The organism is Arthrospira sp. PCC 9901 (genome assembly GCF_059013425.1).
The window spans coordinates 1,441,785-1,499,455 of sequence record NZ_CP102296.1 but is presented as its reverse complement, the minus strand read 5'-3'; the positions used below and the strand labels follow the sequence as shown (position 1 = coordinate 1,499,455).

50 protein-coding genes, 1 tRNA gene, 1 other RNA gene and 3 pseudogenes (2 of these 55 cut by a window edge) are annotated in these 57,671 nt (G+C 43.8%); 24 read left to right on the top strand and 31 right to left on the bottom strand.

What is annotated here, in order from left to right; translation table 11 throughout:
• The 10 genes and pseudogenes from NLZ44_RS06590 to NLZ44_RS06545 form a co-directional block, all read right to left on the bottom strand.
• Positions 1 to 947, bottom strand: the 5' portion of a protein-coding gene (locus NLZ44_RS06590; protein WP_046320787.1) for a cation:proton antiporter. 628 nt of this gene lie to the left of the window's left edge; only the first 947 of its 1,575 coding nucleotides appear in the window; its start codon is at positions 945 to 947; its stop codon lies beyond the left edge, outside the window.
• Between the two features lie 137 nt (positions 948 to 1,084).
• The gene (locus NLZ44_RS06585) at positions 1,085 to 3,151 is read right to left on the bottom strand and encodes an AAA family ATPase (protein ID WP_493752238.1); all 2,067 of its coding nucleotides are present in this window, start codon (positions 3,149 to 3,151) and stop codon (positions 1,085 to 1,087) included.
• Positions 3,148 to 3,390 (bottom strand): hypothetical protein, encoded by a 243-nt coding sequence (locus NLZ44_RS06580; RefSeq protein ID WP_006624028.1) that lies wholly within the window; start codon positions 3,388 to 3,390, stop codon positions 3,148 to 3,150. The genes NLZ44_RS06585 and NLZ44_RS06580 overlap by 4 nt, the downstream gene beginning before the upstream one ends.
• A 279-nt stretch (positions 3,391 to 3,669) precedes the next feature.
• Entirely contained in the window at positions 3,670 to 5,037 is a 1,368-nt protein-coding gene (locus NLZ44_RS06575; protein ID WP_008053176.1) for a DNA phosphorothioation system restriction enzyme, read from the bottom strand.
• Between the two features lie 48 nt (positions 5,038 to 5,085).
• On the bottom strand, positions 5,086 to 5,508 hold the full coding sequence (locus NLZ44_RS06570) for a hypothetical protein (RefSeq protein ID WP_008053173.1): 423 nt from the start codon (positions 5,506 to 5,508) through the stop codon (positions 5,086 to 5,088).
• A 44-nt stretch (positions 5,509 to 5,552) separates the two neighbouring features.
• Positions 5,553 to 5,948: pseudogene (locus NLZ44_RS06565) on the bottom strand (zinc ribbon domain-containing protein); the annotation flags it as partial.
• A 621-nt stretch (positions 5,949 to 6,569) separates the two neighbouring features.
• A complete protein-coding gene (locus tag NLZ44_RS06560) occupies positions 6,570 to 6,938 on the bottom strand; it encodes a phasin family protein (RefSeq protein ID WP_006624043.1) in 369 nt (122 codons plus the stop codon).
• A gap of 45 nt (positions 6,939 to 6,983) precedes the next feature.
• Positions 6,984 to 7,080: signal recognition particle sRNA small type (gene ffs / locus NLZ44_RS06555), an RNA gene on the bottom strand.
• Between the two features lie 25 nt (positions 7,081 to 7,105).
• On the bottom strand, positions 7,106 to 7,372 hold the full coding sequence (locus NLZ44_RS06550) for a YciI family protein (protein WP_046320791.1): 267 nt from the start codon (positions 7,370 to 7,372) through the stop codon (positions 7,106 to 7,108).
• An 8-nt stretch (positions 7,373 to 7,380) separates the two neighbouring features.
• A complete protein-coding gene (locus tag NLZ44_RS06545) occupies positions 7,381 to 8,712 on the bottom strand; it encodes a DUF3370 domain-containing protein (protein WP_108614745.1) in 1,332 nt (443 codons plus the stop codon).
• A 127-nt stretch (positions 8,713 to 8,839) separates the two neighbouring features.
• Here NLZ44_RS06545 and NLZ44_RS06540 point away from each other — a divergent pair, with 127 nt between their 5' ends.
• The 3 genes from NLZ44_RS06540 (at position 8,840) to NLZ44_RS06530 (ending at position 12,875) form a co-directional block, all read left to right on the top strand.
• On the top strand, positions 8,840 to 9,661 hold the full coding sequence (locus NLZ44_RS06540) for a 2OG-Fe(II) oxygenase (protein WP_108614746.1): 822 nt from the start codon (positions 8,840 to 8,842) through the stop codon (positions 9,659 to 9,661).
• Between the two features lie 107 nt (positions 9,662 to 9,768).
• Positions 9,769 to 10,608, top strand: a complete 840-nt coding sequence (locus NLZ44_RS06535) for a 2OG-Fe(II) oxygenase (RefSeq protein WP_008053167.1) — start codon at positions 9,769 to 9,771, stop codon at positions 10,606 to 10,608.
• 563 nt (positions 10,609 to 11,171) lie between these two features.
• Complete coding sequence (locus NLZ44_RS06530) at positions 11,172 to 12,875, top strand: MBL fold metallo-hydrolase (RefSeq protein WP_493752237.1); 1,704 nt, start codon at positions 11,172 to 11,174, stop codon at positions 12,873 to 12,875.
• A 9-nt stretch (positions 12,876 to 12,884) separates the two neighbouring features.
• On the opposite strand, the gene NLZ44_RS06525 is transcribed toward NLZ44_RS06530, so the two are convergent.
• The gene (locus tag NLZ44_RS06525) at positions 12,885 to 13,196 is read right to left on the bottom strand and encodes a DUF6679 family protein (protein ID WP_035760090.1); all 312 of its coding nucleotides are present in this window, start codon (positions 13,194 to 13,196) and stop codon (positions 12,885 to 12,887) included.
• 249 nt (positions 13,197 to 13,445) lie between these two features.
• Between NLZ44_RS06525 and NLZ44_RS06520 the strand changes: the two are divergent.
• From NLZ44_RS06520 to fba, 4 genes and pseudogenes are all read left to right on the top strand, one after another.
• Positions 13,446 to 15,412, top strand: a pseudogene (locus NLZ44_RS06520) (CapA family protein).
• A gap of 140 nt (positions 15,413 to 15,552) precedes the next feature.
• Positions 15,553 to 16,443, top strand: coding sequence for an aldose epimerase family protein (locus NLZ44_RS06515; RefSeq protein ID WP_493752236.1), 891 nt, complete (start codon positions 15,553 to 15,555; stop codon positions 16,441 to 16,443).
• A gap of 67 nt (positions 16,444 to 16,510) precedes the next feature.
• A tRNA-Lys gene (locus tag NLZ44_RS06510) sits at positions 16,511 to 16,582 on the top strand.
• A gap of 355 nt (positions 16,583 to 16,937) precedes the next feature.
• Positions 16,938 to 18,017 carry a class II fructose-bisphosphate aldolase gene (gene fba / locus NLZ44_RS06505; RefSeq protein WP_006624033.1) on the top strand — a complete coding sequence of 360 codons (1,080 nt, stop codon included), beginning with the start codon at positions 16,938 to 16,940 and terminating at the stop codon, positions 18,015 to 18,017.
• Positions 18,018 to 18,155: 138 nt separating this feature from the next.
• On the opposite strand, the gene NLZ44_RS06500 is transcribed toward fba, so the two are convergent.
• The gene (locus tag NLZ44_RS06500; protein ID WP_493752235.1) at positions 18,156 to 18,725 is read right to left on the bottom strand and encodes a DUF1176 domain-containing protein; all 570 of its coding nucleotides are present in this window, start codon (positions 18,723 to 18,725) and stop codon (positions 18,156 to 18,158) included.
• Positions 18,726 to 18,785: 60 nt separating this feature from the next.
• Between NLZ44_RS06500 and NLZ44_RS06495 the strand changes: the two are divergent.
• From NLZ44_RS06495 to NLZ44_RS06475, 5 genes and pseudogenes are all read left to right on the top strand, one after another.
• Positions 18,786 to 19,394: pseudogene (locus NLZ44_RS06495) on the top strand (IS607 family transposase).
• Complete coding sequence (locus tag NLZ44_RS06490; protein ID WP_493752960.1) at positions 19,351 to 20,466, top strand: RNA-guided endonuclease InsQ/TnpB family protein; 1,116 nt, start codon at positions 19,351 to 19,353, stop codon at positions 20,464 to 20,466. The pseudogene NLZ44_RS06495 and the gene NLZ44_RS06490 overlap by 44 nt, the downstream one beginning before the upstream one ends.
• A 230-nt stretch (positions 20,467 to 20,696) precedes the next feature.
• Positions 20,697 to 21,779, top strand: a complete 1,083-nt coding sequence (locus NLZ44_RS06485) for a class I SAM-dependent methyltransferase (RefSeq protein ID WP_493752234.1) — start codon at positions 20,697 to 20,699, stop codon at positions 21,777 to 21,779.
• 34 nt (positions 21,780 to 21,813) lie between these two features.
• Positions 21,814 to 24,006 (top strand): lytic transglycosylase domain-containing protein, encoded by a 2,193-nt coding sequence (locus NLZ44_RS06480; RefSeq protein WP_493752233.1) that lies wholly within the window; start codon positions 21,814 to 21,816, stop codon positions 24,004 to 24,006.
• Positions 24,007 to 24,142: 136 nt separating this feature from the next.
• Positions 24,143 to 25,111: a hypothetical protein gene (locus tag NLZ44_RS06475; RefSeq protein WP_493752232.1), complete on the top strand. Its 969-nt coding sequence runs from the start codon at positions 24,143 to 24,145 to the stop codon at positions 25,109 to 25,111.
• 2 nt (positions 25,112 to 25,113) lie between these two features.
• Here NLZ44_RS06475 and pcrA read toward each other — a convergent pair whose 3' ends face one another.
• From pcrA to NLZ44_RS06455, 4 genes are all read right to left on the bottom strand, one after another.
• Positions 25,114 to 27,453: a DNA helicase PcrA gene (gene pcrA / locus NLZ44_RS06470; protein WP_008053116.1), complete on the bottom strand. Its 2,340-nt coding sequence runs from the start codon at positions 27,451 to 27,453 to the stop codon at positions 25,114 to 25,116.
• A 75-nt stretch (positions 27,454 to 27,528) separates the two neighbouring features.
• Positions 27,529 to 28,047, bottom strand: a complete 519-nt coding sequence (locus NLZ44_RS06465) for a hypothetical protein (RefSeq protein ID WP_493752231.1) — start codon at positions 28,045 to 28,047, stop codon at positions 27,529 to 27,531.
• An 844-nt stretch (positions 28,048 to 28,891) separates the two neighbouring features.
• Positions 28,892 to 29,125: a hypothetical protein gene (locus tag NLZ44_RS06460; RefSeq protein ID WP_493752230.1), complete on the bottom strand. Its 234-nt coding sequence runs from the start codon at positions 29,123 to 29,125 to the stop codon at positions 28,892 to 28,894.
• A gap of 93 nt (positions 29,126 to 29,218) precedes the next feature.
• The gene (locus NLZ44_RS06455; RefSeq protein ID WP_493752229.1) at positions 29,219 to 30,550 is read right to left on the bottom strand and encodes a peptidylprolyl isomerase; all 1,332 of its coding nucleotides are present in this window, start codon (positions 30,548 to 30,550) and stop codon (positions 29,219 to 29,221) included.
• A 199-nt stretch (positions 30,551 to 30,749) separates the two neighbouring features.
• Between NLZ44_RS06455 and NLZ44_RS06450 the strand changes: the two genes are divergently transcribed.
• Positions 30,750 to 31,295 (top strand): peroxiredoxin, encoded by a 546-nt coding sequence (locus NLZ44_RS06450; RefSeq protein WP_493752228.1) that lies wholly within the window; start codon positions 30,750 to 30,752, stop codon positions 31,293 to 31,295.
• A 75-nt stretch (positions 31,296 to 31,370) separates the two neighbouring features.
• Here NLZ44_RS06450 and NLZ44_RS06445 read toward each other — a convergent pair whose 3' ends face one another.
• The gene (locus NLZ44_RS06445) at positions 31,371 to 32,240 is read right to left on the bottom strand and encodes a Uma2 family endonuclease (protein WP_493752227.1); all 870 of its coding nucleotides are present in this window, start codon (positions 32,238 to 32,240) and stop codon (positions 31,371 to 31,373) included.
• A gap of 139 nt (positions 32,241 to 32,379) precedes the next feature.
• On the opposite strand from NLZ44_RS06445, the gene NLZ44_RS06440 reads away from it, so the two are divergent.
• Together NLZ44_RS06440 and NLZ44_RS06435 are read left to right on the top strand one after the other, a co-directional pair.
• Positions 32,380 to 32,613 (top strand): antitoxin family protein, encoded by a 234-nt coding sequence (locus NLZ44_RS06440; RefSeq protein ID WP_008053759.1) that lies wholly within the window; start codon positions 32,380 to 32,382, stop codon positions 32,611 to 32,613.
• A gap of 3 nt (positions 32,614 to 32,616) precedes the next feature.
• Positions 32,617 to 33,012: a type II toxin-antitoxin system VapC family toxin gene (locus tag NLZ44_RS06435; RefSeq protein WP_493752226.1), complete on the top strand. Its 396-nt coding sequence runs from the start codon at positions 32,617 to 32,619 to the stop codon at positions 33,010 to 33,012.
• Between the two features lie 83 nt (positions 33,013 to 33,095).
• Here the strand turns inward: NLZ44_RS06435 and NLZ44_RS06430 are convergent, their stop codons facing one another.
• Positions 33,096 to 33,953 carry a Uma2 family endonuclease gene (locus NLZ44_RS06430; protein WP_493752225.1) on the bottom strand — a complete coding sequence of 286 codons (858 nt, stop codon included), beginning with the start codon at positions 33,951 to 33,953 and terminating at the stop codon, positions 33,096 to 33,098.
• A 480-nt stretch (positions 33,954 to 34,433) separates the two neighbouring features.
• On the opposite strand from NLZ44_RS06430, the gene NLZ44_RS06425 reads away from it, so the two are divergent.
• The 6 genes from NLZ44_RS06425 to NLZ44_RS06400 are packed head-to-tail and all read left to right on the top strand — an operon-like array spanning position 34,434 to position 40,204.
• A complete protein-coding gene (locus NLZ44_RS06425; protein WP_006670953.1) occupies positions 34,434 to 34,991 on the top strand; it encodes a hypothetical protein in 558 nt (185 codons plus the stop codon).
• 60 nt (positions 34,992 to 35,051) lie between these two features.
• Complete coding sequence (locus tag NLZ44_RS06420) at positions 35,052 to 38,450, top strand: FtsK/SpoIIIE domain-containing protein (RefSeq protein WP_493752224.1); 3,399 nt, start codon at positions 35,052 to 35,054, stop codon at positions 38,448 to 38,450.
• 15 nt (positions 38,451 to 38,465) lie between these two features.
• The gene (locus tag NLZ44_RS06415; RefSeq protein WP_046320829.1) at positions 38,466 to 38,741 is read left to right on the top strand and encodes a WXG100 family type VII secretion target; all 276 of its coding nucleotides are present in this window, start codon (positions 38,466 to 38,468) and stop codon (positions 38,739 to 38,741) included.
• Between the two features lie 17 nt (positions 38,742 to 38,758).
• Positions 38,759 to 39,052 carry a hypothetical protein gene (locus tag NLZ44_RS06410; protein ID WP_006616747.1) on the top strand — a complete coding sequence of 98 codons (294 nt, stop codon included), beginning with the start codon at positions 38,759 to 38,761 and terminating at the stop codon, positions 39,050 to 39,052.
• A gap of 17 nt (positions 39,053 to 39,069) precedes the next feature.
• Positions 39,070 to 39,639 carry a hypothetical protein gene (locus NLZ44_RS06405; RefSeq protein WP_006669390.1) on the top strand — a complete coding sequence of 190 codons (570 nt, stop codon included), beginning with the start codon at positions 39,070 to 39,072 and terminating at the stop codon, positions 39,637 to 39,639.
• Positions 39,640 to 39,688: 49 nt separating this feature from the next.
• The gene (locus tag NLZ44_RS06400) at positions 39,689 to 40,204 is read left to right on the top strand and encodes a hypothetical protein (RefSeq protein WP_006669389.1); all 516 of its coding nucleotides are present in this window, start codon (positions 39,689 to 39,691) and stop codon (positions 40,202 to 40,204) included.
• A gap of 32 nt (positions 40,205 to 40,236) precedes the next feature.
• Here the strand turns inward: NLZ44_RS06400 and NLZ44_RS06395 are convergent, their stop codons facing one another.
• The 8 genes from NLZ44_RS06395 to NLZ44_RS06360 form a co-directional block, all read right to left on the bottom strand.
• Positions 40,237 to 40,770 carry a helix-turn-helix domain-containing protein gene (locus NLZ44_RS06395; protein ID WP_493752223.1) on the bottom strand — a complete coding sequence of 178 codons (534 nt, stop codon included), beginning with the start codon at positions 40,768 to 40,770 and terminating at the stop codon, positions 40,237 to 40,239.
• A 350-nt stretch (positions 40,771 to 41,120) separates the two neighbouring features.
• Positions 41,121 to 42,230 (bottom strand): RNA-guided endonuclease InsQ/TnpB family protein, encoded by a 1,110-nt coding sequence (locus NLZ44_RS06390; RefSeq protein WP_493752959.1) that lies wholly within the window; start codon positions 42,228 to 42,230, stop codon positions 41,121 to 41,123.
• A complete protein-coding gene (locus NLZ44_RS06385) occupies positions 42,193 to 42,798 on the bottom strand; it encodes an IS607 family transposase (RefSeq protein ID WP_493752958.1) in 606 nt (201 codons plus the stop codon). Before NLZ44_RS06385 ends, NLZ44_RS06390 begins: the two co-directional genes overlap by 38 nt.
• Before the next feature lie 71 nt (positions 42,799 to 42,869).
• Complete coding sequence (locus NLZ44_RS06380; RefSeq protein ID WP_260378794.1) at positions 42,870 to 43,481, bottom strand: HAD family hydrolase; 612 nt, start codon at positions 43,479 to 43,481, stop codon at positions 42,870 to 42,872.
• 208 nt (positions 43,482 to 43,689) lie between these two features.
• A complete protein-coding gene (locus NLZ44_RS06375; protein WP_006617969.1) occupies positions 43,690 to 44,043 on the bottom strand; it encodes a DUF1257 domain-containing protein in 354 nt (117 codons plus the stop codon).
• 150 nt (positions 44,044 to 44,193) lie between these two features.
• Positions 44,194 to 45,723: a stress-responsive protein Ycf46 gene (ycf46, locus tag NLZ44_RS06370; RefSeq protein ID WP_111893918.1), complete on the bottom strand. Its 1,530-nt coding sequence runs from the start codon at positions 45,721 to 45,723 to the stop codon at positions 44,194 to 44,196.
• Positions 45,724 to 45,832: 109 nt separating this feature from the next.
• Positions 45,833 to 46,183 carry a slr0373 family blue light stress response protein gene (locus NLZ44_RS06365; RefSeq protein ID WP_493752222.1) on the bottom strand — a complete coding sequence of 117 codons (351 nt, stop codon included), beginning with the start codon at positions 46,181 to 46,183 and terminating at the stop codon, positions 45,833 to 45,835.
• Between the two features lie 174 nt (positions 46,184 to 46,357).
• Positions 46,358 to 47,827, bottom strand: coding sequence for a hypothetical protein (locus NLZ44_RS06360; RefSeq protein ID WP_006669382.1), 1,470 nt, complete (start codon positions 47,825 to 47,827; stop codon positions 46,358 to 46,360).
• A 286-nt stretch (positions 47,828 to 48,113) separates the two neighbouring features.
• Here NLZ44_RS06360 and NLZ44_RS06355 point away from each other — a divergent pair, with 286 nt between their 5' ends.
• Both NLZ44_RS06355 and NLZ44_RS06350 read left to right on the top strand, forming a co-directional pair.
• Positions 48,114 to 49,583, top strand: coding sequence for a phytoene desaturase (locus tag NLZ44_RS06355; RefSeq protein WP_493752221.1), 1,470 nt, complete (start codon positions 48,114 to 48,116; stop codon positions 49,581 to 49,583).
• 60 nt (positions 49,584 to 49,643) lie between these two features.
• Entirely contained in the window at positions 49,644 to 50,594 is a 951-nt protein-coding gene (locus tag NLZ44_RS06350) for a ribonuclease Z (RefSeq protein ID WP_493752220.1), read from the top strand.
• Here NLZ44_RS06350 and NLZ44_RS06345 read toward each other — a convergent pair.
• Both NLZ44_RS06345 and NLZ44_RS06340 read right to left on the bottom strand, forming a co-directional pair.
• Positions 50,570 to 51,241 carry an N-acetylmannosamine-6-phosphate 2-epimerase gene (locus NLZ44_RS06345; protein WP_006669379.1) on the bottom strand — a complete coding sequence of 224 codons (672 nt, stop codon included), beginning with the start codon at positions 51,239 to 51,241 and terminating at the stop codon, positions 50,570 to 50,572. The genes NLZ44_RS06350 and NLZ44_RS06345 overlap by 25 nt on opposite strands.
• Before the next feature lie 56 nt (positions 51,242 to 51,297).
• Positions 51,298 to 53,169: a hybrid sensor histidine kinase/response regulator gene (locus NLZ44_RS06340; RefSeq protein ID WP_493752219.1), complete on the bottom strand. Its 1,872-nt coding sequence runs from the start codon at positions 53,167 to 53,169 to the stop codon at positions 51,298 to 51,300.
• A gap of 336 nt (positions 53,170 to 53,505) precedes the next feature.
• Here NLZ44_RS06340 and NLZ44_RS06335 point away from each other — a divergent pair, with 336 nt between their 5' ends.
• Positions 53,506 to 54,657: a CBS domain-containing protein gene (locus tag NLZ44_RS06335; RefSeq protein WP_493752218.1), complete on the top strand. Its 1,152-nt coding sequence runs from the start codon at positions 53,506 to 53,508 to the stop codon at positions 54,655 to 54,657.
• A 32-nt stretch (positions 54,658 to 54,689) separates the two neighbouring features.
• Here NLZ44_RS06335 and NLZ44_RS06330 read toward each other — a convergent pair whose 3' ends face one another.
• The 3 genes in view from NLZ44_RS06330 to NLZ44_RS06320 are tightly spaced (at most 26 nt apart) and all read right to left on the bottom strand, a layout consistent with a single transcriptional unit that may run on beyond the window.
• Positions 54,690 to 55,388 carry a DUF4340 domain-containing protein gene (locus NLZ44_RS06330; protein WP_493752217.1) on the bottom strand — a complete coding sequence of 233 codons (699 nt, stop codon included), beginning with the start codon at positions 55,386 to 55,388 and terminating at the stop codon, positions 54,690 to 54,692.
• 26 nt (positions 55,389 to 55,414) lie between these two features.
• Complete coding sequence (locus NLZ44_RS06325) at positions 55,415 to 57,211, bottom strand: GldG family protein (RefSeq protein WP_493752216.1); 1,797 nt, start codon at positions 57,209 to 57,211, stop codon at positions 55,415 to 55,417.
• A gap of 8 nt (positions 57,212 to 57,219) precedes the next feature.
• Positions 57,220 to 57,671, bottom strand: partial view of an ABC transporter permease gene (locus tag NLZ44_RS06320; RefSeq protein ID WP_493752215.1) — the 3' portion only. It continues 349 nt past the right edge of the window; only the last 452 of its 801 coding nucleotides appear in the window; the start codon falls outside the window, past its right edge — the gene reads right to left on this strand; the stop codon is at positions 57,220 to 57,222.

The following is a 57,671-nucleotide window of genomic DNA, read 5'->3' as shown; positions in this document are numbered from 1 at the left end:
GAAACCGCAATGGGTTTTATGTTGGTTGCTAAACTCGCAAATTCAATTTGAGCGCCAATTAATAAGAAGACGATTGAGTTCACCAAAAATGCCATAAATTCCCAAAACTCGCTGACGATTAATCGGCTACGGGGATTCATACCAATTCGGGAACCAAAATTTCCTAAAATTAACCCTACTACTACTACGCCAATAACTCCAGATCCGCCTAAGTCTTCGGTGACTACATAGGTTCCATAGGCGGCTAGGAGGGTGAGGGATTGTTCTACTAGGGGAGAGTCAAAACGCTGAGTTAGATAGGATATCCCAAACCCAATTATCCCCGCAATAACTACGGCAATTCCTGTAAATGATAAGAGTTTTAAAACGATCGCCGCCGGGGATATTTCGATGTTTCCCATAGGAAAACCGACTAAGATGATGAAGGCTACAACGGCTATGCCATCATTAAAGAGGCTTTCCCCTTCCATTAAGACTCGCAGACGTTTAGGCGCTCCTAATTCCTTCATTAGGGCGACTACTGAGATGGGGTCGGTGGCTGATAAACTTGCACCTACCAACAAAGCGATCGCTATCGGCATTCCTACCGCTAAATCTAAGCCAATAGCTATCCCTACTACACAAATGACTACCCCAATAGTTGCATATAAAAATACTGGGAATAAATCTCGTTTTAGGTCTCGCCAATTCAGATTCCAGGCGGCTTCAAATAGTAAGGGAGGTAGGAAAATTTCCAGGATTAGTTCCGGTGATAATTGGATTAGGTGGATGTCTTCAAAGGCTAAAAACAATCCGACAATTACCAATAATAGGGTAAAGGGGATTTTGCGCAGCCAAGGGAATAGACGAGACATGGTGGCTACACTGAGGGAAATCAGCAAGACCAGCAAAAATTTTTCAAGATTCTCTTTGATACTGATCTCAGCGATCGCAACTTCTGGAGTCATAGTTTAAGATAGTAGCGACAACCACATCATACTATCACATTTACTCAGGATTGGAAATTATTAGCCATTACTTATTTCTAATGATTTTAGGTTATAATTATGGTAGGATGATTATAGAATTATATGATTGTGGCGTTTTAAAATTCTGGTTCTACTTCGATAATTTCGGTGTACTCAAACTGATTGGGACTGAGTTTAACTAGGGGATAGTTAACGCCTTGTAAATTAATGATATCTTCCTCACAATCTGGTTTGGATGAGTTGTAAACTAGGATATATTCTCGCCCAATTCTGGGTTGAATTTCTCTAGCGACTTCTCCTCGCCATTGGGTTTTGGTGACTAATACAACTAGCTGGTTAGCTAACTCTGGAATAATGCGGGCTATTTGGCGGCGGTAAATTTCATCTAAACTACCAAAAGGGGAATCCATCACAATGGGAAATGTACTGCTATCTGGTCCCATAAGGGTATTTTTTTGACTCCATTCTCTAACACCTTCGATAATTCCGCCAATAAAGGATAGACTGAGAATTTGATTTTCTCCGGTGGAAGAGGCTACCGGCGCATCTTCTCCAGAGGTTCTTTCCACTAATTTAAGTTCGTATTTGGGGCTGAGTTGCGGTTGATAGGGGGTAAAAGAAATTTTGGCAAAAATATTTTGCACTCGGCTTTCTAACTGTTGACGGAATTGCTGATCTAAACGTTCCAGGACTTGAGATAATCTGGCGATCGCATCTTCCGTCGCCGCAATGCGTCGCTGCGCTGTTATCTGCTTCATCTCATTCATTTGTTGGCGATCTATTTGTTTCGATAGTTTCTCGCATTCTTGAGTGAGAGTGTCAATTTGTTGAGAATTTGAACCCATTTCTCGGTTCAGTTCACCAATGCTGCTTTCGATTTCATCTAGGCGTTTTTGCAGTTGTTGAATATCCTCATCTGGGAAATTGCGTAGTTTTTTCTTAATATCATCTAATCGGGTTTCTATTTGGGATAATTCCGCCCTATTTTTGCTGATAGATATTTGATGATGGTCAATTTCTTGCCAAAATTCTGCTAGTTGGCGATCCACATCATCAACTTGGGTAGACATACGGATAGCGGTTTCTTCAATATCTGCCATTCCGGCTTTATTTAACCAACTTTTGAGGCGATCGCATTCCGAACTTCCTTCTATTATAGGAGTTCCACAAATGCACTGCTGGCGGTTAATTAACTCATTCACAAATTGCTTAGTAATTCCTGTCATCAACTCTCCCTTTTCTCGCATTCCTGAAAACAGGTTACGAAAATCAGCGATCGTATCTGACAACAAAACCGGATAAGCCCTAGTTGATAACAGTTTATTAATCGATTGTTTCGACTTTTTTAAATTATCTCTGATTGAAATAATTTGACTCTCTAACTCACTTCGCAATTGTTGCAACTCCGCCGCCCCACTTAAATCTAATAAATGGGCATTTAGGGTACGTTTCAACTGTTCATGATGTGCTAATTCTATTTCGATTTCCTTTTGTCTTTTCGACAAATTATTGATTTCATCTTCCCGCTTTTTTTTGTCGTTTAAAAACTTTTTTGTCTCAGGATTACCAATTATCGATAAATCCGTTTCTAAAGACTTTCTCGCTTCCTTTAAATGTTTAATACCCCTATTTAATACCTCCACCCCCAATAACTCTTTAGTAGCTTCCGCAATTTCCGCTTTTCTCTCATCCCTAACAATTTGCTCTATACGTTCTCCATCAAAAAAGAAATACTGATGTAAACTCATCGGTAAAATGCGATTAATAATCTCTTCTGGTGGCTGCGGCGGCAAAGTCCAGCGCCCATCATCTCCCGCCACCTGCATATATAACTCACTGTCAGAATGTTCGATTTCCCCATGTTGTTTATAGGCGCGACAGACCCGTTTAACCTGATAGCGTTTATGGTCATGTTCAAAGATAACTTCCACCCAGCAACCTACCGCCTTCCCCGGTTCTGCTTCCGTTAGCGATCGCTTATTAACCAATTGTTCCGAAACCGCAAATGCTGCACTAAATTTCTCATATAAAACCCAGCTAAACGCATTAAGTATCGTCGTCTTACCCGCACCATTATTCCCATAAATTACCGTAGTATTTCGTTCCCCTTTAGCTAAATATATAATCGGGCTTTTTCCGTAAAATTGCCGAAAGTTACACAACTGAATTGATAGTAAATTCATTGTATGACCTCTTTAATAATCTTGAGAACATCATCATTAATGTTCCAGGGACTTTTCATATATAGTTTATCTCTTTCCGCCTGCAAAACCCTTTCGATAATTTCCCGAACCTCTGGTGGTGCATCTGTAATCGGGTCATGAACTAATGTCTGATTAGCGTTTTCTCCATAGGTAGATTTTGCCTCCGAGAATACATTAGAAATCGCGTGAATTAAACCCTCTGAGTATTGGTAAGACATAGACTATTCCAAACGTGAGTTATCGATGGTTTTTTACTAGCGAAAAATAGGCGATTTAACATAAATATATTTCATTATACCACAACCCCCATAATCACGTCAACTCTGAGACAACCAGAGATCATGTCTGGGCGGGTTATGCTGTTAATTAGACTTGGCACCAGTCAAAAAACCCGGTTTTTTAGAAAAATCTTGGTTAACAACCAGAAAGCCCGATAAAAACCGGGTTTTTCCGTCCCCGAAAACCACCCTCGGGGGTGATGGTTAATGATGGATGATTTATAAATCCAATAAACCATAGCGTTTTTGTAGTTGTAATAACTTCACCCTAGCCTCTCCTGCATTGTCCGCAATATCAGCAAACTCCATAAACCGGATTAGCTCTTTTTTTAACAAATTCCGTTCAACATCTAACGTATTTCTGCCCAAGTCTGGCGGTAAAACAATCATATCAAAAACCGTCGCCCTATCCTTTCCGGGATGAGGTCTAAGAACCCGTCCTCGACGTTGAATAAATTGGCGGGGGTTGCTGCTACTTGCCAGAATTACCGCATGACGAATAGCTGGAATATCTACCCCTTCATCAAGACAGCGAATAGCTACCAAACCCTGTAGTTGTCCTGATTCAAATTGTTGCCGCAATTCTTCCCTTTTTGCCATAGGAGTAGCGGCGGTATAGGTATTAACACGATAGCCTAATTCTGACCCTAATAAAAAGACGATCGCTTCTAGTTGTCGGTCAAAGCGAGTGCCTTTTTCCGTGATACCATCCCCACAATAAAATAGCGTGTGGCTGGTCTGTAAACGATTACTCATTAACTGTCTCAGGGCTTTAACTTTATTATTAGCAGCCCCAATTATTCTCGCCCTTTGCATCAATAGCGCCGTGATATTTTCGTTAGTTTCCCAGTCCTGATCATTGTCCATTAAAGCCCAACCAATGCGAGTAGTTAGGCGGGAATAAATCAGAGTTTCAGCCGGGGTTAATTCTACCAAAATCGGATAGTATAAATAATGAACTAACGCCCCTTGGCGGATAGCTTCAGCCAGGGTAAGTTCCGGTTGTAAAACCCGACCAAAATACTCCATTAAAGCATTTGTACCCTGGTCATCAAAATGACGTTCTGGGGTAGCAGAAAGTGCTAGACGTAAACCGATATGTCGTGGTAAACTAGCTTCTAGGCGAGGCGCACCTAAGTTGTGGGCTTCGTCGCCAATAATCAAAGTTTTGGGGGGGAAATACCGCAGTTGAGACTGAAAGCTATCGGAAATTAGGGTGGCGTTAGTGGTGATGACTGCGAGAAAGGGGAGATGACCCGAACTTATGTTATAAAGGGAGGTAGATAGGTGTTTCTGCCAATTGTGGACGCTTTCAAAGGCGAGTAGGGGAGTCATCCCAAATTTCTGGGCTTCCCGTCCCCACTGAGTCACTAGGTGGCGATAGGGACAGATAACTAAAACAACTTGTAAGCCAATTTTATGATATAATTCAGAGGCGATCGCTAAGGCTGTGATAGTCTTACCCGTACCCGTTGCCATTTTCAGGGTTCCCCGTCCCTGGTTAGCAAACCATTCGGACACCGCCTGACGTTGGTAGTGTCTCAGGTGTATTTGTGGGGGAATGACAGGGATACCAGGTAGACTCACCGCTGAAACACAAGCCCTATATAAATATCAAAAATCACCCATCAAAAATCAATCATGATCTGATTCCCAGTCAGGACAGGAGTCACCCTCCACACCTAATGGGTGCATTCCACAAACTAACAAATTCCCGCCGTAGATTTTACCATGATAGTGATTACATCCGCGACAGGCTGGGTTTTGGGTGGCGCTGGGGTGAACATAGGTGACAAAGGGATCAAAAGTTTCCTCTTCCTCAAGATCATCTAGTTCCAAATCTAAGTATATATCCAGAATCGGCTCAAGGATATCATTTAAACACTGGTCTAAGTCGGGAATCAACTTATTCTGGACTTCCTCAGCAATTTCTTCGGAAAATTGGGTCAGGTCATCCATGATATGATTAAATTCTTCCGTCGCATATACAAATAACTTTTCCACCTCAAGAACTGTGGCTTCTATACTCTTAACCAACTCATTAGACCAATCTTCCATTAGGCTTTAGCGGCTAACTGCTTCAATATTTGACACTGATACATTTACGCGACATTTATCCGGCTATTGCCTGACAATGCGACGATAGCACTATTACCCGTTAAGGTAACAGAGGCGGTATCCCGCAAAGCTTTTAGAAAGATTCCAAAAGCACCGTTCCAGTCCCTGGGTAGAGTGAACCCGCACTCCGGACATCGGAACACTTTTGAGCCACCTAGCTGGGAATGGACATGACCACAGTGAGTACAGGTTTTGCTGGTGTATTCTTCCGTCACATCTACAACTGTGGTTCCAGTTATCTCGGCTTGATGTCTCAGGGTTAGTTTGAATCGATAATGCGCCCATGTCAGCATGGCTCGGGCAGTCTTAGACCTGATTAGACGCTTCACCTTGGCAACCATATTGGAAGTCTCGAAGGTGGGCAAAAAAATCAGGCTGTGTTATGGGATGGCCAGGGATGCGACCCAATCAAGCAAGGGGTTGAAGTCCTCACCGGGTAGTCCCCACGCCCATTTCAGCTCTATTTCATACCCGAAGGTCTCGCACCATACTTGGTATTATACCGTATGGCCGTAAAATGTTAACCTAATTTGAGATGAAATCATGCTCTTGAGCTAATCATAGCCCTTTTTGGTTTCCCATACTCAGGTCTTACAGGATTATTTGACTACTCCCCGCGCTAAAGCGACGGGGATTCCCCGGAGGGATTTCAGAACTTCCGACAAGTCGGACTCCTAGGCGAAGTCAAATACGCCTCTATAGGTTGCCCGAAGGCTTCCTTTTACTTATTTTCATTCAATCACCTTTTGTCTCTCGCCAATGAAACGTCTTTGCTGCCGACATTTCTGCATGATGCAAGTCTGCCCTCACGGGATGTTAAGCCCCTTTCATTTGGGTCATAGAGAAGGCGATACCATTCTATCATAGTCATTGCGGCTAAAGCCGCCGAGTCGTTTTTCCGCCCCGCTTTAAAAAGACGGAGCTACCAAACTCCCGAATTTTTGCCGTGTCAAGGATAAACCCATCTTACACAGAGCGATCGCACTTCTGGATAAATTAAATCAATCATTTTCCAAATTACGCAACTCATCCTTGAGTTTATCAACCTGATCGCGCAAGTCTTCAATATTATCATCACTCGCCGGCGCTTCTTCCTCATCATCAATAATTTCGATGCGACGAGGTTGCGCCGACTGAGGTGGTGTAGGATTATAATCAGCGCCTGGTTCTTGTGCTTGTCGGAGAGCATCGTCAACAAAACGGCGGGCTTCTTCCGTCGTCATTTCGCCACGTTTCACCAGTTCATCTGCTAATTTTTGGGCTTCTACCTGTAACTCAGCCAGTTTATTCCCCGCCTTTTCCCCGGCGTAGGAAGCCAAACCAACCCCAAGGTAAACTGCTTTTTGGACTAAATCTCCAAAACCGGGCATAGGGAAAAACTCTCCAGGCAATAATTAGGGGAAGTTAAAAATGGGAGTGACCCGGATTCCACGCCTATCAGAAGCATCCCGTGTTGCTGCTACCTTCCGGTCCTGACAAGATTTAGGCGTTCTGACCGCATAGGTCCAGGCCACAAAATTTATTATAACACAGAAATTCACTGTGCAACCACACACCACTCAAAAATTTCGTAAGTCACGCAATTATTAACCACCAGAGGGTCATCAGCCACAATAGCTTGGGCGGCGGCCATAGACTCAGCCTCAAAAAGCAACATTCCGCCACCTCGCCGGACCCAATAGCCGCTGCGCGCTTGATGTCCTTTAGCAGCCAACTGCTTGACATACTCGATATGGGCGGGGACATATTGATCAAAAACCGCCTTTTCGACAATTCCAGTTTCAATTTTGGCAAACCAAGGCATAATCGTGATTAATCTAATGTTTTAATCGTTAACACTTGGGGCGGACTCGCGTCTGGGGGATACAGAAAGTCAAATTCCACCTGTCGCCGTGTTCGGGGTTGAATGTCTAATTCAATCAAAGGTTCCCCCTTTTGTCCTCGGTTTTGGACTAGGTGAAAGTATCGGCTAACTGTAGTTCCCGAATCATCAGTATAGCGGAAACGCACTGTTCCTCTGAAAAATACCCGGCTGGGAGGTTCCTCGAAAAATTGCACTCCCCCGTCGGTGAGTTCATTACTTTTGAGGGGGGTTTCCATGGTGAGGACTACGGTTTTAGGGGTATTGGTGGGATTGGATAAGTCGAGGGTTAGGCTATATTGAATGCCATAGTTCCCATGGGCTTGATAGGCGGTATCCTCATAACGAACTACCATGGGGGCGCTTTGGTTTTGGTTGGTTCCTAATTTACCTCCAGGTAGGGAACTGAAAATATAGGAAATGGCTTGACCGGGTTTGGGAATGGTTAGGTTAGTTATCTCGGCTTTCCAGACTGAACCTAGGGCGACTCCAGCAACTCGACCATAAATGATGTTCTCTGGACTATTCGGGGGGGTGGGTGCTAGGTCGCGGGGAGTTACTAGAGAACCATTCTGTAATAATTCTACCCATGATTCTAGGGCGGGGCTAGATTCGCTACCGTCGGGGTTTTGGATGGCAAATTGAGCTAGACTAGCTATATGCACTGCACCGCTACTCTGGAGCCGCATAAGAAGCGATCGCCCATTGAGAGGTGGTTCTAATGTTTTTACCGGAATAGGGGCTTTAAAGACCATCTGAAACTGCTGTGGTGGAATGATTACTTGGTCGGGAGGTGATGACTGTCCCCCTACTCGCAAAATCTCCCCCATGACTCGACTTCCTGGACCTGCAAATACTGTCCCATCATTGTTGTCTAATACGGGGGGTAAGGGGATAAATGGTGCGTCTGGTTGGCTGAGATAGCTGGCTGCTTGTAATATCTCTAAGGTGACCGGTTCGCTGGTGGGGTTGTAAGCTAATAAGCCCAGATATAGGGTGCGTAAGTCTTCGGGGTCTGTAGGTCGAGCGATATGATGGGCAAAAATGTCGAACCTACCGTCAAAGGGAAAGTTAAGATGGGCATTGGTTTGGGTTTTACCTTCGGGGGGAAAGGTTGATAGTAAGATACCCTCGACTGGTACAACTTCCGGGCTATTGCTATTGAACACTGGAATATTATCTAGTTGACCAGGAAGGGGACGCACTTCTTGGGGTCGGGTGATGACTACTGGCGGCGGGGGGGTGACTGACAGGATTAGGGGGGCGATCGCTAATGGTAGCATAGAGTGGTGATGATCAGAATAATTTGGACTATTAACTTATGGATTATACTGATTGTAAAATGCTTTGTGCATGGTAGGATACTTTTTTCGGCAAGTCGAGGGCTAACATTCGTGCTATGGTAGGACTATGAATGGCGATCGCTTAAATCGGATCAATCGGAAATCTTTAAATGTCACATCACCACGACTACAAGGATTAGTGGATCGGTCTATTGATGTGTTAGAGTCTCTGTTACAAGACCGGGAAGTGCCACCTTTAGACCGGGCGGCGATCGCTCTGAAAATCCTGGAAGCGACGGGGGGTGATCTTCGTCAAACTTTACCATCTGTTAATGTTAATATACCCGACTCTCCCCTAGTTTTGGGTAGTTATGTTCAGATGGAAAATTTCTTGTCTCCCTCAGAAAATAAACAGGCTTTACAAATAGCGATCGCTTCCGCTGACCAATTTGTGGCATCCACAACTACAACCGGGGCTGTCAACTACCGAGAATCGTCGATTCTATATGCGACTAAGTTCCCCGAATACTATAAATTTATGAAAGGTCGCATTTTAGAAACTTTACCGCAGGTATTATCTCAGTTGAAACATCCCCCTTTTACCGTCGCAGAAGTGGAAATGCAGCTAACCGCCCACCACAATGGTGGATATTATAAGATTCATAATGACTCTAGTAGTGCCAAAACCAAAACTCGCACCATCACTTATGTCTATTATTTTTATGACGAACCCAAAGCCTTTACCGGCGGACAACTGCGACTTTATGAAACCGAGTTACGCAATGGTGTCGCCTACAACAAAGAGACCTTTAAGACTATTGAACCCATTAATAATAGTATCGTGTTTTTTGATAGCCGTTGCAAACACGAGGTCATCCCTGTTAGTTGTAATTCCCCCAACTTTAAAGACGGTCGTTTTACCCTAAACGGTTGGCTGCGGCGGGGGTAAGACTAACACATCAAAAACCTGGTTGAGTTTTTATCTATAAGCGTTCAGCAATTCCAGATTAATTAGTAGCAAATACAATGCCAGCAAATCGGAGGATTAAATAAGTTGTGAATGACCAGTTACCCCCTCTCCTCAATAAAGCGATCGCCTCAGAAAAACGCCTAGATAATTTATTATCAGATTCTCTAACTTTAGTCGAAAATGCCCTAAATAGTTCTGAAATATCTCTATCTGAAAGAGTCGAAATAGCCTTAAAAATTTTGGATATCTCTGGTGTCTATCATCAATTAAATCGCCCCCAAAATTCTAATGATGATCCCGAAGTTGCTGAGACTAGCACCACAGACACCCCTAGGTTATTAGAAGCCAACTTTATCCAGGTTGACAACTTTTTATCACCCGAAGAACAAGCAGAAACCTTTAAGATAGCCTTCCAAAATCATGATAAGTTTTTCCCGTCTGGAGTCGCCAACAACGAAGAAAACACCCGCAAATCTTCGGTTTTGCTGGTGCAAAACTTTGATGAATACTATAACAAAATCAGACATAAAATTCTGCAAATTAGACCCCAAATCTTAGCCCAACTCAACTTACCGACTTTTTTGGTTTCCTGGGTGGAAATGCAAATGACAGCCCATAACCATGGAGATTATTATTATATCCATCAAGACATGGATGGCGAAAAAATTGCCAATCGAGTTTTGACATACGTCTACTATTTCTATGAACAGCCAAAAGCCTTCTATGGTGGAGATTTAAGGATTTATCCCACCTACATTAATGGTGATGGTTATACGATTGGTGAACAGTTTGTTACAGTGGAACCTCGCCATAACAGTATCATCTTTTTTGATAGTCGCATGAAACACGAAGTTCTCCCAGTTTTCTGTCCTTCTGGGAGGTTCGAGGATAGCCGATTTACCATTAATGGTTGGATTCACCGTTAAAATAACCCTATAGGGGGGGTTGACAATATACGGAAACTGATGCTATAGTATTGACATAATCTTTTTTCATAATCGATAATTTGCGTAAATTTTAAAATTGCAAATATTCCTATTATCTAAAATAATAACAGAAGTCACAAGCAAAAGCAACCTACCCCCCCAAAAAAAATTTTTTTGCAACATTTCTTAACATTTTGTTACAAAAATAAAATTCACGATGCGATCGCCTGAGAGAAAGTTATGGTAGGGGCGGGTTCCGCCGTAGCGTGTTCGGTTCACAGGGGTTAGCCTAGTAAACCCGCCCCAGAACCCACCCGACAACCAGCACCACGCCATGGTAGGGGCGGGTTCCGCCGTAGCGTGTTCGGTTCACAGGGGTTAGCCTAGTAAACCCGCCCCAGAACCCACCCGACAACCAGCACCACGCCATGGTAGGGGCGGGTTCCGCCGTAGCGTGTTCGGTTCACAGGGGTTAGCCTAGTAAACCCGCCCGACAACGCACCCGACAACCCGCCCGATAATGCGCCCGATAATGCGATCGCCGTACCACGCCACAATCAAAAATGGACATAGCAGGTTCCCACAATTTAAGATTAAAATGTGAGATACTTCTTAACATTGTCTTAGCACGCATCCGACAATTATTTCAAATCACCGTGATTGATCTCGAGTGTTTTCCCTATAGTGTTGGACACGAAAATGATGGGGTATGTTTGTTGTTACGCATGGGGCCCCATCACATTTTGCTTGATTGTGGTTTGCGGGATATTTCGCCGCTGCTAAAATCTTCCCAAGGATGTATAGCTGACTTGGTGATTTGTTCCCATGCTCATGCGGATCATGTTAGGGGTTTGTTGGCACTACATGAAAGCTGTCCAGAGTTACCAATTTATGCCAGTGATGTTACTAGCCAATTGTTACCCATCAACTGGCCAGAGGAACTGTCATCAGGGCAAATGCCGAAATTTTGCCAATCCCTACCGCTGCGAACAGAAGTCCGACTGAAGGAAGGACTAAGCATCACCCTATTTCCTGCTGGTCACCTGCCCGGCGCGACTTGTATGCTGCTGAAATATAATGCACCGAATCGCACCTACAAGTTATTTTATACGGGGGATTTTTTCCTATCCAATTCTCGATTAGTGGAGGGTCTACCCCTAGGGGAGTTGCGGGGACTCAAGCCGGATGTGCTAATTTTGGAAGGGAGCTATGGAACTGCACGCTATCCCCACCGCCGCCAATTAGAAAACCAACTAGCCGAAAGAATTTATCGAGCGATCGCCTCTGGTTATTCTGTACTAATTCCCACCCCAGCATTAGGGTTAGGTCAGGAATTATTAATGCTACTGCGTTCCCACCACTACTTCACAGGTAGGGATATTGACATTTGGGTTGATGGTCAAGTGCAAACCGGGTGCGATATATATTTAGAACTGCTACCCCACTTCCCAGCGAATATACAGAACTTTGCCCAACATCAGCCACTATTTTGGGATGAGCGAATCAAGCCTCGTGTCCGTCGCCTCTCCCCCGAATTGTTGCCAGAACTGGAGCAGTCACCCTGTATTGTGATTGTAGATGACGGGACGGATATTGAACAGTATTTGCGCTATCGTCCTCGGTTGTGGACGTTATTTTTATCAGAAACTCCCGGACACACCAGAGAAATATCGACCTTGGTCAATTCTGGAGAAATTTTGTTAGAAAGCTATTTTCTGGCGGAACATTGCGACGGTCCAGGAACTACCCAACTGATTCATAACCTGCGACCCCAGCACGTGATTTTTGTGCATGGTTCTCCTATTTATTTAGCGGATTTAACCAATTTAGACGAACTGCGGAACCGCTACCAATTGCATTACCCAGCAGCAGGCGCACAGGTTCCATTACCCATTGGGGAGACTTTTCTACAGCCGACCCTCCCAGAAACCCATTATCAGGGGGAGTTAACGGAGTCGGCTACCGAGTTAAATATTACCCTACCCAATGCTTTGTCTGTCGATCCACGGTGGTCTACCTTTGCAGATACGGGAATTGTGGAGGCCAGATGGCAGGGGGAAGAGTTAGTTTTGCGGGGAATTTCCCAGCGGGAATTTCTCAGCAGTCAGAGCGATCGCACAATGCCATCAGACTTAGACTGTTGCGGGAATTGCCAATATTACCGAAGCCAGCGTTGTTGGAACCCAGTTTCGGCTTTATATGGCTTTAAAGTCACCCCAGAGGGTTACTGTCCGGTGTTTGAGCCATTAGCTCCCCGAGACCAGTAACATAAGGGACTATTCGCGATCGGAGTCGGTGGAAGGGTTACGCAGTTGCTCGGCTTCTGGACATTCATCAGATACCTGTAGCTCGAAATAGCCACGGGGAACTGATGCCAACTTTTGACTAATAGATCCGATGCTCTCGAGGCGCACGATTTCTTCCCAAGAAGACACTTCGTCATCTTCTTCTGTTTCGTAGCGCAGCGTGACCAAATCCCCCTCGATATCAAGAATATGGGCTTTTTCGATCCACCTTTGCTGGTCCCGCAAAAAGATGCAGACTTCGCGGCCATCACAACAAAGTTGATAGATCTTGCGATGTAGCATTTTTAACTTAATCCTGAGAAGTTCGCTGGCTAGGTCAAATCGCCATATTAAGGCGTTGGTCTGATGGGGATGATTATAAGTCATCCATGCGCGCTTATTGTACCTGATGTTTGACTGAATCCCATCTGTGTAATTTTATTAATAGCGCATCATTGCTTATTATTATACAGTGTAATCACAAATTTCGGTATCACTCCGATCCATGCGGAGGCGGGAAGTTATTAATCTAGCCGGAAAAAGATCTCAATTATGGTTTACGCACAAAATTTATCCCAACCTACAGTATTTGACCTCGCGCGATCGGGTGATTTTCGGGCGATCGCCTATCTGATTAATAGCTACCTAGCCCCCCAGGGGATACAGGCGCGGGTCATCCCCGATCGCAAAGGATGTTTACAGGTGCTGGTAGAGTTTCAACAAGAACCGATCGCCGATAGAATTATCAAATATATTTGTCATGTCCTGTGGAAGCTGAACTCTCCCCAGGTCTTGGGGGTAAAAATTGCCGGTCGCTTCATGGGTCAACCAGATATCCTGTGGAACCAATCAGTTCGTATTGTCACACCCGCCGCGCGTCAACGTTCCCGGAGATTAACGCCGAGAGTATTATTAAACCGCCTAGACTTTCAAACCCTGCGGACTTTGCTGCTAATGACCTCAGTAACCGCTACTTTAGTTCTGGGATGTTGGGTGAGTTATTATGAGGTAATTGGTCGGGATGCTCAAGCTATGACCTATTCCCGTGGAGCCGGGCGGAGGCAGTCGGGTCAGGTAGTGATGACATCTCCCCCAGTCACTAGACCTAATCAGGTGCGGGCAGCTTTAGAAACTGTCCCCGTGATTCAACATGAAAATGTATTAAATCCAGAAGACCCTACCGTAACATTAATGTTTGGGGGAGATGTGAACCTGGCTAGTTCCTTTGCTCAGAAAGTTGGTGATAATTATAGTTGGGCTTTTTCCGAACTACAGGAATATCGGGATGCGGATCTAGCTATGGTCAACTTGGAAAATCCTTTGACCAGAGCCACTCTGGCACGCCCTAATCGACAATTTAATTTTAAAGCTGATCCAGAAGCAGTTAAGGTATTAACAGAAGGTGGCATCGATCTGGTCAATTTAGCCAATAACCATATCATGGATTACGAAGAAGCAGGACTGGTGGAAACTCTGGAAACCTTGCAGCAAGCCGGTATTCATGTGATCGGAGCAGGGCGAGATCTCGTGGAAGCGCGACGACCGAAAATTATTGAGGTAAAAGGACAGCGGATCGCTTATTTTGGCTATTATGATGCTGATTTGAATGCGGCCGGGGAAAATCGGGCGGGAACTAACTCTCGTGATAATGAACAGATCGCCGCAGATATTAAAGCTGTGCGTGACCAGGTAGACTGGGTAATTGTTAATTATCACTGGGGAGTTCAACTTTCTGATTATCCCGGAGATTGGCAAATTGATCTGGGTCGCTATACCATTGACCAGGGAGCCGATGTGGTGATTGGACATCATCCCCAGGTTCTTCAGGTGCCGAGATATATAAAGGCAGACCAATTGTTTATTCCTTGGGAAATTTTATTTTTGGTGGTAACAATCGCAGTGATTACGATACAGCCATTTTAAGGGTTTCACTAAAGCAAAATCGGAAAATGAAGGTGGAATTTTTACCCGTTGAGGTGCGAGGATATCAGGCTCGTGTAATGCAAGGGGAAAGCGCCAAGGCTACTTTACGCCATATTGAGCGCATTTCCCGGATTTTTGATCAGCCGATGCCGTACCAGGTAGTCCTGAAGGCTCGTTCTACTGAACCCGCTTTGAGTGATGCTATAACTACTCCTGAAGTACATCAGGAAACTTTGTCCCCTGGCTTATCAGGGAATGCGGCGGGTATCACTACTATGTTAGATGATGCTCCTAGTGAATCGTCCCTTGAGGCTGATAGTCCGACAAATACATGGTCGGAAACTTCTGGGGAGTCTGAGCAGTTGCGGCCTTTTATCAAAAGTCCTTTTATTACCGAACCTTTTATTTCTCCCCCTCAACCTGAAGCGAGAACTTCACAACACAGTTACAATGATTCCCAGTCGGAAATTTCCGGCTATTTAACAGCCGGGTCTCACCGCCAAGCTAAATGTGATCAGTCGATCGCTAAAACCGATAGGGTTTCTCCTCTGGCTCATAGTGGTGAGGCTATTCGTCTTCCTCAACTAGGGTGTTAGAGGTTTATTGGTCAGGATCTAAAACTTTCAACAATGTCAGCGTGCGTCACCCCATGTCATTTGTCGTGTTTCCGGAAAATTATCACTCTGTGACAGCACCCGACAAACTGCACTAAATTCCCAAGGAAGAATAAATTACTGTGTTTGCGATCGCACTTAACCAAAAACAATATAAGACCTATACCCTATGTGACCATAAGGCAGAGTCCTGTCTGGAGGTAGTACCGGAAAGGGGTGGGTTAATTACTCGCTGGTCAGTTAAAGGTGAAGAACTGCTATATATGGATGAGGAAAGGTTTGCTGACCCCAGTTTGACCGTCCGGGGTGGTATTCCGATTCTGTTTCCCATCTGTGGAAATTTACCCGATAATAGTTATACTCACCAAGACCGGGAATATGGGCTCAAACAGCATGGCTTTGCTCGTGATTTACCCTGGACGGTGAGAAAACAGGACCAAACTAACGCCGCCTCCATTACTCTAGGGTTAACTAGCAATGAGGAAACGCGATCGCTATATCCCTTTGACTTTGAATTAGAGTTTACTTATACCCTCAAGGGAAACGGGCTAGAGATTTTCCAGCGTTACACTAATCTATCCGGGTTAGTGAACAGTATGCCCCCTGAGTCCATGCCTTTTTCAACCGGTTTACATCCTTATTTCTGGGTCCCAGATAAAAGTCAACTGCGTTTTCACATTCCAGCCATGCAGTATTGGGACCAACCCACCCAGAGTCTCCACGATTTTCGGGGTTACTTTGATCCTAATGTCGAGGAAATCGATGGCATTTTTGGGCCTTTGACTGGGTTAGGAGCGACCATGACTGATTTAAGTCGCCATTTAAGATTATCCCTCAACTACAGTGCTGCTTATTCCCGTGTAGTCTTTTGGACAGTCAAGGGTAAGGATTATGTTTGTCTCGAACCTTGGACTGCACCGAGAAACGCTATGAACACTGGAAAACTGCTAACTCACCTAAAGCCGGGAACCAGTTGCGAGATGGTAGTTTACCTGATGGCAACTTTTTTATAGAAAATGTTTGACAACCAAAATTAGCTGTGCTACTATAGAAAACTGTGTGAGATTAGAAAAAACAACTGGGTCGCTAACTCAATGGTAGAGTACTCGGCTTTTAACCGATTAGTTCCGGGTTCGAGTCCCGGGCGACCCATTTTCGCTCTGTTTTCAGTGATAATTGCGTAGTTAGCTCCGCGCCGACAGGGGAGCGTCGGGATTAGTCACCTTTCCATTGAGGGGGGGCGGCGGTAAGCCAGCTACGATGGGCGGAAAATTGACAGATTCATCGTTGATGGTATGATGGATACACCTGACACGGCAGTAAATAGCGAGGAAAAACTGCTATACTCGGTTTGGTGGGTAGGAAGCCCGGGCTGTAGTTTGAGATTCAGCGTCGGGTAGTTCAGTAAACATAACTTGATACAATTAGCCATAAATCGTAAAATTGTTTTAAGATTGTTTTAATCAAAACCTCAATTAGAGATTAAGAAGACTTAGGAGGAGACTTTATGGCGATAGTACCGATGCGGTTGCTGCTAGATCATGCTGCTGAGAATGATTATGGCATCCCGGCTTACAACGTTAACAACATGGAGCAGATCCAATCGATCATGCAAGCTGCTCATGAAACCAACAGCCCCGTGATCCTGCAAGCATCTCGTGGTGCTCGCTCTTATGCTGGTGAAAACTTCCTGCGCCACCTGATCTTGGCGGCGGTGGAAACCTATCCTCATATCCCTGTGGCTATGCACCAGGATCATGGAAATTCCCCCGCCACTTGCTATTCTGCAATGCGTCATGGCTTTACCAGTGTGATGATGGATGGGTCTCTGGAAGCTGATGCCAAGACCCCCTCTGATTTCGAGTACAATGTGCGGGTAACTGCTGAAGTCGTTAATGTAGCTCACTCCATTGGTGTGAGTGTAGAAGGGGAACTGGGTTGCTTGGGTTCTCTGGAAACTGGTATGGGTGACAAGGAAGATGGTCACGGCGCGGAAGGTGTCCTGACTCGCGACCAATTGCTGACCGACCCTGATCAAGCGGTTGAATTTGTAGAACGTACTCAGGTTGATGCTTTGGCTGTAGCCATTGGAACTAGCCACGGTGCTTATAAGTTCTCCCGTAAACCGACTGGGGAAATTTTGGCAATCAGCCGCATTGAAGAAATCCACCGCCGTTTACCAAATACCCACTTGGTGATGCACGGTTCTTCTTCTGTTCCCGAAGATCTGATTGCTTTGATCAACCAATACGGTGGTCAAATTCCTGAAACTTACGGTGTTCCGGTTGAAGAAATCCAGAAAGGTATCAAGAGTGGTGTTCGGAAAGTGAACATTGATACTGACAACCGTTTGGCGATTACTGCTGCTATTCGTGAAGCTGCGGCTAAAGATCCTTCTAACTTTGACCCCCGCCACTTCATGAAGCCTTCTATCAAGTATATGCAGAAGGTTTGCGCCGATCGCTATCAACAGTTCGGAACTGCTGGTAATGCTGACAAGATTAAAGTTCAAACTCTCGACGAGTTCGCGGCTAAATATGCTAGTGGTGCTTTGAGTGCAACTTCTAAAAAAGCTGTGGCTGTGTAGTTAACTTATGTTAACTCAGAGATGGGTTTTTAAATAATTAATTTAACCCGGTTTTATGCCGGGTTTTATTTTTTGAGGAGGTTCGAGAAACAGGTTGATAGGAGAGGGTGAATTCATCAAAAGGGATTATAGAGGAGATTAGGGATAAATTTGGGGGTAATTTTCTGGCTCGACAAAATTACCATCACAATCAGACTTTTCTCGATATTCGATCGCCTTAAAATCGACTTGATCCCATTGATATTTAGCAAAAGATCCACAATCTCCTATACCCCGATATTTGGTAAAGACAGTTAAAACACCCTGAATAGGGTCATAATCAACCAAACCGACGACCTCATCCATCTGAGTTTCTACCCTTTGACCACTAGAGTTAATTTCAAATGATGGTAATTTAACCCGCGAGACCTTAACACCCTGATTAGTTTCTCGATAGACAAAGAAATTATAATTATTTTGGTAGGCTGTTTGAAAGCAGAGTAATTGTACCAAATATCCCTGAGTTCCCAAAGGATAAGCAAAGGAACCGACTTGAAAGGGGAAAGAAGTACCACCGGGACAAAGGGTTAATTGGTCACGATTGCTGTAAAAATACTGCATTATGGACTCAGGAACCCGAAAAAAAGGATCACCTTGCTCAAGGTCTTCGTCGATCGCTTCTGGAGTAACTTGCTCAGGTTGACCGGAGGGAGCATGATTTAATCTCAAATTAGGTTAATATTTTAGGGCAATACGGTATAATAAGCGAGAAGGGTTGAGGATAAACCTATTGCCAGATATGTCAAACCCAAGGAAGCGGCCAAAATCCTTGGAGTCCATGAAAGAACACTCCGCAGATGGGACTCCAATGGCTCAATCGACACCATCAGAACCCCCGCTGGGCAACGACGATACAACGTTGAGTCATATTCTGATTCCATATCAAGCAGTGACAAACGCCAAGTCGTTATCTATGCCAGAGTTAGTAGCCGCGCCCAGCAGTCCGACCTCAACCGACAGGTGGCCGCACTGTCCAACCTCTACCCCGAAGCAGAAGTCGTCTCAGAAATCGGAGGCGGGCTCGACTTCAAGGGAAAGAAAATGCTGGCCTTACTGGGACATCATTTGTCAGGAGATGTCGGCATGGTTGTCGTTGCCCACAAAGACTGATTGGCAATATGGGGATTTGACTTGTTTCGATGGCTCTGTGAGCAAAACAGGTGTTCACTCATGGTTCTCAACCAGACAAGTCTCAGTCCAGAACGAGAAATGGTTGAGGACATCCTCGCCATCCTCCACTGCTTCAGTTCCCGATTATACCGACGGAGTAAATACAAAACTCAGGTCAAAGAAGATCCGGATTTACCCCAGCCCCGAGCTAAATCAAGTCTGGCGTAAATGGCTGGCTGCTTGTCGGTATTGCTACAACCAAGCAATTGCATTATCCCGGAGTGGTAAACGACTAAGCAAACTGAAATTACGCAACGAAGTGATGCAGAGCGACTTGCCTGCATGGGTCAAAGAAACACCCTGCCACATTCGGCAAAATGCCATCTTTGATGCCTATCAGGCTTTGAGCGCCAGTCCTGGCGCAAGGTTTAGGAGCTGTCGGGATAGTTCTCAAGCCATCAAGTTTAACGATGCTAATTTCTCTTCAGGGAGTTGGTATCCAAGACTAACGAAAGGATTAACTTTCATGGTTTCCGAACCCATCCCTAAAACTTGCGGGCAAGGGACTCAGTTGGTGTTTACCAAAGGTCGATGGTTGGCGATTTTCCCTGAACCAGTTGCCGTTACCCCAACTGAAGCGAATGGCGTAATTGCATTAGACCCGGGTGTGCGAACTTTCATAACTGGGTTTGATGGCTCTCGGTTTATGGAATTGGGCTCCGGGGATATTGGACGCATTACTAGGCTATGTCAACATTTGGATGATTTGATGAGCCGAATCGCCAAGGAACCCTGTCGTTCAAGAAGGCGACGGATGAGGCAAGCGGCTCAACGAATGAGAACCAAAATCCGCAATCTAGTTGATGAAGCCCACAAACAAATTGCTCACTACTTGACTCACAACTACAGCATAATTTTTCTGCCGACCTTCGAGACTTCCGATATGGTTGCCAAGGTGAAGCGGAAAATCAAATCCAAGACTGCCCGCGCCATGCTGACATGGGCGCATTATCGATTCAAACTAACCCTGAGACATCAAGCCGAGATAACTGGAACCACAGTTGTAGATGTGACGGAAGAATACACCAGCAAAACCTGTACTCACTGTGGTCATGTGCATTCCCAGCTAGGTGGCTCAAAAGTGTTCCGATGTCCGGAGTGCGGGTTCACTCTACCCAGGGACTGGAACGGTGCTTTGGGAATCTTTCTAAAAGCTTTGCGGGATACCGCCTCTGTTACCTTAACGGGTAATAGTGCTATCGTCGCATTGTCCGGCAATAGCCGGATAAATGTCGCGTAAATGTATCAGGGAACACTACCATGCTGGCAGAATAAGCAGGCGATCGCCATAGTTAGGGCTAATTTTCGCATATTTTTAAATACAGATGAGCATATACTGTGGTCATACATCATCCGTAGGCACAAACCAGGTAATTTTAAATGTGATAGCCGGAACTAACCAAATTATGGGCAGATTTTTGTTAAATTAGCAGAAATGCACTTAATCTGTATATTGAGGATACTTGACCGGTGGTAGCAAACAAGCCGATATCTCTGAGCGATCGCCAAAATATGAACAACGCCATTTTATCAAACGCCATTTCATTAAAGGTAAAGCGACTCACAGCAGCCAGCGGTCAAATGAGCCTACCCTGTATCCCGTCCATGATAGACGAATACATGGACCAGTTTGATCGAATTTTAAAATCCCTAGGACAGACATTCACCCAGGAAGAAATGACAGCCCTGCGGGAATTAGTAGCGCGGAAACTAGGATACGGCTACAATCAATCACCCCATTCTCGGATAATTTTTAAATACGAGCCGCCAGACCCCACCCAAGGACTCACCAGCGGCTTAAAATTAAGCGTATTCACAGAAATTCTATCAGTCGAACAGAAGTATCAACGGTGGTTAACCAGTCGCCAGGGACCCTTGTTTGGCTCTCATGCTGACGCTAAACTGATGGATGTGGTAAAAGAGTTGAACCCCCCCTCGAACCCCCCCTCCAACGCCCCCATTCTTGACGTAGGGGCTGGGGTAGGTCGCAATACCTTAGCTTTAGCGAGGCGGGGACATCCTGTAGATGCCGTAGAATTAACTCCAGAATTTGCCCAAATTATCGCGAAAGAAGCCCAGGAGAACCAATTACCGGTGCGGGTTATCCAAAGTAATATTTTGAACCCCTCTCTGCAATTACCCCAGAAAAGCTATCAATTAGTGTTGGTGTCGGAGGTGATTTCCCATTTTCGGAATAATCAGGATGTGCGAACCCTGTTAGCGAGAATGTGTAATGCTATCAGACCGGGGGGGCTGTTGTTGTTTAACACATTTTTAACAGAGCCAGGTTATGAACCTGATAACCGGGCGCGGGAACTTTCCCAGGTGCAATGGTCTTATTTAATCACGCGATCGGAGTTCAATTCGATCATGGCCGGTTTACCATTAGAGGTATTATCCGATGAGTCGGTGTATGAGTATGAGCGATCGCACCTCCCCTCCGAATCCTGGCCTCCAACGGGTTGGTTTGAAAATTGGAGTCAGGGTAGAGATGTCTTTCCGATAAATAACCCTCCCATATCATTGCGATGGATACTCTGTCGGGTGAATTAAGTTTTAAGTAAAACAACTTACCGATTCAAGAATTATGTTAAAGGGAAAAGTTACCCAAGTTTCGCTGTATGTTGTGGCTGCTGTGGCAGCATTGTTGGTGGGAATATTTTTCCCGATGATGCAATTACCAAAAATTTGGTCTTCTCGGACCGGGGAAATGTCGGAAGTTTCCCAGCCTTCAGAAGCTGTGATGAGTTTGGCGGTGTTGTCTCCAGCATCCCGCCGCCAGGAATTAGAAGAAATTGCCACCACTAGAACTACCTCCGAAAATCGCGATCGCGCTAGATTTTTACTAGCCGCCGATTTATTAGAAGCCGGACAGCCAGAAGCCGCCCTCGAAAAGTTAGATGGATTAGAGAGGAGTTATCGTGTCTTAGGGGGTCATATCCTGAAAATGCGGGCTTTGGCTTATGAACAGCTTGGAGATACACGATTAGCCTCACAGTCATGGAAGGCCTTAGTGGATGGCCACCCAGAAGATCCCGTCGTGGTCATGGGGTTATATGCTTTAGGCGAAACTAATCGGGAATATTGGGATAGGGCGATCGCTGAATTTCCCGCCCACCCGCAGACCGTAGAAATTGCCAGAACCCTCCTGAGAGAGAATCCCGATCAATTCCCATTATTGCTATTAATTGCCCAACATGGTATTCATCTACCCGAATATGGCACTTATTTAGCCAAGTTAACTCAGAATTATCAACAACAACTTACCCCAGAGGATTGGGAAAATATTGGCTTTGGCTATTGGGAGAAGATGGATTATGGTCAAGGGGCGATCGCCTATTCCAAAGCCCCAAAAACCCCCAGAAATATGTATCGACACGCCAGGGGACTATGGTTAAGTGGCAAAATTCCCGAATCACGTCGCGCCTATCAAGAGTTAATTGCCGCATTCCCTACCCAAACCGATCCTGGGGGTGAAGATGCCGGCTTAGGAATGATTAGACTGGCGCGGTTAGTCGAGCCTAGAGAAGCCCTACCCCTGCTTAATCAAGTAGTAGACAATTTCCCTAATCATGCCGCCGAGGCCCTGTTAGAGCGCGCTAATGTGCTTGATAAACTCAGATCTACCGAGACAGCTTCTCAGAGTCGTCAGTTATTGCTGAGTCAATATAGTGATTCCGAACCCGCCGCCCAGTTGCGTTGGACTCTCGCCCAACAGGGTGCTACAGCCGGAAGACTGGATCTGGCTTCAGAATGGGCACGACAGTTAGTTACCAAAAACCCCGATAGTGAGTTAGCGCCGCAAGCTACCTTTATGCTGGGAAGGTGGGCGCGACAGCAGGGGAATTCCAAAGATGCCACCAAGGCTTTTGAATATCTGTTAGCCAGATATCCCGAATCTTATTATGCTTGGCGGGCTGCCGTGTTTTTGGGTTGGCCAGTGGGAGATTTTACCACTGTGCGCCCCCTCTCTCCCCATGTGGAACACTTAGAACAGCTACCTATTCCCCCCGCAGGTTCCGAGGCAGTAAGGGAATTATATCGCTTAGGGCGCGGTCAGGATGCCTGGAATTTGTGGCAGGTCGAATTTAGTAATTATCGTCAGCAGCCTTCTGTCGCCCAACAATATACTGATGGTTTAATGCGAATTGCCGTCGGTGACAACTTAGATGGACTGTGGATGATTTCCAGCCTTAGCCGTCGGAATGACCCCGAAGAACATCAGGAATATCTGGCTTTGAAGCAAAAACCGGGTTATTGGGAGTCTTTATATCCTTTTCCTTTCCTAGAAACTATTGTGAGTTGGTCAAATAAACGCCAACTAAATCCGGTCTTGGTTACCGCCCTAATTCGCCAGGAGTCGCGGTTTATGCCTTCAATTAAGTCAGTGGTGGGCGCGACTGGATTAATGCAGGTAATGCCCGAAACCGGGGCAGAAGTAGCCCAGAAAATTCAACTGACTAACTACTCTTTAGAAGATGTTGAAGATAATGTGAATTTGGGAACTTATTACTTTGATTTTACCCACCGAGAATATAACAATAATTCACTGTTGGCTGTGGCGAGTTATAATGCCGGTCCGGGTGCGGTAGCTAATTGGGTAAGGCGGTTTGGTTTTAATGATCCTGATGACTTTATCGATAAAATCCCCTATCCTGAAACCTATGGTTATGTGAAATCTGTGTTTGGAAATTACTGGAATTATCTCAGGATTTATAACCCAGAAATTTCTCAAAAGTTGGCAGAACATATCCGCACCTTTAATGATAGATTAGACTAAAGTTATGGTGGGCTGACTGTTAATCTGCGAGAGGGGAGAGTCCAGAATTAATAAGAAAAATATATTTTGGTTCTCTCTTCCTGGCAAGATGGTGTATGATTCCGTTATTCCTAGCTGAATGTTGTGAGGAGCCAGTATGACCATTTTTAAACAGTCGGTTGCTCTTGCTTGTTTTGCGATCGTAGCCTTGAGCGGTAGTCAAGTTTTGGCGGCGGGGACTATTAAAGACTTTCAGGAATCAGAGGAAACACCAGTTAACAAAAATTTCTTGAGTTTAGCCCAAGACTTAGAATCTCAACTAGAAGTTCCTGAAACCATCGCGGAATTAGTTAATACTAACCCAGAAGTTGAAACCATTGCGGAATTAGTTAATACTAACCCAGAAGTTGAAACTATTGCGGAATTAGTTAATACTAACCCAGAAGTTGAAACCATCGCGGAATTAGTTAATACTAATAGCCAAGAAACTCCTCAGTATTTGTCAGAAATCAACGAAAATAGCCCTTCTACCGATGCAATTGATTTAAATGTGGTAGCCATACAACCACAATGGCGCATTGCTGAAGAGATAGCCTTGGGGGATGATATCTTAGGGGATGATATCATAGCTCAATCCTGGCAGGATAATCCCCGCCGCGCAGCTGACCGGAATAACCGCCGCTTGAGTAACCACTTCAGCTATTTTGCGGTTGGGGGTAATATTGGCGTTACCGGGAATGCTTCTGGTTTGGGTAAGGGAGGCGGCGGCACTTTAAGTAAAGCGGGATATTCTGAGAATCTATCTTTGCACACTGGCGGCGTGCTTATTGGTGAGGGTGCTAGTGTCACGGCTTTGACCTATAGCTTCCCCATGCGGGTAGATACAGGGGGTATAGTTGCCTCTCCGTTTATAGGTGCTGGCATCATTTATGCGGACCTATTCAATAGCGATTTTAGCTTCGGTCCCCTGTTTATGACGGGTGTTGACGTACCAATTTCCTACAGTTTCATCTTGACGGGTCGCTTTAATGTAGGCTACATCAGAGAGACTACGGAAGTAGGGGTGATGCTAGGGGTGGGTTATGTGTATACCCGCAGTATATGGAATATTCTGGGCATATTCTAGGCCTAATCTAGGGACTCTAAAGGTACTACACTAGGATTAAGAATTTTGGGGCTAGAACCCTGAAATTTAACGGCTATAGATAGCTTACCTTGCTTATCTCCGAAAATGTGGGTGATTTGACCAACACCAAAACTGCGGTGTAAAACGCGATCGCCCACATTCCACTCTTGGGGACTTTTCTTGGTAGTCCCCTTGGCTTTTTTATTCTTGGTGGTGGTTTTGGCTGCTTGGCGACGGGTCAAAGGTTTATATCCCTGCACTAGGTCTGGTGGTAATTCGCCTAGGAACATCGAAGGAACACAAGGTTCGCGATACCCCCACAAACGCCTTTCCCTGGCGTGGGTAATAAATAACTGTTCCTGGGCGCGGGTGATGCCTACATAGCAAAGTCGCCGTTCTTCTTCTAAACTGAGAGGGTCGTTAATACTGCGGAAGTTGGGAAATAGTCCCTCTTCCAAACCCACTAGGAAGACAATGGGAAATTCTAACCCCTTAGCGGAGTGTAGGGTCATCAGAGAAACGGCTTCTTCTCCTTCCTGAAGATTATCTAAATCTGAGGATAGGGATGCACTGGCTAAAAAAGCCTGTAAACTGGTATCTTCCTGTTCTTCCTGAAATTGGGAAACGGCGTTACAGAGTTCCCGCAAGTTATCTAGGCGGTTATCTGCTTCATCAGTGCCTTGTTGTTTGAGGTCTTGGGAATAGCCAGAGTCTTCCAGAATGCCATCTAAAATTTCGAGGGCGGTGGTAGTTTCTAGGCGCGCGCGCCAAGATTGAATCATTTGGGCGAAGCGATTAACAGATTTGGCGGCGCGTCCGCTAATAGTATTAACGGAGTCTTGATCACTAATAATTTCCCAGAGGGGAACCCCTAACTGTTGGGCGGCATTATTTAAGCCGTCTATGGTAGTGCGACCAATACCGCGCCGAGGTACATTAATCACCCTTTGCAAACTGACGCTATCAGCGGGGTTCGCAATAACGCGAAGATAAGATATGGCATCTTTAATTTCTCGGCGATCGTAGAACTTTAGCCCGCCGACAATGTTATAACGTATATTTTCACGCAGTAATACATCCTCAAAGGGTCGAGATTGGGCGTTGGTGCGATAGAGAATGGCAAAACTACCGAAGCCGATTTCGGGGTTTTGGTTGATAATGGTTCTGATATTATCAACTACAAAGTTAGCCTCTGCCATTTCGTCATCGGCTTTATGACAGCAGACCGGAACACCAGGCGATCGCGTAGGGCGCAGAATTTTGTCAATGCGGGTGGTGTTATTTTGAATGAGATGGTTGGCTACTTCTAGGATGTTTTCTCGCGATCGGTAGTTTTCTTCTAGTTTAATTAACGTGCGGCTGTCATCATCGGGTAAACCATCGCCAAAATCTTGTTGAAATTCCAGCATAATCCGATAGTCTGCCATTCGGAAGGAATAAATAGACTGATCTACATCCCCCACCACAAAAATAGACCGATTCTGCCAATTGTGAAAAGATGGCGGTGCTTCTCCATTGGTTGTTAATAGGCGAATCAGGTCATACTGGGTGCGGTTAGTGTCTTGATATTCGTCAACTAGAATATGGCAAAATTTTTGATGCCAGTAGGCTAAAACTTGTTCGTTTTGGCGAAATAAGGCGACGGGGACGAGAATTAGGTCGTCAAAGTCTAGGGCGTTATTAGCCGCGAGGGCATCTTGATATAAACTATAGACTTCCGAAGTGACTCGCCCCTGATAGTCGGGGTTCTCCTGTAGGTATTGTTGGGGAGACAATCCCAGGTTTTTGGCGTTACTGATTTTATAGCGAGTTTTGCGAGGGTCGAATTTTTTGTCGTCTAGGTTGAGGGTTTTGGTGACGATTTGCTTAACTAGGGCTAGTGCGTCTGACTCATCAAAAATTGAGAAGTTAGGTTTCCACTGACGGCCCTTTTCATCTTGGTATTTGTTGATATCGTAGCGAAGAATCCGCGCACAGAGGCTATGGAAGGTTCCCATCCATAGATGTTTGGTGAGTTTCCGGTAAATTTGCGATCGCAGTTGAGTTTGGGTAGCGGGTTCTAAGGCTGATAGGGGTTTCTGGTATTGTTTTTGGGCTTGCTGTTGGGCAAAAATTGACTCGATCCGGTTTTTGATTTCTCTAGCGGCTTTGTTGGTGAAGGTGACGGCTAGGATATTTTCGGGGTTGACTTTATGATTGTCGATCAGGTTGGCTACCCGATAGGTGAGGGCGCGAGTTTTACCGGAACCTGCGCCAGCAACTACTAACATTGGACCGCAGAAGTGTTCGACGGCTTGGCGTTGGGATGAGTTGAGGGAAGTTAGGAAGTCTACGGATTCCATAGTAGCTGCGATCGCTTAACCTTTAACAAAAGGGGGGTAGTATTCATCGTATACCATTACCATAGATTTGGGACTTCAGACAAGTTTATTGAGAATTGTCCAAACATCCCCATCAGAACGCACCTGGGGGACGGAAATATTGCTAAATCCGGTAATAAAGGGCTTATGGTACACCTGCCAGTAGAGGGGGGTGATTTCATCGGCGATCGCTTTCAGGGCTTTCGCTTCGGCTTGGAGTTCCCTGGATAGTTGGTTTATGCGATCGGCGTGTAGTTTCGCTTGCTGGCGGCTTTCTTCTAGTTGTTCTTCTGTAGGCTGGCTGCGTCTAAATTGTTCTAATTGCTGTTGTTTATGGCGCAGGTGGATTTTTAGGGCGGCGATCGCATCTTCTATACCTTTGACCTCTGCTGACTGGTGGGCGGTTTCTCGCGCATGGTTTCGGTAGGCTATGGCGATCGCTTCTGGAGAGTTATTCTCTGGCGTGATTTGTGGGGTGATTTGCCTATTTTGAATCTGGATCTGGGTCTTTTCCCTTTGTAGGGCTAAAATCTCCTTCCTAATTGCTTCGATTTCCTGGTCCAGCGGGTGCATCATTGATTCGGCTTAGGATTAATACCGCTATTGTAACATTATCTTTACATTTTTCGGCTAAATTTAGCGGGAAACTTATAGACAAACAACTCATTATACCAGATTCGGTGTCAATACAATGGTTTCTCCAAAATGGTCAACTTTATTAAGTAAAATATTGTCAAACCCCCACAGACAAGAGGATACAGGATCATAGATCCAGGAAAATAGAGAATATTTTTAACTAAATTTAATATATTTGAATTGTAGCACTCATTAAATTGTTAAGTTTAGTTGAATATGCTTGCACTTATATTTAATAGTGCTAAAGTAGTAATTGAAGTCAAACAGGCTTCTTTGACAGATACCAAAAGCGATGTTCAATCTGTCGGTTTTATATCTCAAAGGAGGACTAGAACGAATCCAAACTTGTTCATCGCCAATGTAGTGAGAATCAGGAGGTAAAACACTGTTTCATTTCGAGTCTGTCATGTTTGAGAGCAGCCCCTCTATAGGGTTCTGATATTTCCTCTACTGTTTCGATGGGAGCGATGCACCTAACTGCGTTAGTTTCGATGTAACTCCAGCTAAACTAAATTTATTCGAGGGAATCACTCGGTCAACCAGGAGGTATTCTAAGCTGTTCACTCTAAACTCTGTTTCGTCAAAACGCGGTAGTAGCGCCCACAAAGGTTCCTTATATTTCCTCAGATAGCGACGATGGGAGCAATGCAACTGGATATGGTTTCAGTTCACCTCCAGATAGTCTAAATCAACGAGAGGATGTCCCTGGGGAATGAGTTAGGGCGCTATTGCTGTTGTCGCATTTTTGAGTCGTAAAAATTTGATATTGATTGAGTATTTATTGCTACCTAAGACCTAGTTGTTTTTTGAGCAAAAAGTTACCGATAATTAAGGTTAACAGAATTAGACTAAGTTTAACCGGCCAGGGAATAATCACAAAAAACCACATTGATGATATAGTGGCGATGACGGCGGCGAGAAGGCGGGGAAGTTCATCAAACCAGTGTCCATGATGACTGAGGCTGACCCAAACAGAAATACAAGCGATCGCCAGAGGAATTAAAGATAATGGTGACATAGTTTTAACTGGTGAGGAAGGGTAGGTAATAGTATTTAGTAATCTAGGGAACTAGACTGATAAGATAAAAATACAGTTCCCTAGGGTAAGAAATTAGCCGATAGTCAGAGCTAAATCTTGGGGTGAGAGGGTAAATAGTCCTTGTCTAACTAGATCAGGTTGTGCATTTTGAACGACTCCGAAAATACCCCCCTCTGGGAGAAGGATATGAGTATCATTACCCACTGAATTAAGGATTAATACTGATGGGTCAATATCGCCGACTACCGCAATGCGATCGCCTTCAGCGAGGTTAAAATCGAGAATCAGATCAGCCTGATCAATGGTAGCATCAGCATGGGTTAAAACAAAAGTATCAGCACCCTGACCACCGACGAGGGTATCAGCACCCAAATCACCAATGAGAATATCATTTCCAGCATCTCCAGACAAGTAATCATCACCCTGTCCACCGCGAATAAAGTCATCACCAGCGCCGCCATAGATAGTGTCATTTCCCCGATTTCCGTTGATGATATCATTACCATCATTACCAAAGAGGAGGTCATCACCTTGACCACCCCAAATCAGGTCATTACCAGCGCCGCCATAGATGGTATCATTACCCTGGTTGCCATTAATTACATCATCAATTTCTGAGCCAATAACTAAATCATTACCACCCCCGGCGAAAACTCCTTTAGGGTTTTGTTGGCTAATTTCGGGGGTAATTTCGATGACATTATCAGCATCCAAATCCCTAGGAAAGGCATAAGATAAGGGTAAGCTGGCGCGGTTAAGAGTGTTAATGAAACCATTTAAAAGTGGTACATCAGTGATTAGATTAGAGGTGCGAGTTGGTAAAATACCAGCAAAAACTTCCGCGTCTTGAATGCGATCGCCTTGTTGAATTTGGTCAATGACATCAAACCCTTGCATTACCATACCAAAAACGGCATAATCGCCATCTAAGCCGGGAGAGTCAACTAAGTTAAAGTAAAATTGAGAAGAGGCTGAGTCCGGGTCATTACCTGACCGCGCCATAGCGATCGAACCCTGGACATTTCTTAATACGGGAGGAACTGTAATTCCGGCTTGTTGAAAGGTTTGGCTGTAGATAGGTTCGGTAGCACCTTCTGGTATAATTTCCAGGGGAACATTGCGGACTTGTCCTGTAGCTGGGTCAATAAATCCACCAGTTCCTAATAAGTTAGGGGGAAAACCTGGAATAACGCTGTTAGGGTCGCCTCCTTGTACAACAAAGGGTAATGGTTCACGCACTACCCGATGGAAGGATACACCATCATAAACGCCAAGTTCAACTAATTCTACAAAGTTTCCGGCGGTGATGGGTGCATTATCACCATCAACTTGGATAACAATTGGTGATCCATTAACCACCATTGCTACTAATGCTTGACCACTTAAAGGCTGAATGTTTGTCATGTTTGAAATGGTATTTTTCCGTTAATGATGTTAGCTTGTTTGGGATCAGATCGAGACAAATGTGAGAGTTTTTGCTGAATTTAGGGGAGTATATGGTGCGATCGCACTTCCATGACTGCAAATATAGATTTAGGGTTCCGCCAGTCCGGTGAGGGCAGAGATATGTAAATATATGTAAAGAAATTTCGATCTGTGTGTTATGTTACGCCGAACCTTGATCAGTCTCATTTTAGGAATTGCGATCGCCTTATTTAACCTAAACCTAGCGAGTCCGGTCTTAGCCTTGGGGGGTCAACTTCCGCCGCTAAATGAACCCGCGCCAGAATTTACGCTTCCCACGAATACGGGAGACGGGGAGGTTTCTCTATCAGACTACCGAGGTCAGTGGGTAGTAGTCTATTTCTATCCGAAAGATTTTACCCCAGGATGCACGCTAGAAGCCCGTCGCTTTCAGGAAGACTTACCGAAATATATGGCTAGAAATACCCAAATTTTAGGGATTAGTGCTGATGATGTGGACTCCCACGCGGAGTTTTGCGACTCTGAGGGGCTAAAATTTCCGCTGTTAGCTGATGTTGATGGAAGTGTCAGCAAGGCTTATGGTTCATGGTTAAATTTCTTTTCGATGCGACATTCATTTATTATTGATCCTGATGGTATTCTCCGAGAAACCTTTGTGCGTGTGATTCCAGCCATCCACAGTCAGGAGGTCTTAGCGCGTTTGGATGAAATGATCAACTCCTGAGAGTTCAAATAGGGAGGATTTGGGAGAGCGATCGCCTCTAGGCTTTTCTCAGTAGGTGCGATCGCCTCTATTTATTTAAAGTTCTTCGGGGTCAATTCCCTGGGCGCGTAATAACTCAGCTAGTCTTTCCGCCCGTTGGCGTTCCTGCTGTAACTCTAGTTCAGCCCGTTGGCGTTCAGCTTCGGCTCGTTGGCGTTCCTGCTGTAACTCCACTTCGGCTTGTTCAAAACGCTGTTCAGCTTGTTCCGCCCGCTGGCGTTCAATTCTAGCTCGTTCATCCCCGGTTAATAACAAATTACCCTGGCTATCCCACCAACGCAACCAAGGCAATTCTAGGTTGCCATACTGTCCGAGCCAAATGCCTAATTCTACACCCATGGGGTGAATGGGATAGTGACCTCTTTCATTCGCGGCGACTAACTCATAGTGATTTTCCATTAGGTGATAGACTTCTACACTGGCTTTCCGTACCTCATAGATAGCATAGAAAGGGGGGCGGATGATTTGTTCATATACCCAAAATTTACCGGGTTTTTGACGTTCTCCAGAAATTTGATATAAGGGAGTGCGATCGCGTTCTTCTGAACCATCTCCCGACACAAATTCTATGGCAATTAAAGGGGGGATATATTCCTGCCATAATACATAGGAACGTCTCACCCTACCATCAAGAGTTGGGGGAACGTTGGGAACATAAAACCAGTCTGGACATTCCGCCCCCCGTTCTAGGGGTTCTGTTAATCGCCAATAGATACCAGAATCTTGACCTATGGCATATTGCTGGTCTGGGTGTAGACTATCTAGTGTTGATAGAATGGAATCAGTCAATAAGATACTTTGGGGATGCTCCTGAAAGTTTTTCACGAAAGTACCGTCGGAGTCGGGGAGTTGAGTATGATCGGGAAGGGTAGTAATTCCCAGTTCTGATGATGGGGCGATGGTCATGGTAAATAGTTTCTCATCGCAGGTTATGGCAGACAGTATAGCATTTAGATAGGACCTTGGAGAGCGATCGCCTTGGGTTATGGTAGGCGCGATCGCTTATAATTAACTAAAAATACCTGAGATGATTTGATTCAGAACCATGACATTTACACTACAAGCAATTTATGAACAAGGAATGCTGCGACTCATGCAGCCCGTCGATCTACCTGAAGGAACATCAGTTCAAGTGATCATTACTGCTAATGACTCGACTCAGGAGAACAAAAATACCACCGATATTTTAGCTCAAATTGCCGCATTACCCTTAGAAGGCGATCGCGACAATTTTTCTGGATTCGACCACGATCGCATTCTCTATCCCCATCAGAAATAAATCATGATATTTGTAGATACGAGTGCTTGGTTTGCTAGTGTCGTTCCTTCAGATCCAGAGCATCAATCGGTCAGTATGTGGATGCGTCAAAATACCGAGGCTTTTCTGACAACCGACTATATTGTTGATGAAACACTGACACTATTAAGAGCCAGAAAAGAAACGGCGCGATCGCTTGCTATGGGAAAAGCATTTTTTTCGGGTCAGCTTGGTACACTCTACTTTCTCAGCGAAGCAGACATTCAGTTAACATGGCAAATTTTCAGGCAATTTTCAGATAAAGAGTGGAGTTTTACCGATTGTAGCAGCAAAGTCATTATCGAAAAATTACAAATCAGCAAGGCTCTCAGTTTAGACAATCATTTTAGGCAATTTGGCTCAATTATTGTCATTCCCTAAAAATGAACTTATCAAACTTTTCTGTAAACAGGCGATCGCCCTCCCAAAAATAGGTAGGTGCGATCGCCTCTATTTACAGTTATTTAAAGTTCTTCGGGGTCAATTCCTTGGGCGCGTAATAACTCAGCTAGTCTTTCCGCCCGTTGGCGTTCAGCTTGGGCTCGTTGGCGTTCCTGCTGTAACTCCACTTCGGCTTGTTCAAAACGCTGTTCGGCTTGTTCCGCCCGCTGGCGTTCATTTTCCGCCCGCTGGCGTTCAATTCTAGCTCGTTCATCCCCGGTTAATAGCAAATTACCCTGGCTATCCCACCAGCGCAGCCAAGGCAATTCTAGGTTGCCATACTGTCCGAGCCAAATGCCTAATTCTACACCCATGGGGTGAATGGGATAGTGACCTCTTTCATTCGCGGCGACTAACTCATAGTGATTTTCCATTAGGTGATAGACTTCTACACTGGCTTTCCGTACCTCATAGATAGCATAGAAAGGGGGGCGGATGATTTGTTCATATACCCAAAATTTACCCGGTTTATGACGTTCTCCAGAAATTTGATATAAGGGAGTGCGATCGCGTTCTTCTGAACCATCTCCCGACACAAATTCTATGGCAATTAAAGGGGGGATATATTCCTGCCATAATACATAGGAACGTCTCACCCTACCATCAAGAGTTGGGGGAACGTTGGGAACATAAAACCAGTCTGGACATTCCGCCCCCCGTTCTAGGGGTTCTGTTAATCGCCAATAGATACCAGAATCTTGACCTATGGCATATTGCTGGTCTGGGTGTAGACTATCTAGTGTTGATAGAATGGAATCAGTCAATAAGATACTTTGGGGATGCTCCTGAAAGTTTTTCACGAAAGTACCGTCGGAGTCGGGGAGTTGAGTATGATCGGGAAGGGTGGTAATTCCCAGTTCTGATGATGGGGCGATGGTCATGGTAAATAGTTTCTCATCGCAGGTTATGGCAGACAGTATAGCATTTGGGTAGGATTTTCGAGAGCGATCGCTCTCTATTTTTGACCCTTCCGCACTTCCTTTTAAACCACCAACGGTAGACTATCCAAGCCTTACCTAGTTGAATCGCTCCACTGCTGACACTCCATTACCTCTCAATTCCGCTTGGGAAACATCTTGTCATCTACCATTAGAGGCAAGCATCCTAAATTTTTACATTTCTTAATCAAACTCCCGTCTTTTTCCGTCCTTTTCCGTCCTTTTCCGACTTGCCAATAGCTCTGATTTTGAGCAAAATTAAAACCAGAGTTAATCATCCACTATTTTAAGTAAATTGCCAAAGCTGTTCCGAGGAAACAGTCAACCACATCAATCGGAAAAGGATCTACACCCGGAAAATTTATGGTATACGAAGATACATTTAATGCTTGATTGACCAAATTACTCTGTTAAGGCAAAACAATGGAGCAAAACTACCCAGAAAATTTAGACCAAAATCTGCTTCAAGACTATTATCAAGCTCTTGATGCCATCAATACTCAACATTTAAAGCTGCTAGATGCTCAACGAGAATTGAGTTGGCATAATTCTCGCAAACAAGAAGCTTATAGATTAGCAGAAGGATTTGGATTTGATGATGTTTCATCACTATTATCCAAAATTGACTGTAACTACGTTTCTGGAGAAAATACAGATCGCGAACGCATCAATAAAACGTTAAATGAGATTAATATCAGCTTAGAAAAAATCCGAGATACAAAGCAAAAAAAATATTTAGAAATAGAATCAATCAAAGCAGAAAAACAATCAAAATTACAATCTTTAATCGATGAAAAAATCAAAATTAGCCAGGAATTAGATAATATTGAAAGAAAAATAGAAGACCTGAAAAATAAAAAAATGTTTCGCCTTATTTCAACTGTTATTGTTGCCTTGTGGGTTACAATTATCTGGCAAGAAATTTATACTACTTTATTGGTAACATCAATATACCTTTTGATAATTTTGTCTGCAATTTGACAAGTAAATTCAAGATTATATTTTTTAGTTTGTAATTTTTTAGTTAAATAGGTAAAAAATATGGCGACTCTTATAGAAATTTTAAAAAATATCAATAAGCTCATTCAAGAGCAACAACAAAAAAAACTAAACCAAGCTCATTTGCAAAATCAAGTTCTTAAAGAAGAACAGAAATTTTTAAATAGAATAGAATCTAATAAAATTGAATTAAAACAACAAATAGAAAGTTTGGAAAAACAAGTGTTATCAAGTATATATATAGTCAATGAAGATACTAAATTAGCTCAAGAAAGAGCAATGTTGGAAGGTGAAACTTTTTCTCTAAAATGCGAAGAAAAACAAAAAGAAATTAGTCAATTAGTCCATCAACTAGATCACCCCCGCTTATTATCAGCCCCATGGAATGATCCTCGTTGGACTCCTTCAGAGAATAGGGATAGTTATAAACCTCAAAATGGTGGTCTGGCTCCTGGTGTTTTACGAATTGGTGAATTTTTACTGGAGCAAGTACAGCCACCTGCTAGAGTTCCAGCATTAATACCAATCCGAGATTTTTCTAATCATTTGCCCAACTTTAAGCCCGGACACATTGCTATTTTTAGCAGTGATGCGGAATCTCGTCAAGCCGCACTTGCAGGTTTAGAGTCTATCGCTTTGCGAGTCGTCAGTACCTTCCCCGTCAGAAAATTAAAAGGAACATTTATTGACCCAGTAAGCATGGGAAATACTTTTCCCTTCAAGAATTTACATCAATTTATTTCAGGTCAGAAAACCTATACTCGCAGTGATGATATTCGAGAACAACTGCGAGGGTTAACCGAACATATTGAGCAAGTTCTACAAAACTATTTAGGGAAAAATTACCAAAGCATAGAAGATTATAATATTGCGGCTCAGTCTGTAGCGGAACCCTATCGCTATTTATTTATTGCTGATTTTCCCAGTGGCTTTGAAAATAACTCATGGGAAGATCTGAAAAGTATTTTGTTAAATGGGTCTAGGGCGGGTGTTTATGTAATTTTGCATATTGACGAAAGTTTAGAAAAACCGAAAAACTTTGATTACAGAACATTTGAAGATTTTTGTACCGTTATTAGTCCTAGTTTTGGTTTGAATGTGGGAGCAAAACCTAAGCAGGGCAATGTTTATTTAGGATATGTTACGAGTTTGATACCTGGGGGAGCGTATGTTGAATTTTTGCCCGATACACAAGGATTTGTACCAACCAACAAATTAGTATATCGAAGAATAGAAAGACCTGAAGAAGCAGCGTATGTCGGACAAAAAGTTGTCGTTAAAGTTTACTCAATCAATAGTCGAGACGAAATTGAACTGACCTGTTTAGATATTAATCCGACTGAAGAAGCTGCGGCTCAACAAAGAGATTTTCGTTTATCTCCAAATACCAATCAATCCTTATTTGAGTTTAAGTTACCTAATGATTTGGTTTTCAAAGTCGCACTAGATGAACCCCCACCTAACGAACAATTTAATCAAATCCTACAACTCATTACAGAAGAAGCGAAAAAGATTAGTGTTGAAACTCTACCCTTTTCCAAACTTTATCCCCAACCACTATGGTCTGAGGATAGCAGGAAAGAAATCAGAGCGCCTATAGGTTTAATGGGTGCAATGGATAAGTTGGAATTTTGGTTAGGTGAAAATCAAGAAAAACAACTGGTCAGTCATGGTTTGTTAGCAGGTAAAACAGGTTCGGGTAAAAGTTATACGCTTCATGCAATTATTGTCAGTTTGGCGCTGAGATATTCCCCCGATGAATTAGAGTTGTATTTACTTGATTTTAAAGAGGGGGTCGAGTTTCAAATGTATGTCGATCCAGACAAAGGAGAAAGCTCTAACGATTCCGAAGAATTAAACGAAGATAAAGCCTTACCCCATGCGAAAGTTGTCTCCATTGAAAGCGATCGCGAATTTGGATTAAGTGTTTTAGAGTATGTCAATAAACAAATCGAAGAACGCAGCATCAAGTTTAAATCGGCAGGAAACTTAAACAAATTGCAAGATTACCGGGATAAAACTGGAGAAACAATGCCACGAATTTTAGTGGTGATTGATGAGTTTCAGTATATGTTCCAAGAAAATGATACTATTACCCGCAGTCTCAACCAAGTGATGGATAATATAACCCGACAAGGACGTGCATTTGGGATTCATTTATTAATTGCATCTCAGTCTCCCAATGTACCCAATATGAGTCGAGGTATTTACTCACAAATTGATTTAAGAATGGCACAGCAAATGGATAAAAGTACAGCATCTTCAGTATTAGCAGAAGGAAATACCGATGCTGTAGATTTGCTCGACAAGCCAGGTAAAGTGATTTATAACAAAGATTATGGTAAGAAAAATCAAAATGAGATTGGTCAAGTCGCTGATATTTCTGCTAAAGAAAGATACAATGCCTTAGTCAATATTCAGGAAATTGTCAATCAAAATCATTATCAGCGCTCAGAACCTTTAATTCTATTTAATGGATCTCGACCGACTAAATTAAGTCATAATCGACAATTAGTTAAATTATCGGAGATGACTGAATGGCTCTCCCTGAAAGAATTAAATAAACAAGTTATTAAAGAACCAGATTGGGTGGTTCAAGAAACTCCGGGGATTGCTTGGCTGGGAGAACCGATGAGAATTGGCGATCATACTAAAGCGATTTTCCGTCGTCGTCCCCGCAATAACATGATGATAGTTGGCTCTTCTGAAGAAATTGTCTTTGGAATTATTGGGGGAATATTAATGAGTTTAATTCATTGCTATCAACCCCAAAAAGCACGGTTTATGATTGCTGATTTATCCATTCCTGATGAAGATAATGACTGGACAGAAATGACCATCAATTTCAGGAATGCCTTTAACTCTTACTTCCCCACCCAAATCGCTAAACGTTTTGCCGATCCAGATTGTCAAGTTATTAAAGCTGAAACTTTATTAAACGAGACCTATGAAGAATTTGAAAGACGTTTAAAACAACGAGAAGAAAACCCAGACCAAAATCCCGATGATTTAGGAGATTCCCTATTTTTTGTCTATGCAGTGGGAGGGTTAAACAGAGCGCAAAATTTACGTCCTGTTATGGGTCGTCGTAGTGAAGAACCTTCCGAAGATGCCGAAAGACTACTCAAGCTAATTTCCCAAGGGTCTGAATTGGGTATCCATACTATTTTCTGGTTAGAAGATATGAAAACATTTCTCAAACTGACTGGGGATAATCGTTCTTGGCTAACCCATTTTGACCTGCGGGTTGGCTTGACAATGCCGGGAGATGATTCTCGATTACTCTTAGGAGAAGTCCATGCAGAAAAGTTACCACGACTCAGAGCTTATTTTCGGGATGATTCGGCGACAGCAGGTTTAGAGAAATTTAAGCCTTATGCTGTCCCCACAAAAGAAGAAATTGGCGAATACTGCCATAATTTTGAACAACGTTTGACCTGATTAGGAGATTGTAGGATGTCAAGAGATTTGGATATTGACGAACAAGAGTTAGCCAAATTTATTGCGGCTTTGTCTGATTTCCAAGATTTAACAACTGATAAATTTAAGGCAGTTGAAGGAGCTTGGAGAAAATGTGATGATTCTTGGAAAGGAGAAAGTAAAGACCAATTTACTAAAGATTTCGACCAAACCAAAGACATGGTACAAAGAGCCTTAGAAGCGGGTGACGATGCCTTGGAATGGCTCAGAAAGTTTGATGATATCTTGAAAGAGTTTGAACAAAATTATTAATAAAAGGAGAAAGGGTTATGGCTCAAACTTCATTTGATGCTCAAGATGCAGAAGATCTACTCAAAGAACTGGAACAGTTTCACGAGGCTATCCGGGATGAATGGTCAAGGGTTTTGAACCAGTGGAGCAATCTTAAATCGGTTTGGCGCGATCAACAATTTGATAAATTTGAACCGATATTTGAGAAATTTATCTCTACTTATAATGATGCGGAAAAAGAAAGCGACCAATACATCAGATTTGTTCGAGAACAAATTGAAATAAATGAGACTAAAAAACAAAAATTGTCTGGACGTTTAGCCGACTTATAAATCAGGAAAAGATAGATATGGTTAAACCAACTTCTTTTAACTTAGAAGATGCTGAGTGCTTGCTCAGGCAGTTAGATCAATTTCGAGGAACGTTACAGCAAGAGTGGGGAAAGGTAGCTACTCAATGGGAAAATCTTAAATTGACTTGGCACGATCAACAATTTGATAAATTTGCACCTTTGTTTGAAAAACTGTCATCTACTTATCAAGGTGAAATTGATGGCTGTGAAAAATATATGTTGTTTTTAGTGCAACAAATTAAGACTGCGGAACAAAGAAAGGTGAAGCTAGGTGATGTTGTTGAAAAAATTGTTACAGGAGTTCAAACTGTACAAGGAATCATTGGTTTGGGGTATGCTTCTCCTCCCTCAGAAATTGCCATGTCATCAGCAAAACCTATTTCTTCCATAGAACAACAAGAGGAGGATAAAACCGACTATGATTTTGCCAGAATTGATCGTGTACCCAATATTGAAGATCAATTAGCAGAATCTTTTAAAACTTCTCAAGAAAACGAAAGAAAAAGGAGACAAGAAGAATTAGAAAAAAATCATAATCCCCAAAATTCTCATAATCAACCTAAATAAATTATTGAAGATATGCTGTCAAACCCAATTCAATAGGAAGCTATTAGATATGAAAGAAAATCAACAAAAAATAGATTGGCAAGATCAGGTAATTATCGGTAGTGTGATTGCTGGTGCTTTGATTATTGCAGCAATATTAATTAAGCCTCAATCTTATATTCCCAGGTCTCACAACAATACTACTAGCTCGTCAGCTTTAAATAGAACAGGGAATACTTCTGCTCCTGAAGACACAATTGTTAGGTATTATCAGTTAGCCCCCAGCAATAGACAAGAAGCTATCAAGTTACTCAGCGACTCTTGGCGACGAAGAGAAGCTCGAAGAGTTAAGGATAATTGGTGGGATTCTGTCCGAAAAGTTGATGTTTATGCTTTCCAGACGTTTGCTAAAAATAATAGCCAAGCCAAAATTAAAGTGTGGTTGAAATATCACATGAAAAATGGTCGGACTCCCTGCGAAAGTTTGATTTTTAATTTAATTTTTGACGGTAATAAAAATAGCTGGCTTATGGATAGCGTGGAACCAAACAGCGTCATCCAACAGCCATCTTGCAATACCAGATAATCTAATCCATAATTGTCAAAATTAACATTAATTTACTCTATCCAATTCTCAACTTCTGGTAAGGGTAAATCTAGGGATTCGGCAATTTGTTCCGGTGTTAAACCGAGTTTACTTAGTTTCTCCACCGCCTTAAATTTAGTCTCTTGCAATATCTGTTCAACTATTTCGTCTTCATATATGGTATTTGTGACTGGAGATTCAGGATGGACTTTATCCGGATTGTCTAAATTGGCTGTTTCATAATTACTGCAAAGATTAATAGTATTAACGCGCACATTATTGCCAATCAAAGGAGGCTGATAATTTACAAACCCTAAACGCTCAACTGTAGCGACTAAATTTGATTTATTAACATCTTGATCAAAGACTTTTGATAATAACTGCCATAGTTCGTATCCCTTATCCTTGGCATGACCTGTACTACATCCGTACTGCTTGCCGATCGCACTATACTTATGGCCATTCAGCACTCCCTTTAAAATTGCCAATTGCAGGCTATCCAAGTGTTCCCCAGTTTTTTCAAACACAAACTCATCAATCGAGTTAACCACACTTTGCCACTCCATCCCCTCTCAATTCTCCTTCCGAAACATCTCCTTTTTTATGATTATCCATTATAATCCCTGGCTCAAATCGCCGCCATAAAAGAATAAAGGGGTTGACAAGGGGAGGAGCGATCGCATTAGATGAACCTGTGGTGCTGGCGTGGCTATACTTATGACTAAAAAATCAACAGCAAGAAGTACCACCTGAGACAGTTCAATCCCAATCAGTCAGTGGCGCGATACTCCCAGCCCTAATTTGAGTTGCCATAGCCCAACTCAATCAATAGTTTCCCTAAGTCCCACCGTCTCCAAAAACTGCTGGGGGTGGGGAAGTGCATCCCAAACCCACCAAGAACCGCAATCTGATACATTTACGCGACATTTATCCGGCTATTGCCTGACAATGCGACGATAGCACTATTACCCGTTAAGGTAACAGAGGCGGTATCCCGCAAAGCTTTTAGAAAGATTCCCAAAGCACCGTTCCAGTCCCTGGGTAGAGTGAACCCGCACTCAGGACATCGGAACACTTTTGAGCCACCTAGCTGGGAATGCACATGACCACAGTGAGTACAGGTTTTGCTGGTGTATTCTTCCGTCACATCTACAACTGTGGTTCCAGTTATTTCCCCTTGATGTCTCAGGGTTAGTTTAAATCGATAATGCGCCCATGTCAGCATGGCGCGGGCAGTCTTGGATTTGATTTTCCGCTTGGCTTTGGCAACCATGTTGGAAGTCTCGAAGGTGGGCAGAAAAATTATGCTGTAGTTGTGAGTCAAGTAGTGAGCAATTTGTTTGTGGGCTTCATCAACTAGATTGCGGATTTTGGTTCTCATTCGTTGAGCCGCTTGCCTCATCCGTCGCCTTCTTGAACGACAGGGTTCCTTGGCGATTCGGCTCATCAAATCATCCAAATGTTGACATAGCCTAGTAATGCGTCCTATATCCCCGGAGCCAAATTCCAGAAACCGAGAGCCATCAAACCCAGTTATGAAAGTTCGCACACCCGGGTCTAATGCAATCACGCCAGTAGCGTCAGTTGGGGTAACGGCAACTGGTTCAGGGAAAATCGCCAACCATCGACCTTTGGTAAACACCAACTGAGTCCCTTGCCCGCAAGTTTTAGGGATGGGTTCGGAAACCATGAAAGTTAATCCTTTCGTGAGTCTTGGATACCAACTCCCTGAAGAGAAATTAGTATTATTGAACTTAATCCCTTGAGAGCTGTCACGACAACTTCTAAACCTTGCATCAGGACTAGCGGTCAAAGCCTGATAGGCATCAAAGATGGCATTTTGCCGAATGTGGCAGGGTGTTTCTTTGACCCATTCGGGTAAGTCACTCTGCATCACTTCGTTGCGTAACTTTAACTTGCTTAGTCGTTTACCACTCCTAGATAATGCAATTGCTTGGTTGTAGCAATACCGACAAGCAGCCAGCCATTTACGCCAGACTTGATTTAGCTCGGGGCTGGGGTAAATCCGGATCTTCTTTGACCTGAGTTTTGTATTTACTCCGTCGGTATAATCGGGAACTGAAGCAGTGGAGGATGGCGAGGATGTCCTCAACCATTTCTGGTTCTGGACTGAGACTTGTCTGGTTGAGAACCATGAGTGAGCACCTGTTTTGCTCACAGAGCCATCGAAACAAGTCAAATCCCCATATTGCCAATCGGTCTGGGTGGGCAACGACAACCATGCGGACATCTCCTGACAATTGATGTCCCAGTAAGGCCAGCATTTTCTTTCCCTTGAAGTTGAGCCCGCCTCCGATTTCTGAGACGACTTCTGCTTCGGGGTAGAGGTTGGACAGTGCGGCCACCTGTCGGTTGAGGTCGGACTGCTGGGCGCGGCTACTAACTCTGGCATAGATAACGACTTTGCGTTTGTCACTGCCTGATTTGGCAGTATATGACTCAACGTTGTATCGTCGTTGCCCAGCGGGGGTTCTGATGGTCTCGATTGAGCCATTGTCGTCCCATCTGCGGAGTGTTCTTTCATGGACTCCAAGGATTTGGGCCGCTTCCTTGGGTTTGACATATCTGGCAATAGGTTTATCCTCAACTCTTCTCGCTTCTTATACCATATTGCCCTAAAATATTAACCTAATTTGAGATTAAATCATGCTCTCAACTCTTCAGCGCCATGGTGTCCTGAAGCGATCGCGATCGCCCTCGCCCCAATCGCTTGACCGCAGCGCACATCATGGGGCGTATCACCAATAACATATAATCGATCCGGCGTGAGTTTTCCTAACTGTTGCTCGGCTAAAATCATAGCCCGTTGTGCAATTTCCACCCGCTCGCGCGATCGCCTGGAAAACGCGCCTAGGGGGAAGTATGAATCCAGACCATAGTGAGCCAATTTAGCCCTTCCCCCCGCTTCCATATTTCCCGTTAAAACCAAAGATAAAACATCGGTGCGCTGTTGCAAATTCTCCAAAATTTCCCGCACTCCCGCCAACACATATCCCCGACATCGCAGCAACATTTCGGGGAGATGTTTAATGTAGAGTTTCTCAAGTTGTTCGATATTTTCCGCCGTCGGTTCAAGATTGCACTTTTCTAAAATCCTGCTGCAAATATCCCAATCTGTCAATCCCGCCATATTCAAAGCTGACAAATCCGTGCGATCGCCTATTAGATCTGCGATCGCTGCTTCCATCGCCGATCTCCCCGCCCCTTTAGTGTTTAAAAGTGTCCCGTCAATATCCCAAAATAAAACCGTTTTCAACTGCTCAAATACTCCCTTTTCCCTATTCAAGTTGACTTATTAACCCCCCTTGATTGGGATAATCACCCCGTTGATGTTAATAAACCCGCCCAAAACCAAGATGGTAGCATGGTCAGGGCCGTTTCCATCGTTAAATTAACTAGCCACACAAAAAACGGGTTAACCCGTCATAATGGTTAACCCGCCAGCTTGGGAACGCTCAGAGATTCTATTTTTGAACAACCAGTTTGACGTTTGCGCCTTGGAGACCACGCTGCTTAACATCAGCCAAAGTCTTGTTAACGGCGTATTTTTGATTAATAGAGTTGATCAACTCAGTTTGGTTGTGTTTTTTAGCAACACCCCACAGGTCAGCGATCAAATCGTAGCTTCCATCGCTATTGCGAGACCAACCCAGGTCATACTCGCCATCAAGGACGGCAACCAAGTCGGCACGGACGCGCTGGCCGTTGTAACCGCGAACGTCAGCGTTGGAATTCACAGAGATACCCAGATCACGCAGAGAAGATTTCAGGATTTCGGCATCGGTGATCTTGGTACGCAGTGTGCTAAAGTGAGACATTTAGGTATCCTCCTAGTGGAACTAAAAACGAAACAACAACGGTTTTGATTTGAACTTTAATCGCTCTTCGTGGGATGCAAAGACGATTGTGATAGAAACTGCTAGCGAATGTGCTAGCCTTTACTCCTGTTTGGACCAGGAGAAAGCCTGTTAGAACTCCATGCGCTGATATTCAGCGACGGAGGACGCAGCCGGTCGCGCCCGCTGTCTGGCCCAGTCTCGTAGCGCTGTGACCTGTTCCTTCATAGTTTTGGACAGCGGTAGGGTTGCCTTAATGGCCGCGATGATGTCGAGCTGCGTAAACTCGCGATCCTGAGCAAATGCCTCATACATGGCAGCGATTAGGGCTTGCTCAATTTCCGCTCCTGAGAAGCCCTCAGATATGGTAGAGAGCTGATCGATATCAAAGCGATCAATATCTGAGCGACGTTTGGAGAGGTGAATCTGAAAAATAGCTTGTCGTTCTTCCTTGGTGGGTAAGTCTACAAAAAAGATTTCGTCAAATCGTCCTTTTCTGAGGAACTCACCGGGAAGCCTTTCGACTCGGTTGGCGGTTGCCATCACGAACACGGGGGATTCTTTCTCTTGCATCCAGGTTAGGAAGGAACCAAAGATGCGGCTAGATGTGCCACCGTCTGAATCAGCAGAGCCACTGCCTCCAGCAAAGGATTTGTCTAATTCATCGATGAATAGGATGGCAGGAGAAATCGATTCTGCCGTTTTGAGGGCGTTACGAAGGTTGGCTTCCGATCGCCCTACCATGGAGCCATCATAGACCCGACCCATATCTAATCGCAACAGGGGTAAACCCCACAGCCTAGATGTAGTTTTAGCTATCAGGGATTTTCCACAACCGGGAATTCCCAAAATTAGCATCCCTTTGGGTTGGGGTAGACCATACTCTCTGGCTCGTTCGGTAAAGGCGTTAGAACGCTGCTGTAACCAGTGTTTTAGCTCTTCTAAGCCCCCAACGGCATCAATGGTTTCATCAACATCTATGAACTCTAGGATGCCATTGCGCCGAATGAGTTGTTTTTTCTCAGACAGAACAATTTCAACCTCTTTATCAGTCAGTCTACCTGCGGTTACATGGGCTTTGCGGTACACTTTCTCAGCTTCATCTTTTGTTAAACCTAGGGTAGCCTTCAAGAGTTTTTCCCTGGTTTCGGTGTTGATGCGCTTAGAACGGCTTTGCTCAAGTTGGGCGGACAGTACCTGATTGAGTTCTGTCATGTCCGGTAGGGGGAAGTCAAGAACGACTACTTCTTTTTCTAGCTCGATGGGTACTTCTTGCACTGGAGACATCAAGATGATTGTCTTGTTTGTGTTTTTGAAGTTAGCGATCGCATCGCGTAAACACCGGGTTACCTCTGGGGAATCCTTAAAGGGGTGCAAGTCCTTAAAGATGTAAATACTGCCACTAGCATTTGGTTCTCTGTGCCGAATTACCCATTCGATCGCCGATTGCGGTGATACCGTGTTAGACTGTACTGTGTTACGGGCTTGCTCCCCGCTATATTGGGTCAGTCCCCTCGTTACTGTCCAAACGTATACTTCCCGCTGGCGCTTCGAGTTCTGTGCAATGGTGGCGATCGCCTGCTCCGACCGCTCCTCCTCGAAAGTCACGAGGTAGATCAGAGGATATCGAGCTTCAATTAGGATACTAAGTTCTTCTTGCATAGTCCTCGATCCAGGGTAGAGACGGTACAACGTTTACTAATGGTGTTTCCCCATATCCGATTGTGAGCACGACATCGCACTATCATCGAAGCTAGGTTTTTTGACTTCCTCAACAGGGAACGAGTTCTTCTTCTCCTGTGTGGGCAGTGGTTGGACCCACTTCTCGCACTTGCGTAACCGAAATTTCTTCGTCCGACAGTACAGTGGGTTGGTTCTTGAGTGATACCAATTCGCCTTGGTCTATGACCACAGAACTGGCGCACTCGGGACAGGCATAAACCTTGTGGCTATGTCCGTGTAGTCCTTCTAACTCATCTACGATTTCTGGGTGGGTGAGATAGAAGACAAGAGCTTTTTCAGCTAGAGCGGACATTGGTTCCGATTCAACTGCTGCCTTGATTTTGAGTTGGCGATGCAGTTGAGGTGGAATATAGAGTGTTACCTTTTGCTTACTTTGCATAGGACAGTGAACTTGTGTACCCGGGTATGTATGACAAGATAGCGGGTCTTTTTTCAGATGTCAAGCAGTTATGCTGCTATAACGTCAAACTTGTAATATTTCGTTACAATCATTGCCAAAAAAACTACTGGTGGGGTGGGTCAATTCACCGCACAGGGCTGGGCTAGGGATCGCTCAGTTCCTCCTGGGCCAGGGAATAGAGGGTTCAGCGACTAATTTTTGAGAGACAGCCCTCGCGCCGTAACGGTTGAGGTGGCTAGGGTCTACAAAATAATGGTATTGGGTGAGAGCCCTTTGGGAGAGGTCAATAAACAGGAACCCCTGCTGTCGGGAAAGGTATGTCATCCGATCCTGGAATTGACGTTCAGCAGACCAGCGCACAGAGTCTAAATAGCCTTCGGTGAGGGGAAGGTTAACCAAGACTAGGGAAATATTGCGCCCGCGAGTAAAGGCGACCACAGAATCAAAGGCTCTGGCTTGTACCCCCTGTAGGTTAAATGATTGATAGTCTCCGTCATAACGACCAGAGACATAAGGGCGACGTTGATAATAGGTCTGGGGATTATAGCGATCGCTTAGGGGTAGGAATCCTTGAGCATCAATGTTATCAAGAGATATGGGAGTCAGATTAAAGGGCTGTTGTCCAGGGCGATAGACTAAATCTGTTAGTTCCCAGTCTGCTGATGAGTCCGCCATGATCGGCTCTAAGGTGATATCCGGCTTTGCTTGGTAAAAATTGAATTTTGACCCCCTCGCCACACAAAGTGCTGGGAACTCGTGACAGGTGGTTGGGTAAGGTTGTGCTTGGGCTAGTTGGGGGCGGATACCAGAACCTATGCGTTGATGTCCCGCAGATGCTAAAACTGCTGCAAAGGTGCGATCGAAACGACCACTATTAAAGGCTCGCACTCCGTCAGCCCACAGAATCATCGGAGGTAAATGCTCTGGGGGTAAGATTTCCCTAATTAAATAGTTTACTAACTGGGCTGTAGCCCCATTGATGCCAAAGTTGAAAATTCTTAGGTTTCCGTAGCCTCTAGCGGCTAGGGAACGCTGCATTTGACTAGGATCGACTCCCTGAAGGGCGCGGGAACTGCCGACAATTAAAATGTCTGGCGTACCAACGGTGCTTAAATAGGATAGATATAGTTCTAATTGGCGATCGAAAAGTTCGCTGTCAAAACTGGGAAAAGCACTTACTGACCTGCTTCTGGCGGCTTGTTGTTGGGAGTAGGTCAGGTTACGCATATACTCTACTACTTTTCTCTCGGCAAAGCTGCGCCGGGGACTGCGGGGAGGGACGGCTTGCATCCATGCTACGGCTTGCACCCATTGACGGGCTACTTCGTCCCAATCTTCCTTCGTGCGGGCGTTTTGGGCTAAATTGGAGGCTCTCAGAGCAAAACGCACTGATTCATCAAAGGGGTTGGTTTCGACGCAGTGATTGGATTTGGATATAATTTGATTGGCTGATTGGGCGATCGCATTGGGGACTGATTCTGATTCAGACACTTGGGCGGCGATCGCTTTTTCCGATACTTGGTTGTGTGCCGACTGTTGAGACTGGGAACATCCAGTTAGAAGTACAATCGGTAACAGGGCTAAAATTTGGGCGGTGAACCGGAGACTATAGAATCTACTCATCGATGTTCTGACAAATGACGCTGAATACAGACAAGTTGGGTTTTAACTTTTCCGTCTGGAGAAGCCGCTAATTTCGATAAGGGTTTGATTTCCTATCTGCTTACCTAATTATGTCGGCTCAGGCTCCAATTGTGGGGACGGATCACCAAGGGCGATCGCCCTCTTTAAGTTAACTTAATGGGGAACCATTAGGCTCAGGTATTTGTAAAGGTCTCTATTTAGCACTTGTTTATTATTACATATTTTCAGATATTATAGTAACTATTCAGTGCGATTAACTAAAATCATGAATATTATCATTATTGGCAGTGGATTGGGTGGATTGGCTGCGGGGATTCGGTTGCAGGCTTTAGGTCATCAAGTAACTATTGTGGAGAAGCGAGATAAACCGGGAGGGCGGGCTTATTGCTATCAGCAGGATGGTTTTACCTTTGATGGCGGTCCCACCATTATTACCGCTCCTGGATTAATTGAGGATTTATTTACTTTAGCCGATCGCTCCATGTCGGATTATGTACAATTAGTCAAACTAGACCCTTTTTATCGGGTCAGATTTCCTGATGGTTCAGTGTTTAACTATAATGATAACTACGAGCAACTTATCGAGCAAATTCGAGAGTTTAATCCTGGGGATGTACAGGGATATCAAAGATTCTGTCGAGCGGCGGATTTAGTCTTTAGTAAAGGATTGCCTTTGATGACTAAACCTTTTCATAAATTTCGGGATATGCTGAAAGTTGCGCCCGCCATGATACAACTTCAATCCTATAAATCTGTGGCGGGATTTGTGAATCAATATATACAGGATGAACGGTTGCGCCAGGTGTTTAGTTTTCATCCTTTATTGATTGGTGGAAATCCTTTTAATAGTACATCGATTTATGCCATGATTCATAAACTTGAACAGGTTTTTGGGATTTGGTTTGCGATGGGGGGGACGGGGGCTTTGGTGGCGGCTTTGGTGCGACTTTTTGAGGAGATAGGGGGGGTTTTATGTGTCAATGCGGAAGTTGAGGAAATTGTGATTGATGAGGCTACCAGAAAAGCTAAGGGGGTGATTTTGAAGAGTCAGGAAATGTTAGAAGCTGAGGCGGTAGTGAGTAATGGTGATGTGGCGTTTACTTATCTCAATTTAATCTCACCCCAATTTAGGAGAAAATATAGCGATCGCCAAATTAAAAGCCTGCGCCATTCAATTTCTCTATTTGTAGTTTACTTTGGTACCAATAGACGTTATAATAATATGGCACACCATGAAATTATCATGGGACCAAATTATCGAGAATTAATGGATGATTTGTTTAGGCGAAAACACCTATCATCAGATTTTGCTCTGTATTTACACCGTCCTACGGCGACTGACCCATCCTTAGCGCCATCGGGTTGTGATTGTTGGTATGTGCTATCTCCGGTTCCTAATTTAGCAGGAGATACGGACTGGAAAATCATGGCAAAACCTTATCGCGATCGCCTAATTCAATTTTTAGAAAATCAATATATGCCCAATTTATCCCAACATATTGTCACCGAAAATTATATAGATCCGCTGCATTTTCAAAATACCCTTAACAGCTATTTAGGAAGTGCATTTTCCCTAGAACCTACCTTAATGCAGTCCGCTTGGTTTCGTCCCCATAATGTCAGTGAAGATATCCCTAATTTGTATTTTGTCGGGGCGGGTACTCATCCGGGCGCGGGGATTCCAGGGGTGATCAGTTCGGCTAAAATTGTGTCGGATTTGGTGGGTAAAGCGTGATTTTTAAACAGGATGAACATTAACTAAAATCGCCATAGTAAAATCAAAGGAGTAGCCATTTTGCAGATTACATTTTTAGGCACAAGTTCAGGAGTTCCCACGCGATCGCGAAATGTTTCTAGTATCGCCCTACGTCTTCCCCAAAGGGCAGAACTTTGGTTATTTGACTGCGGAGAAGGAACACAACATCAGTTTTTGCGTAGTGAATTAAAAGTCAGCCAACTGAGTCGTATTTTTATCACACATATGCACGGTGATCACATTTTTGGTTTAATGGGATTACTAGCTACCTGTGGTTTAGCCGGAAATGCTAACCGCATAGATATCTACGGACCCCCTGAATTAGAAGATTACTTAAAATCCTGCACTCGCTATTCTCAAACCCACTTTTCTTATCCGGTAAAAGTCCATCGCGTTCAACCCGGAATAATTTACGAAGACGAGGAATATATTGTCCGTTGTGGACCTCTCAAACATCGAGTTCCCGCCTTTGGATATCGGATCGAAGAAAAGGATCGCCCCGGACGTTTTTATGTGGAAAAAGCTCAAGCATTGGGGATTCCACCCGGACCGATTTATGGTAAACTGAAAAATGGGGAAATTGTCACCCTTCCAGATGGTCGTCAAATTAACGGTTCTGCTCTTTGTGGAAAACCGGAAATCGGCCGTAAATTGGTTTATTGTACGGATACTGTCTTGTGTGAGGGGGCGATCGAATTAGCCGCAGGTGCAGATGTTCTCATACACGAGGCTACATTTTCTCATCTTGATGCTGATATGGCATTTCAGCGACTGCATTCTACGTCTACAATGGCGGCGCAGGTGGCTTTGGCTGCGGGAGTCAAAACTCTATTAATGACGCATTTTAGCCCCCGCTATGCACCGGGAAATGATATAGTTTTGGAGGATTTGTTAAAGGAAGCTAGGGCAATTTTTCCCCATACCAAAATGGCCTATGATTTTATGAGTTATGAGATTCCCAGAAATCAGGAATTAGTAGTAGCTTCTTGAAATCCCTGTACTAGGTAATCAATACCAGTGATAGCCGTACCGACGACGATCGCATTAGCCCCTAAAGCGATCGCCTGTTTAGCTAAAGTGGGGGAACTAATACCCCCCTCGCAAATCACCGGACAATCAAGCTGTTTAACCAATTGACTAAGAAGTTCAAAACCTGGGGGTGACAGGTGTTGAGTCGCCTCTGTGTAGCCATAGAGAGTGGTTCCCACACAGTCCGCCCCCGCTTCAACGGCTGCTATGGCTGCGGCTAAAGTATCTATATCAGCCATCACTGGTTTACCTAATTTTTGATGAATTTGGGCGATTAAAGATGCCACAGTTTCCCCGTCTGGGCGGTTTCTTAAAGTCGCATCAATGGCAATAATATCAGCCCCAGCTTGAGCGATCGCCGCCGCCTCTTCAAACCGAGGTGTAATATAAACAGAAAACCCCGGAAATTGTCGTTTCCATAACCCGATAATTGGTTGAGCGACCTGTTTTCGCACCGCCGTGATATGGGCGGGGGTATCAATTCGCACCCCTACCGCCCCCCGTTTAACTGCTGTTTTGGCGATCGCTGCAATAATTTCCGGATCATGTAACGGAGAGTCAACGGGGGCTTGACAAGATACAATTAAGCCAGACGGAAGGGTTAACATAGATATTTTTTAGATACCAATCATCCTCATTAAATTATAGCATCTATTGAATCAATTTAATCATCATAATTTTTCCCCAAGTTTAACGATTCAACTTGATTAAGTAGTTGATTAGGTAATATAGGTTTATTCAAACATTTATCAACCCCGAATTGTAAGGATTGTTCCTGTTCATCGCTGTTGGTAGTAAGGGCAACAATTTTAATTTTTTGGGTAGTGGCATCTTCCCTAAGATGACGAACAATATCATAACCATCTTGTCCCGAAATATGTAAATCTATGAAAATGGCATCTGGTTTGAGAAGTTGAATAGTTGCCAAAGCCGTTAAACCATCCATTAACCATACCACTTGATAACCAGCCGCTGTGAGTAATTCACAGATTAAAGTAGCAGTTTCCTCATCATCTTCAATCAAGACTAATCTACCTTGAGGACTATCTGTATACATGGAAGGTAGGGAGGTTTTGTAATTAGAACTACTTTTGTTAATTAAAGGTTGAATAGGGATGTAAACTGTAAATTTAGTACCTAAGCCAACTTCCGATTCAAACTGAATGCTACCGCCATGTAACTCTACCAATTGCTTAGTCAAAGCCAACCCTAAACCCGTCCCACCATATTGGCGACGGTAGGGAGAATCTAATTGTTGAAACTTCTCGAATAGTAGAGGTTGTTGGTCTTTAGAGATGCCGATACCAGTATCTTTAACTTGAAAGATAGCGGTTTTGTCTTTCCGGGAAACTATGAGGGTGACGCGACCACCTTTAGGGGTAAACTTAATAGCATTACTTAATAGGTTCATCAAAATTTGTCGAACCCGGCGATAGTCTGCCCGAAAAAGGTCTTTATCAACCTTAATTTGTAAGTGGATATGAACTCCTTTTTCTTTAGCAAAATCTCGCAAAGTATGTAAACATTGTTGGGCGAGTTTTTGCAGGGAAAATTCGCTGACTTTTAGGACGGTTTTACCAGATTCAACTTGGGATAAATCGAGAATATCATTAATCAAAGCCAGTAAATTTTCGCCGCTATCGTGAATGGTTTGCAGATAATGTTTTTGCTTTTCTAGGGGTAGGGCTGGAAAATTCTCCGGCTGACTATATAACCTTAATAAGGTGGATGAAATGCCAATTACATGGGTTAGGGGTGTTCGTAATTCATGACTCATAGTGGCTAAAAATTCACTTTTAGCACGGTTGGCACATTGAGCGGCTAAGAGGGCATCATGAAGCGCTTGGGTGCGTTCTTTTACCCGTCTTTCTAAGGTTTGTTTTTGTTGCTGAACTTGGGCGTATAGTTGGGCTTGATAGATAGCGATCGATAGATGTTGAGTGATTTTACTAATAAATTTTTGCTCGCTTTCTTTCCATTGACGATCGCTAAAACACTGATGAGCAATTAATATACCCCAAAGCTGTTTTTGTACTAAAATTGGAGCCACCAGTTGCGCCGTCACCTGCTTTTGTTGTAAAATTGAATACAATTCGGGGGATGATTGATAGTAGAGTTTGATATTGGGGATGCAGTGGATGATAGATTTTTGATAGTATTGTTGATATTCGGGAACTTGAGCAAAGCAGCGATCGGCTTCTTCCCAGTCTAGGAGTGAGGCGATCGCATCGGAAGATTTAGCCTCATAGGTAATACTTCCATGAATCTGATCATGGCGATCGGCTTGAGGGACGGGAATTTCGGGATTTGGGTCAGGTTCATCTAATTCAGGAGATAGGTCTTTAGTACGATCACCAGTCTGGACCTGATAGGTGTTTAACTGATAAATCACCAGGCGATCAACCTGCAAAAATTCGCGCAACTGTTGGACTGCAGTTGACAAAATCACCGACAGGTCAAGACTCTGGCGAATCTGGGTCGTCACTTGATTTAAAAGTCGCTCTCTTTCCAGTTGCTTATTTAAGGAATCATCCACAGGCTTAGTAAATATAGCGATCGCACAGATTTAACCAAACACAGACTTTTGCTGTACACTCTAAAGATAGCACCAAACCACTCTATCTCATTTATAGCGCTTCCGATCAGGGTTCGATTCAGGGTTCGATTCAGGGTTTTGGTCTCTCCAGGTGGCTGATCTAGGCGTTTTCAGGGTCAGATTTGTTACAATATTATTTTAATATTTTTGTGGTAGTGGCTATCATATTCTCTGGTAGGGTGATCTACTGTTTTGACCTCAACCATTAAGCCTATCTCCCATAGCGATGACCGCTGCGACCCGGTTTGATTGTATTTGTCTAAAAAATATAACTTTATGACTCAGCAATTACCCCTCACTCTTAACTCAACTCTCGCCGATCTACCATCCCATAATTATCAGGTTAGTTCGGTAACTAGATCCGATATTGTAGCTAAAGAACTTTACCAAAATCCCGAACTACCAGGGGTATTAATTATCGACAATTCCGAATTGATCGGGATGATTTCTCGCAGCAAATTGTTAGAAAAAATACATTTACCTAATTGGGAGGAAATTTACAGCAACAACCCGATTCAGAAAATCTTAGATTTTACCCGTATTCCTCCCCTCATGTTGTCCTCAGATACTCTCATTAATGAAGCGGTACAACTAGCCATGAATCGGTCTGTCAATCTGATTTATGAACCGATTGTGATTATCTGTAGTGACCATGAATTTAGGTTGATAGATTTTCGGATTATTTGTCAAGCCCAAACCTTAATTTTACAAAAATCTCGTCAAATAATTCAACAGCAAGAACAGACAAAACAGAAGTATTTTAATCTGTTAAATCAGGAAAAACAACGGATTAATGAGGCACATCATAATCTCAATATTGAGAAAAATATTATGAAAAAGCTATATCAAAGTCGTTTTATGGAAAGGGAAAATGCCATTAATCAACATTATCAAAAAACCCTCAAAATTTATCAAGAAATTGTCCAGACTGGGCGGCTGGTTTCTAAGGAAAGCCATCGCGCATTTCATACAATTTTTATCGGCGCTAATTCTATTCATAAAAATTCGGAAGATTTAGAGTCAGTGATTAAAAATATTTCTAGGGATTTGGAAACTATTAATTCCGCTTCGACAATTATGGCGGAAATTGTCCAAAAAGTCCGATATCTCTCGGTACAGGCTTCGGTTTTAACTTATCAACAAAGTTCGACTAATCAAACAGTTTTAAGTCAAATTAACCTAGAAATGAATCGACTGGTTAAACAAACTCTTGATTTAAGTCAACAAATGAATAATGTTTCTAGTCATTTTAAAGTTCATATTAATAACCTGAAAGATATCGCTCATAAAGAAGACGAAGTTACCCGCAAAATGATTTTAAACACTCAACGCGCTGAAATGGCGATCGCTGAATTGGATCAACTCCTAGAAAACCCTAATCTCGGTTTAACCAATCTAATTCCAAACCTATCTAATCACCATAATTAATTGAATATAGTTAATCTAGTTGGCTAGTGATTTTATGTTTCTGGAGTGTCAACTTCTTCTGTCTCCATTTCGGTGGGAGTTTCGGTGGGAGTTTCTGGAGTTTCTGGAGTTTCTGGGGATAATAAATCTTCCGCATCTTTAGCCATAATCCACTCATCTAGGGGGTGACTAATAGCATCTCGCGCGGTCTTAGAAATCACTAAAATCGAGATATTTTCTGGTAAAGTTTCGGGAGGATTGGTCATTGCATAAATTGCATCACCACTAAAATCCGACTTACCCAAAACCAGGCGATGAGTAGTTTCATCTCGTAGTTGAATTTGGATCGACTCTTGAGGATCAACCAATCCATAATCCTCTAATTGTGATTTAGAAATGGTTAATTTCCTAATACCCGAGTTAGGATTCGATGCAATCCTCTGGGTATTTACCAGTTGATTTAAAACGGCATTCACCCTAGCAATATTAGCGGGATATTCCATAGGTTCAAGCATTTTCCAAGGGGTGATTGCATCAGTTTCATCTTCCCCAACCCGTTCAATTTTTAAAGTGCGATCGCTTGTTTCTATAATCAGAGATTGGATCTCATCTTGAGAAACATCAAAAATCCGATCTTGTCTAGCTTCGATTTGTTGCTGTTGAGATTTTCCGCGAATTTCCACCACATAAACACCCCCCGCTAATACCAAAGCAATAATCATTAAAATCCGGGTTGATTGCTGCAATTTCATAACTAAACCTCCAAAGATATCCCATATTATCGTCGCCGCCACCAGAGGAAAGCTGATACAGCAAATCCCATTAGCGGGAAAATCACTAACGCCATCCAACTTAACAATCGACCTAACGGGGGAGTCATCAAAATCCGACGACTGGTAACAGGTTTAACCCCGATAGATAAAACTTCTTGGTCTGGTTGACTCAGCCAAACAATAGTATTTACAAATATATCCCTATTAAGTTGTTGTTCAAGCCAGCCATCAGTCGCAAATTGAGAGTTTCCTAATACTACCAGTCTGGCTTCTTGACGAGTTTCTGTAGTTTCCGCCGTGGGAGTTTCTGTAGTTTCCTCAGTGTCGGTAGTTTCCGCCGTGGGAGTTTCTGTAGTTTCCTCAGTGTCGGTAGTTTCCGCCGTGGGAGTTTCTGTAGTTTCCTCAGTGTCGGTAGTTTCCGCCGTGGGAGTTTCTGTAGTTTCCTCAGTGTCTGTAGTTTCCGGGGTGGGAGTTTCTGTGGTTTCTTCTGCTTCGGTAGTTTCCGCCGTGGGAGTTTCTTGCTGGTTTAAAACTCTGGTTAAAGCGACCCCCAAAGATAGAGGACCTTCGCGATCAGTTTCCGGGTTAAATTCTAATCTTCCCTCTACTAAATTACTTTCCGCCCAACTTTGTCTATCTGTCCAAATTATGGGAGTTTCAGTAATTCCGTCTACGGGGCGAGTTTCCACAGGACGCGCTGACGGAAACAGAGATATATTATTACCAAAATCTCTAGTAATAGGATGATCGCCATATTCGCGGACAATGGGAACCGTGGGACCCAAACCCACTAATCGACCGCTACCTGTTGCGTCAATAGCAATGCGATCGTCTAATTTTACTCCCCATTTATCCAATAAATCATCTAGCCCTGGATCAGTTTTCGGGTCTAGCATTAACAGTAAACCGCCGCCATTATCAAGGAAATCAATTAAGGCGTTAACTTCCCCTTCAAATAGTCTTTGTTGGGGACCTGCTACGACAATCACGTCTGCATTTTCGGGAATTCCTGTGGCTCCTGCTAGTAGCAGAGGTTCAACAATAAAGTTTCTTTCTTTTAAACTATCAACAGCCTGTTGAAAGCCTCCTTGTCCGGCTTGAAGTGGTCTTTGTCCGTGACCTTGGAGGAAATAAATTTGGGAAGTGCGATCGCTAAAAATTTGTTCAATACTATTACTTAATGTAACTTCCGTTAGTGGTTGTATTCCTTCCCGGCGAATAAGTTGGCGACGGTCTCCTGCTTCCAGATGAATTTCACCAAAATTTCTCACCCCAAATTCTTGGGCTATACCCGGCTGCATTTGTGGATCAATAAACTCGTAACTAAATAAGGCTGGGTTCTTTTCTCGGTAGCGGTCTAATAATGATTTAGTTTGAGGATTTTGGGTCGGGTCAAATACCCAAACCTTTAAAGGTTCAGGGAGGTTGGTCAGTATAGTTTGGGTTTGGGGGGCGAGGGTAAATTGTTGGTTTTCGGTTAAGTCAATGCGAACTGGGTTCCGCACTGCAATAATATTAATAGAGGTGAGAATTACCATCACGGAAACTGTTGCCAATAGGGCGTTAGTCCCGGCTTGAGTAGACCGACGATTACCTAGTCGTTTTTGTTGCGGGTCAGTTTCCCAATAACCTTTTAAGACCAACCACATCCCGATAATTACCACCCCAGCGATGATTAATGCTAGGGGAACTGGTTGCCAAATTCCTGATACGAAACCCGCTGATAAACCAGCGATCGCAATCATGGGACCTAGCCAAAATGAGTATTTAAAGAGTTGCCAAATAATTCGATTTTTTTTCATAAAACATTTTACGAACGCTGGAAGCGAAACGCATCAATAGACTGAGCGGTGAGAAACACCCCTAACACTACATAACTGCCAAACAAGACCAAACTCCTAATCTCAATAACCCCTTGTACTAAATTAGTATAATTAGAGATTAATGATAAATGGGTGAGGGCATCTCCTAGGGGTCCTCCTACCGCTTGACCAATGATATCCACAACCCATAAAAATAGCACCAAGGCAAAAGTACCGATCGCCGAAAGTAAGGTGCTATCGGTTAGGGAAGAAATAAACATTCCCAGGGATAACACACCAGCAGCCAGCGAAATTAACCCCAGATGAGATACTATCATAATTCCTGGAGACATGGGAGGGCTAGACACACTGAGGGCGATCGCCTGTAGCACAAACAGCGGTAAAATCATGGTGGTATAGAAAGTGAGAACCCCTAGTAATTTTCCCGTAGCTACTCCCC

Coding starts and splice junctions, on each gene's coding strand:
- NLZ44_RS06325 (WP_493752216.1), bottom strand. CDS start 57,211: ATGAAAAAAAATCGAATTATTTGGCAACTCTTTAAATACTCATTTTGG.
- NLZ44_RS06440 (WP_008053759.1), top strand. CDS start 32,380: ATGACATTTACACTACAAGCAATTTATGAACAAGGAATGCTGCGACTC.
- NLZ44_RS06525 (WP_035760090.1), bottom strand. CDS start 13,196: ATGCTACATCGCAAGATCTATCAACTTTGTTGTGATGGCCGCGAAGTC.
- NLZ44_RS06460 (WP_493752230.1), bottom strand. CDS start 29,125: ATGTCACCATTATCTTTAATTCCTCTGGCGATCGCTTGTATTTCTGTT.
- NLZ44_RS06540 (WP_108614746.1), top strand. CDS start 8,840: ATGAATGGCGATCGCTTAAATCGGATCAATCGGAAATCTTTAAATGTC.
- NLZ44_RS06455 (WP_493752229.1), bottom strand. CDS start 30,550: ATGACAAACATTCAGCCTTTAAGTGGTCAAGCATTAGTAGCAATGGTG.
- NLZ44_RS06365 (WP_493752222.1), bottom strand. CDS start 46,183: ATGCAAAGTAAGCAAAAGGTAACACTCTATATTCCACCTCAACTGCAT.
- NLZ44_RS06480 (WP_493752233.1), top strand. CDS start 21,814: ATGTTAAAGGGAAAAGTTACCCAAGTTTCGCTGTATGTTGTGGCTGCT.
- NLZ44_RS06360 (WP_006669382.1), bottom strand. CDS start 47,827: ATGAGTAGATTCTATAGTCTCCGGTTCACCGCCCAAATTTTAGCCCTG.
- pcrA (WP_008053116.1), bottom strand. CDS start 27,453: ATGGAATCCGTAGACTTCCTAACTTCCCTCAACTCATCCCAACGCCAA.
- NLZ44_RS06475 (WP_493752232.1), top strand. CDS start 24,143: ATGACCATTTTTAAACAGTCGGTTGCTCTTGCTTGTTTTGCGATCGTA.
- NLZ44_RS06335 (WP_493752218.1), top strand. CDS start 53,506: ATGACTCAGCAATTACCCCTCACTCTTAACTCAACTCTCGCCGATCTA.
- NLZ44_RS06345 (WP_006669379.1), bottom strand. CDS start 51,241: ATGTTAACCCTTCCGTCTGGCTTAATTGTATCTTGTCAAGCCCCCGTT.
- ycf46 (WP_111893918.1), bottom strand. CDS start 45,723: ATGCAAGAAGAACTTAGTATCCTAATTGAAGCTCGATATCCTCTGATC.
- NLZ44_RS06405 (WP_006669390.1), top strand. CDS start 39,070: ATGGTTAAACCAACTTCTTTTAACTTAGAAGATGCTGAGTGCTTGCTC.
- NLZ44_RS06420 (WP_493752224.1), top strand. CDS start 35,052: ATGGCGACTCTTATAGAAATTTTAAAAAATATCAATAAGCTCATTCAA.
- fba (WP_006624033.1), top strand. CDS start 16,938: ATGGCGATAGTACCGATGCGGTTGCTGCTAGATCATGCTGCTGAGAAT.
- NLZ44_RS06400 (WP_006669389.1), top strand. CDS start 39,689: ATGAAAGAAAATCAACAAAAAATAGATTGGCAAGATCAGGTAATTATC.
- NLZ44_RS06330 (WP_493752217.1), bottom strand. CDS start 55,388: ATGAAATTGCAGCAATCAACCCGGATTTTAATGATTATTGCTTTGGTA.
- NLZ44_RS06465 (WP_493752231.1), bottom strand. CDS start 28,047: ATGATGCACCCGCTGGACCAGGAAATCGAAGCAATTAGGAAGGAGATT.
- NLZ44_RS06550 (WP_046320791.1), bottom strand. CDS start 7,372: ATGCCTTGGTTTGCCAAAATTGAAACTGGAATTGTCGAAAAGGCGGTT.
- NLZ44_RS06375 (WP_006617969.1), bottom strand. CDS start 44,043: ATGTCTCACTTTAGCACACTGCGTACCAAGATCACCGATGCCGAAATC.
- NLZ44_RS06560 (WP_006624043.1), bottom strand. CDS start 6,938: ATGCCCGGTTTTGGAGATTTAGTCCAAAAAGCAGTTTACCTTGGGGTT.
- NLZ44_RS06580 (WP_006624028.1), bottom strand. CDS start 3,390: ATGTCTTACCAATACTCAGAGGGTTTAATTCACGCGATTTCTAATGTA.
- NLZ44_RS06410 (WP_006616747.1), top strand. CDS start 38,759: ATGGCTCAAACTTCATTTGATGCTCAAGATGCAGAAGATCTACTCAAA.
- NLZ44_RS06415 (WP_046320829.1), top strand. CDS start 38,466: ATGTCAAGAGATTTGGATATTGACGAACAAGAGTTAGCCAAATTTATT.
- NLZ44_RS06570 (WP_008053173.1), bottom strand. CDS start 5,508: ATGGAAGATTGGTCTAATGAGTTGGTTAAGAGTATAGAAGCCACAGTT.
- NLZ44_RS06395 (WP_493752223.1), bottom strand. CDS start 40,770: ATGGAGTGGCAAAGTGTGGTTAACTCGATTGATGAGTTTGTGTTTGAA.
- NLZ44_RS06445 (WP_493752227.1), bottom strand. CDS start 32,240: ATGACCATCGCCCCATCATCAGAACTGGGAATTACTACCCTTCCCGAT.
- NLZ44_RS06425 (WP_006670953.1), top strand. CDS start 34,434: ATGGAGCAAAACTACCCAGAAAATTTAGACCAAAATCTGCTTCAAGAC.
- NLZ44_RS06430 (WP_493752225.1), bottom strand. CDS start 33,953: ATGACCATCGCCCCATCATCAGAACTGGGAATTACCACCCTTCCCGAT.
- NLZ44_RS06545 (WP_108614745.1), bottom strand. CDS start 8,712: ATGCTACCATTAGCGATCGCCCCCCTAATCCTGTCAGTCACCCCCCCG.
- NLZ44_RS06435 (WP_493752226.1), top strand. CDS start 32,617: ATGATATTTGTAGATACGAGTGCTTGGTTTGCTAGTGTCGTTCCTTCA.
- NLZ44_RS06450 (WP_493752228.1), top strand. CDS start 30,750: ATGTTACGCCGAACCTTGATCAGTCTCATTTTAGGAATTGCGATCGCC.
- NLZ44_RS06355 (WP_493752221.1), top strand. CDS start 48,114: ATGAATATTATCATTATTGGCAGTGGATTGGGTGGATTGGCTGCGGGG.
- NLZ44_RS06530 (WP_493752237.1), top strand. CDS start 11,172: ATGGACATAGCAGGTTCCCACAATTTAAGATTAAAATGTGAGATACTT.
- NLZ44_RS06585 (WP_493752238.1), bottom strand. CDS start 3,151: ATGAATTTACTATCAATTCAGTTGTGTAACTTTCGGCAATTTTACGGA.